We start from the raw sequence: 57267 nt of genomic DNA on the forward strand, positions 1-57267 counted from the left end.
GGTCTTGTCCTTGAGCAAGACGCTGACTTGATCGAGAAAAGCGTTGGCGCTGCCCTTCACCTCGTATTTGGCGGTATCGAACAGGATGGAGTTGGCAGAGCGGATCTCTACCCCACGGCTGGTCTGGCTGATCGAGACATCCTGACTCGACTTGGGCGCGGCGCAAGCGGACAGGACCGCGATACTGATCATCGCTAGCAGCAAGCTTTTCGACATCGAAGACTCCGACTTATCTCATTAAATTTACTTACAAATATGGCATAAAATAACAATACTTAACCTATATGCATAGCCAGAGGCCTTTGATCTGGCTCCCGTTTTCGTCGAATAAACCGTGTGCCGCCCTGCCTAGCGCGCAGCGCCCACGCAACCCTGCTCCAGCGGCCGGGCGGCGGAATCCGCAGCAGACGGCGTGTGGCGCACATTAGCATAGTATCGCCTCCCTTCTATACTGAAGGCGGCTGCCGTGGACTATCGAAGCGCCTGATTCAGGAAGATCGACATGAAAAGCACGCCCCGTTCCGTTTTGATCGCGGACGACACCCCCCTGATCCGGCAGGGACTGCGGAGGGTGTTGCGCGGCCGCGAGGATGACGACATCGTCAAACCATTCAACGCAGGCGCCGTACAGAATGCTCTCGATCGCTGCCTGCCCGCGGCCGGACACCGACCACACTCCAAGCCGGGAACACCATGACCTCTGCCCCTGAATCCATACCTGAAAAACAGCGCCTGGCCGCCTTGTATGCCTGCGGAATACTCGATACGCCACCCGAGCCTGCTTTCGATGCTCTGGCCGAGCTGGCAGCCCGGTTGTGCGCGACTCCTGCCGCGGCCATCTGCCTGGTCGATTCCGAGCGGCTGTGGTTCAAAGCGCGGTACGGGCTAGGCGGCATAGAACACACCCCGCGTACCGCTTCGTGCTGTGCCCACGCGGTATCGACGGCGCAATGGCTTGAAGTCGCCGATGCAGGGCTAGACCCGCGCTTTTGCGACCATCCGCTGGTCAGCGGCGAGTCTCGTCTGCGCTTCTATGCCGGCATGCCCCTGATCGATAGCCAGGGCCAGCCGCTGGGAACGCTGTGCGTGTTCGATACCCAGGTGCGGCAGTTGAGCGACGCTCAACGCCAAACCCTGTGCACGCTGGCGACGGCGGCAACCGGCCTGGTCGAAGCGCGCAGTGAAAGCCGGCGCATTCTCGACACGATGCCGGCGCTGATCGCTTATTGGGACAGGAATCTGTGCAATCGTTTCTGCAACGGCGCCTATCTGGATTGGCTCGGTCTGTCCGTCGAACAGGCCTACGGTCGGCACGCGCCCGAGCTGATCGGTCCGGACGAGTACCGTTCCAACCTGCCGCAGATGCACGCCGCACTACAGGGCAAACCCCAGCGCTTCGAACGCACGATCGTGCGGCACGAGGGCGGAACGATCCGGGCCTTGCTGTCATATGTCCCGGACGTGGCAAACGGCGAGGTGCAAGGGTTTTATGAACTGGCCAGCGATGTCGGCTCGCTGCACGAGGAAAAGACGGCGCGCGCCAATGCCGAAGCCTATCTGGAATGCATTATCGACGCCGCCAGTGAATTGGCCATCGTCGCCACCGATCTGGCGGGGACGATCACCCTGTTCTCGCGCGGGGCGGAGCGGATGCTCGGCTATAGCGCCAAGGACGTGATAGGCCAACTGTCGCTTACCCGCTTTCACCTTGAAGATGAAATAGAAAGCCGCGGAGCGGTGCTCTCCGAACTCGCGGGGCAGCCCATCTCCGGCTTCGATGTTCTGGTCAGTCAGGCCCGCCTCGGCATGGCCGATGCCGGCGAATGGACCTATCGCCGCAATGACGGCAGCCGCATATCGGTACAGTTGGTCATCGGCGGCATTCGCGGCATGGCCGGCGAACTGATCGGCTATGTCGGTATTGCGCAGCCGCAGCAACAAGCGCAATCGCTGACAACGGAAAAGCAGGCGGCGCAGACGGCCGTCCTAGCCAAGAGCCACTTCATCGCATCGATGAGTCATGAATTGCGCACCCCGCTCAATGCACTGCACGGCTCGGCCCAACTGCTCTCCCACTCGCCTCTGAATGCCGAGCAGCGCCAGTTCAGCGATGTGATTCTGGAGTCGTCGCACGCTTTGCTATCCCTCCTCGACGACATCATCGATTTTAGCAAGATGGAGACCGGGAAGATGGAGCTGGAAACCCGGCCCTTCTTTCTCGAGGACACCTTGAAGGCGACCGCCACGGCCATGAAGCATGCCGGTGGCGAGAAAGAACTGGAACTGGCGATCCAGGTCGATGCCGATGTGCCTTACGATCTGCTGGGCGACGGCTTGCGACTGCAACAGATCCTCAACAACCTGATCGGCAGCGCCATCAAACTCACCACACGGGGGGAAGTCGCACTCTCCATTCGGCGCGCAGAACAGGCCGCAGGCGGATTTGCGTTGCACTTCGAACTGATCGACAGCGGTATTGACCTGGCCGATTCCAGGCTGATGACGCTGTTCCCCCACCCGTCCCGGACTGCGGCCATCCCGTTGCTGGACAGCCGTGGTCTCGGCCTGATGATCAGCCAGCAACTGGTCACCCTGATGGGTGGCAGAATCGTGCTCGATACGCCGCCAGCCGGCGGTAGCCGCTTCAGCTTCGACCTTCCGTTCGGGATTGCGCCGCACGGCACGAACAAACGCTTCCAGCCCTCGTTCGGCCCGCTGAGGATATTGCTTGGCGACGATAATGCAACCACGATCAACGCCTTGCGCAGCCTGATTGCCTCCTGGGGCTGGCAAGCCGAGTGCGCGCTCACACAACAGGGGGTGCGCGAGCGATATCGACAATCGGAACAGGATGGCCGTCCCTTCGACCTGATCATCCTTAACTGGAAGCTGGACGGCGAGGACAGCGCCGCTACCATCCGCCACGTCAAGGCGCAGACCTCGCCCCCTCCGCTCGTGCTTCTGGTCCCGTCCGGTGGCAAAGCACGCCTGGCGCAGGGAGACGGCGGCGAAGATGCGCAACTGATCAAACCGGTGACCGCGTCCGCCTTGTTCGATGTCGTGCTCGATGTTTGTGCCAAAGCTCATCCCCACCCGCAGGAAGCGGCGGCAAGCGATGGCGAGAATATCGCACTCAGCGGGGTGCGCCTGCTGTTGGTGGAAGATAACCCGATGAACCAGATCGTCGGGCGCGGCCTGCTCGAGCAAGCCGGAGCCAGCCTTGCCATCGCCGCTGACGGGCAACAGGCCATCGAGATTATCGAACGGCAGCCCCAGGCTTTCGACCTGATCCTGATGGATATTCAGATGCCGGTACTGAACGGTTTTCAGGCAACCCGCCATTTGCGCGAGAAGCTTGGAATGCGGCTGCCCATCGTAGCCATGACGGCGGGCGTAATGCCTGAAGAACGCGAACAATGCTATGCAGCAGGCATGGATGACTTCATTCCAAAGCCGATAGACCGCGCACATATGATACGGGTGATTCTGCGCAACCTGCAGCCGCGCAACGAGACGGCGCTTCCTTTCGATCGGACCGACACGCTGGACATCGGTTCCATCCTGGATATGTTTCCCAACGACGAAGCATTCCGCAGTCAGGTCTCGACCATGCTGCAGCGCTTGCCCGAGATCGGCCCCGACCTGATAGACACGGTCAACGCAGCCTGGCGGCAAGGCAGCGTCGACACGGTAAAACAGTCGCTGCACAAGGCGCGCAGCAGCATCGGCACCCTGGGCGCCAAGCGTCTGACGGCGTTGACGATAGAGATCGAGAAGGCGATTGAGCAGGACCGCCCCACCGACGTCGAAACCGCACTTCCGCGACTGGAGAGCGAAATGGCCGCCGTCCTGCGCGTGCTCGACGAGTGGCTCGCCAGCGAAAGCGCGCGCAAGTCCGCGCAATCCGCCGATGCCGCCGCACCCTGAGACGGCCATGGAGACCATCGATGCCCGACACGCCTGGAGCCTCGTTCGCGACGGCTCGCATTTTCAATGGTATCTGCTTCCCTTGCTGCTTTTCGTCCTCTACCTCTACAACGAGCAGGCCGCGGCCGGACGCTGGCATGTCGTGTTCGGCGGCCTCGCCTTCTGGCTGATGGACTGGATCAGTGAGATCGTGAACGCGCTGATCGCCCATGGTTCCGGCTTCGCCCCCATCTGGGGCACACCAGGCGCATCTGCCTACGTGATACTCATAGGCTTGAATGTCGAGATCAGCGCCATGTTCGCCATCATGGGGCTGTTGGCCGTACGCCTGCTACCGCAGCGGCGAGACCTCAAGTGGCTCGGCATCGGCAACCGCTGGCTGCTTGCCGCGGTCAATGCCGGTCTGTGCGTCCTCGTCGAGTGCTGGCTCAACCACATCGGCGTCTTGACCTGGGAATGGCGCGACTGGAACGCGGGTCGGCCGTGGCTGATTTTTTTCGTCGGTTATCTGCCGTTTTTTCTAGTGGCCTACCGGGTGCACGATATGCGCGCGCGCCGCAGCCAGATAGTGGCGGTCGGCGTCCTGGCGGCGGCCGTGGCACTGGCGCTGGCGGTTTTCGGCGCGATTCTGGGCTGGATTTGATGTGCGGCACTTTCTTTCAGCGTCGGCTTTTGAAATACTGCGCAGCAATGCAATGACAATGCGAGGAAAAGGATGCGCCCTCCTGAGCCACCTTCGGCGCGGCGCCGGCGCCTTGCGCCGCAGATGCGTTTCTATCTGGCAGGCGTGCTCGTGCTTGTCGTGGGCCTGCTGTCTGCGGCCGGAGTCTATCTGAACGCCGATGACAGCCAGACCTATACCGTGGACTACGGCGGGGACCGGCGTGCCTCGCTCGCCCTGGAACGCGTCGGCGGCAAGGCGGCGGTCTGGGCGGTCGAATTCAACCAGTGGCTGGGTCACCTCTGGCACGGTCAGCAACTGGCCTATACTCTGGCCTATTTGACGCTGGGCCTCGCCCTGGTCTGTTTCCTTCTCGGCGACCGCTGTCGACGCTGAGGCAATACGCTTGCCGCTCAGGAGATGGGCAGCAGATAGCCGACACCGCGCTGGGTCCGCACCCAGCCGCAGCCCAGTTTGCGCCGCAAATTGTGCACGTGGACTTCGAGCGCATTGTCCGACCCGCACTGCAGGCGCGCGAGCAGGAGGTCGCGCGCAACCACCCGACCGCCCTCGCGGGCGAGTTCCAGCAGCAGGGCATATTCGGAAGGCGACAATGGCACATCGCCTCCTGCGAGAGTGACCTGATGCGCCCCGGTATCGATGCACAGCTCGCCAATATCCCAGCAATCGGAAGCCCGGGCTCCCTTGCGCCGGGTCGCCGCTCGCAGCCGCGCCAGCAGTTCTGCCATGGTGAACGGCTTGAGCAGGCAATCGCTGGCGCCGATATCCGTGCTCGGCAGCCGGCCCTCCACCCTGTCGCGCGCGGCAAGCACGATGACAGGAAGCCGGCTGCGGCGCTCGCGCAACTCGCGCCACAGTACCATGCCCTCGCCATCCTGCATGCCGAGATCCAGCAGCAGCGCATCGAGCGGTTCAGCCTGCAACAAGGCGCGCGCCTCTTTCAGACGCCGCACCCAGACCGTGCGCACGTCGATCTGGCGCAGGGCCATGCTCAAGGCATCGCCCTGCGCCAGATCGTCTTCCATCAGCAACACCTTCATGCCGGTCTCGCCGCCGTTCGGCGGAGTGTCCATGCCAATGAAATTACCAAGTATTTCAACATGATAAAATCATACCCCTACATCGCGGATCGGGAAACGCCGTTGCACATCGGCGCGACGGCCAGCGCTCTGCACGCCGCAAAAAAATAAGCGCCCGTCAAAAGACGGGCGCAAGACAGGAAAGACAGGGCAATGAGCAGTGGTACCGCTGCACAGTCTACCCGCCGATTGTTATGGATTTATGAGGCGGGCCCGGCCAGGCGCATATGCTAGGCTTCAAGTACAAGCCCGTCCGGGCCGAACAACAAGGAGGAGTTGCCCATGCTGCCGCGCTCGTCGCTCGAATCCATCCGCCTCGCCGCCGGGCACGGCGACGAGGCGGATGACCCGACTCCCGGCTTGCCCCTGTTCCGGCGTTATGAGAGCCAGGGCGTCGCACGCCAGATTTCTTTCTACTTGTCGGGAGAAATCGGCGCCCCCATCCAGTACACCGATCTGCTGTACACGCTGCGCACCGCTCGCGAAACCGACTTGGTCCTGTTGCACCTGAACACGCCGGGGGGCAACTTCGATACCGGCTTGCAGATCATCAACAACATCGGTGCCAGCGACGCTCATGTCATCACGGTACTCGAAGCACGCGCCTACTCGATGGGCGCGATGTTGTTTCTGGCAGGAGACGAGTTGATCGTCCACGACACCTGCCAGCTGATGTTCCACAATTATTCGTCCGCCCTGATAGGCAAGGGCAACGAACAGCAGGCGCAAGTCCTCGCGATGAGCAAGTGGTTCGAAAAAGTGATGCGGCAGGTCTGCCGCCCTTTTCTGTCGGACGCGGAAGTCGAGCGGATACTGCACGGCGAGGATATCTGGATGGACTCGGACGATATCCGCCGTCGACTCGCGCATCTGCAAAAAGGCGAGCCCTCGGTAAAACAGCGCAAGCCGCGCGCGGCGGCCACGCCGGCAACGGCAGGCGAAGCACCGCATTGAAATGCGGGCGGCCCCGGCAGCGATGGCAAAGCCGGGGCCGCTCTCGCACCCGCCTATTTTTCCAGCGCGATGATGGTATCCAGCGCCAGATCGACCTTGCGCATACGCTCGTACAGATCTTCGGTGCTGCTCATCATGCCGTCGACCCGGCCCTGGCTTTGACGCGCGGTTTGCGCCAGATCGCGCAGCAGCCCGGTCACCAGCGCCATCTCCTGCGAGAAGCTGCCGACATGCTCGTTCATTACGCGCATCGCGCCGCCCACCAGATGCACCCCGCCCATCACGTTATCGACCGCACCCCCGGTAGAATCGAGGTTGGACTGCGTGTTATTGGCCAGCTTGCGAACCTCATCCGCCACCACGGCGAAACCGCGCCCGGCTTCGCCCGCGCGCGCGGCCTCGATCGCAGCGTTAAGCGCGAGCAAATTGGTCTGTTCGGCTATTTTCTTGATCATGAGCATGACCTCGCCGATTTGCTTGGCGTCTTTTTCCAGCGACACGATGCTGTCGCTGGCGCTGGCCGAGGTGCGGCTGCCTTCTTCCACCCGCACCGAAAACCGTTCGATCGACTGTTCGATTTCCAGCAGATGATCGACCAGCTCACCCGAGGCCTGCCGGAACACGGGCAGGTTGTCCATCAATTGGCTGGCGAAGCTCTTGTATCCCTGCAACTCGTCGATCACCTTGTTCTTCATGCGATCGATCCAGTGTGCACGCGACACTTCACGGATATAGAAATAACTCTTGAAGTTTGAGTAATGCACGGGAAAACGCGCCACAAAATCGTCGCGAAACTCTGCCGTGGCAGGGTAGAAGAAAATGGCCGTCAGGGTCTGATTGATATTCACCCCCAGCAACTCGCCAAACGATGAAAAGCCGGCGACCGGCGTCGTGCCATAGACATTGCTGCGCGGCAGGGATTCGGAATTATTCAGGCGCCGCAAAATACAGTCATTGAGCAAACCGCCGATCGCGACCGGCTTGCCCGCACTATAGCGTTCGAAATCCTGCCGGGTGCGATCGGCCATATTCTCCTGCTGCAACAAATGCAATTCTTCGCCAAAAGATAAATCGCACGCAAACTGCAGCAATCCACGCTGCGTATCCACCGCCAGCACCGAGCGCACAAATATTTCGTTTTTGATTTTGATGCCGAAACTGTAATGGGTGAGCTTGGCGGCCACCTGGTCTTCGCTGCAGGAAAAATGTCGGGCCAACACCTGGATGATGGGGCAGATCTGCCCGTCGCTGTCGAGGACGGACATCAACTGCCGCATCTCGGTACTGGCCTTGGCAATGGTAAACGAAGTCCCTGTTTCCTTGAAATTCTGCGATTTGAACACGCCGTAGCGGTAGGCCGGCGTGAACTTCATGAACACCAGCACCGCGTGACCGTCGCGCTGCGACTGGCCATCGTGCAAGCGGGTCATCGAGAAATCGAGCGGTCCGCCGGCCGAACCGCCGACAAACAGATAGGGAAATTTGTCTGACTCGTACACCGCTTCCATCAGGTAGCTTTCGCTATTCGACAAGCCGTCCACCAGGGTCAGCACAAAGCCCTCCTGGTAGGTCATGGCGAACGATGGATGGGCGCGCGACAGGGCATCCACCAGCCTGCGCACACGGTCGTCATGCGAGACGGTCGGGTTTCCGGCCTTGATGTCTTCGCAGCCAAGCGGCACGCTGGCGACGTGGACGTCGCTAAGGATGCGATGATCGAAAACCTGGAACACCAGGCTGTCCCATTTTCCTTCGGTCGGCAGATACAGCGCATCGCCGGGGGCGGTGGAACACAACTCGCCCGCAGTCGTGGTCAGTGCCAGTTTCGCGCCGGGGAACACGGCGGCGACCGTACGAGCGATCTGGTCGAGATTGGCCCCCGGGTTCACATAACCGAGAACCAGCTTTACTCCCTCGAGTTTCAGGGCACGCAAATCGCGTTCGACGTTGCCGCTATTGGTACGGACAACCTGCACGGGTCCGAGCACAGCGGCGCTCGCACGTTCAGAAATTTTAGTTTTTGCTTTTTTCGAAAAAAACATATGTCGTGCCCCCCATCCTGAGAACTAGCATTCTTTATTTGCGACATCACACAACCGTGTTTTTAATAATACTCCCCGATCAAGTACAAGAATATCCATACGATGCCCGCGCGCCTTGCCTGCCGGGCGCACAACTTAGTCTAGACAAATTCTATCGGTTAAACCGCGGATTTCATACACCCGGTCGTGGCGCGCGATATCGGCGAATACAGGGTGTGCCAGCATGAAACAGCGATGCCGGGCGCGAGGCGCTGGAATTCGCCCTGCCCGGGGCCGGTTCGGGTCGAGCAGCATACTCATGGGCGTCTGTCAACAAAAAGCCATTGACACTAAGCAACGTCGAGGCCTAAAATACCGGCATTCCATTACTGGGGCTGCTGCCTTGGACTGTCAGAGTCGTTACACAGACGGTTTTTCCGTATAAGCCAGGCAAGATCCCCAGCCCGTTTCACCGGCCGCCGACTTGCTCTGGGCAAGCGGTGCGCGTCGTAGTCCGTTTTATCACGCACCCCTGATTTGTGTTTATCGAACGGAATCGTTCGCGTCGCGTGTCGTCGCTCGACACGGCCGCCGCCGCGACCCGGTCTGTACGCCAGGCATGGCCGATTCCTGCACGCGCAGGAATCCGCCCCGGTTCGACCCCTATTGCAGCATTGATAAGAGGAAAGGCAAATCATGGACCCATGGCCCAGTATCTCGGTCACGCCGACGAGGATGGCACCGCCAGGTAGATAATATCGCAGTCGTTTCACCCTGCCCCGCCTGCCGCGTTTTACCGACATCCCCCCAGCGTGACCTTCCCCGGAAACATGACCCCAGCGGTCATCATTCCCGCATTCCCGTAACCATCGACATCCGCCGCTCCATGCAGGATGCCTGGATATCCGGTTTCAGCGCCCTTCCGGCGGCAAGAGACAAGAAATCCAAGCGCCCCACCGGCCGATCCGCATGACGGGAACCCACTTAAAACAGATTCGAGCAGGGGAAGTTCCATGTCCGACAACAAAGAAGCCGCCGTTCTCGATACGGCTCACATCGGCGATATCCGTGGTGCGCTCGGCACCATCCGCCACGACGACACCGCTCCGCGCAACGGCTGGCTCGCGCGCTTCAAAACCCTGATGGCGATTCTCGGTCCCGGCCTGATCGTCATGGTCGGCGACAACGACGCCGGCGCATTCAGCACCTACGGCCAGGCCGGACAAAACTACGGCACCTCGTTGCTGTGGACGCTCGCGCTGCTGATCCCGGTTCTGTACGTCAATCAGGAAATGGTGCTTCGGCTCGGCGCCGTCACCGGCGTCGGCCATGCCCGCCTGATCCTGGAGCGCTTCGGCAAGTTCTGGGGCGCATTCAGCGCCATCGATCTATTTATCCTCAACGCCCTGACCATCGTCACCGAGTTCATCGGCATCAGCCTGGGCATGGAATACCTCGGCGTTCCCAAGCTGTGGGGCGTCTGCCTGGCCGCGGTTTTCATCATGCTGTCTGCCAGCACCGGCGATTTTCGCCGTTTCGAGCGCTTCTCGCTGATTCTGGTTTTAGGCAGCCTGATTCTGGTGCCCATCCTGGTCATCGTTCACCCCCCGATGACACAGGTCGCGCATGACTTCCTGATACCGCAGATGCCGGCCCAGGGCCGCCTTTCCGACGTGATGCTGCTGATCATCGGGATTGTCGGCACGACGGTCGCCCCCTGGCAACTGTTCTTTCAGCAGAGCTACATCATCGACAAGCGCATCACGCCGCGCTTCATCAAGTATGAGCGTGCCGACCTGTGGCTGGGCATCGCGCTGGTCGTCGTCGGCGGCGTGGCCATGATAGCCTTCAGCGCCCAGGTCTTCATCGGGCATGCCGAATTCGGCAACTTCCGCGACGCAGGGGCGCTCGCCGCCGGTCTCGGCAAGTATTACGGCCGGCTGCCTGGCACGCTGTTCGCCATCGCACTGATCGACGCCTCCATCATCGGCGCCATGGCGGTGTCCTTATCGACGGCCTATGCACTGGGCGATGTCCTGAGCCTCAAGCACTCGCTGCACCGCAAGCCGACGGATGCTCCCGGCTTCTACGCCATGTACTGCGGGTTGATCGTTCTGGCGGCTGCGCTGGTGCTGATCCCGGGCGTGCCGCTGGGGCTGCTGACCAATGCGGTGCAGACACTGGCCGGAGTCCTGCTGCCGAGCGCGACCGTGTTCCTGCTGTTGCTGTGCAACGACAAGGCCGTACTCGGACCGTGGGTCAACAGCCGCCTGACCAACGTGCTGACCGGCGTGATCGTGGCCATCCTCGTGCTGCTTTCCATCGTTCTGACCGCCGCGGTCGCTTTCCCGGACATGTCGGGTGCGACCATCGTCGATATCCTGATCGGCGGCAGTGTGCTGGGCGCCATCGTCACCATCGCCATCAACGTGCTGCAGGCACGGCAGGAAGCGGACAGCGGGGTCGTGCCCCAGCCGGCGCCCAAGGTCGAGCTGCAGCAGATGTACAACTGGCGCATGCCGCCGCTGGCCGCGCTCAAGCCGATGTTCCTTTCGCAGCGCAATAAAACCTGGATGGCCGTGCTGCGCATCTACCTGCTCATCGCGATGGCCATGGTGATCTACAAGGTGATCATGCTCGCACTGGTCTGAGCCCCCTGCCTGGAGCGAGGACTGAACGCCAACGCCCGGCTCCGGGATTCCTGCACCGGCCATCTGGTTGTCATTGACAACCAGATGGCCGGAATCTTACCCTGCCCTCATATCCTTTCAAAAAGGGCCGTCCTGTGACGATACCTTCCACGGCGGGAGAAAGACTGCGCGAAGTGGCCCGTCTCTACGTACGCCAGCAACGGGCGTTCGGCCCGAGCCGCTCGCGCTGCGACGTATTGAATGAGATTCTGCGCCATGGCGCCCTGTCGCAACGACAACTGGCGCAGCAACTGGGACTGGACAAGGGTTGGGTCAGCCGCGCCGTCGAAGCGCTGGTGCGCGACGGCAGCATAGACAAGGCGCCGGACGCGCACGACCGCCGCAGCGTGGTCTTGCGTCTGAGCGATACCGGCCTCCGGCGCGCGCAAACGCTCAATGCGCAATTGAACCGGCATGCGGAACAGCTGTTGGCCTCGATTCCCGAGCCTCGTCATGCCCGTCTCCACGCCGCGCTCGGCGATCTGTTGCAAGCCTTGCTCGAGCTGCAGCCGGACAACAAGGCCACGCCTCGTCCCGTGCTGCGCATGGCACTCGCCACGGACTGGCCGCCGATCGAACGTCTGCTGCTCGAATGCGGGTTGCCTGTCGCCGGCGCGCACGAGCATATCGACACCTTCGCCGTAGCCGAGATGGACGGACAGATCGTAGCCTCAGCCGGACTCGAGTTCCATGACGACGTCGCGCTGCTGCGCTCGGTCGCCACCGGGCAAGCCTGGCGACGCCAGGGCCTGGCCGAAGCGCTGCTGCGCGAGCAGATGCGACGGGCACGGGCACGGTCAGCGAAAACGCTCTATCTGCTGACCACCACGGCGGAAGCGTTCTTTCTGCATCACGGGTTCGCACCATGCGAACGAACCGGGGCACCCGCCGCGCTCGAACGCTCGGCCGAGTTCCGCGGTGCGTGTCCGGCATCCGCTCTCCTGATGCAATACACACTGGAAACAGAGTGACAGCCATGCCTCTCATCATCCGGCCGATGCAGGCCGACGACTGGGGTGCGGTCGCGCGCATCTACCTTGCCGGCATCGCCGGCGGCAACGCCACCTTCCAGACCGAGGTTCCCGAATGGGTGCAGTGGGATGCCGCTCATCTCGCATCGTGCCGCCTGGTCGCACAGAAGGAAGAAAAAGTGTTGGCATGGGCGGCGCTCTCAGCCATATCCAGCCGCGAGGTCTACCGCGGCGTGGCCGAACTCAGCATCTATGTGGACCCGGCCGTCGCCGGCACGGGGATAGGGACAGCGCTGCTGATGCGCCTGATCGACGAATCGGAACGACAGGGCATCTGGACACTGCAGGCGGGGATATTTCCGGAGAACGCCGCCAGCCTGGCCCTGCACCGCAGGCAGGGCTTCCGGCAGGTCGGCCGGCGGGAAAAGCTCGCACAGTTGCATGGCATATGGCGCGACGTGCTGCTCGTGGAACGCCGCAGCCGCCAGCCCGCTGCGGCCGCGGCCCGCCACCCGACGGCCGCAGCGCGCTGAACGTCAGCGCAAGCGCTCGAAGCGCTCGCCCAGCTCCTTGAGCGTCGCCGGCTCTCCGCGAACGCTGAAGAAAGCGCCCTCTTCGTCGGAACGCTCGGCCAGAACTTCGCACAGGGTATAGATCTCGCCGCGCAACTGCTGCGCCGACCAGGGCAGAAACAGTTCGGCCTCTATCAGGTCCTGCTGGAAAAAGCCGACGATCGCCGTGCGCAAACCGGCGACCTCCTCCGGACGGCGCGCGCTCATCACGATGCAGGACGGGTAGCGGGCACGCAATGCCTCGGCGCATCCGGCTTGCGCCGCCTCGTCGCCCACGTGGTCTATCTTGTTGAACACGAGCAGACGCGGCACATCCTGGGCACCGATTTCCTCCAGGACCTTTTCGGTCACTTCAAGCTGGCGTTCGAAACCGCTGTCGCTCGCATCGATAACATGCAGCAACAGCGAGGCATCGAGCGCCTCGTCCAGTGTCGACTTGAACGAAGCGACCAGCCCGTGAGGCAGATTCTTGATGAATCCGACGGTATCGCTGACCAGGACCCGCGGCACGCTTTCCGGCTGCAAAACCCGCACGGTGGTATCCAGCGTGGCAAAAAGCTTGTTGGCGACCAGCACTTCGCTTCCGGTCAGCGCCCGCATCAGGGTCGACTTGCCGGCATTGGTATACCCCACCAGCGTCACGCAGGCCAGACCCTGCCGCTCCTGGCGCCGGGCACGCTGTGTCTTGCGCTCGGCCTCCATCGCCACGATTTCTTTCTGCAACTCGGCGATGCGGTCGCGGACCTTGCGCCGGTCGATTTCGGTGTGCGACTCGCCTGCGCCGCGCCCACCGGTGCCACTGCGCTGCCGTCCTTGCGGACCGGCGAGCTTGGCCGCTTCGCGCAGGCGCGGCGCCATATAGCCGAGGCGCGCGATCTCGACCTGCGCGCGCGCGGCACGCGAACGGGCATTGCGATGGAAAATCTCAAGAATGACCATCGTGCGGTCCATCACTTCGCAACCCACTTCTTTTTCAAGGTTGCGCGCCTGCGACGGCGATATCTCGTGATCGACCAACAGCACATCGATATAAGCGTCACGCTCCGACGCGTCCTCCGCCTCATCCTCACGCTCGCCGTCATGACCGTAACTCACGTAGCGGGCAAGCTCCTGCCGCTTGCCTATCCCCAGATAGGCGGTGGCATCGAAACTCGAGCGCTTCTGCATGAAGGTGCGCACGACCTCGAACCCCAGGGTTTTAGCCAGCTCGCGCAACTCGGTAACCGAGGCTTCGAACTCGACGTCGCTGACGTCCGGCAGCTGCACGGCCGCCACGACGGCGCGCAAGGGATTCTCTTTGACTTCTTTCTGCATGTAGGAATGGCTTCAATTGGGTGTCGAGGACAGATAGTAACCGCAAATCGCCGCCAAGCGGCCATTGAGTTCGCACTGTCGACGGCATCAGCGGCCTGCGGCGTCATGCGCCGCCGCCGCAAAACGCGCGCGGTAGGCTTGCGGCGAAACCGCCATCACGCGCAACAGGCTGCGGCGCATCGTTTCTTCGCTGCCAAAACCGCAACGCGCCGCGACACGCTTGATCGGCAATGTGCTGTCGCTCAACAACAGACGTGCGGCTTCGACCCGGATGCGCTCGACCGCGCGGGCCGGCGTCATGCCCGTCTGTACGCGATAGTGTCGGATGAAACTGCGCTCGCTCATCCCGGCACGGGCCGCCAATGCCGACAGCGACAGATCCGCCGTCAAATGGCCGGCGATCCAGGCGTGAAGGTCGGCGAAACGTTCGCCCTCCCCTTGCAAGGACAAGGTCGCGCTGAACTGCCCCTGACCACCGGGACGCTTGAGAAAGACGACCAGTTCGCGCGCCACATCGAGCGCCAGCTCGCGGCCGGCATCGGCCTCCACCAGCGCCAGCGCCAGATCGATGCCGGCCGTCACGCCAGCCGACGTCCAGACAGGGCCATCCTGGATGAAAATCGGATCGGGCTCGACACATACGGCCGGATACGCCTGCGCGAGCCGGGCGCAATGCGCCCAGTGAGTCGCCACCCGCCGTCCATCGAGGAGGCCGGCCGCCGCCAGCAGGAACGCGCCGGTGCAGACCGACGCGACCCGGCGCGACAAGGCGGCATGAGCGCGCATCCATGCCAGCAAGGCAGCATCGCCCGCCGCCGCCTGCACGCCGACGCCACCGGCCACGATCAAAGTATCCGAGCCTTGTCCGGCGGCCGCCAGCGGTTGCGCCAGCAAGGCAAGCCCGGCCGAAGACAGCACCGTCTCCGTCTGCGCAATCACTTGAATGGCGTAACAGGGCGGCAGGCCGCGCGCGCGCGCCAGCTCGTTGGCCGAAGCAAAGACTTGCAACGGCCCGGTCACGTCAAGCAATTGCACGTCGGGAAAGGCAAGTAGAGTGACGTTACGCGGAATGGCGGACATGGTGGCGTGATTCGAGGTCGTTATGGCATTAACGCCATAGCCTAGTCAGATATCGTTGAACCGTCCACCCCGCCGCGCGACAGGCGTCAGGCAGGGACATTCATTCACGCACCCCATCGAGGATAGCCATGCCGCTGCAAATCGGATTTCTTCTCTTTCCCCAGGTCCAGCAACTCGACCTGCTGGGCCCGTATGATGTACTGGCCGCCTTGCCCGGCGTCGAGCTGCATCTGATCTGGAAAACGCTTGCGCCGGTCGCCAGCAGCAGCGGTGTCGCACTGACGGCCGATGCCACGTATGCCAGCAGCCCCGCGCTCGACGTGATATGCGTCCCCGGCGGCGCCGGGATCGCCGATTTGATGAGCGACGAGGAGACCCTCGACTTCATCCGCCGCCAGGCCGCAGGCGCGCGTTTCGTGACCTCGGTCTGCACGGGGGCGCTGCTGCTCGGCGCAGCCGGTTTGCTGCGCGGACGGCGGGCGACCACGCACTGGGCCTTTCACGATTTGCTCGCTCTGCTCGGTGCCCTGCCGGTGCACGAACGGGTGGTCCGCGACGGCATGCTGATCACGGGCGGCGGGATCACCGCCGGCATCGATTTCGCGCTGGTTCTGGCCGCCGAGCTTGTCGGCGTGGAGGAGGCGCAGGCCGTGCAACTGGAGCTCGAATACGCCCCGGCGCCGCCGTTCGACGCTGGCAGCCCGCTGACGGCGGCGCCCGCCGTACTGGCGCTCGTCCGCCAGCGCAATGCCGCCAGCGTCGCGCAACGCCGCGACATTGCTCTGCGCGCCGCCGCCGCGCTGGACGGTCCCCTATCGTTCGCGGTGCGCGACGGCTCCTAGAGCGCAAGCCGGAAGCCGGCGGCTGCCGCGTGCGGGCCGGATTGCGCAGGCGCGCGGGGGCCGCGTCCCGGCAGACTCGGTGCACATCCCTGGAACCGGGCCGGCCCGGGTTTGGGCGCCCCGCGCGGGTACCCGTCTAGAACAACAGCCGCGCCTGCGTCGTCAGCTCGCGCGGCGTGCCGACATTGACTTGCAGGCTGCTGCCGCTGGTCGAGGTGTAGTAGGTGCTGTCCAGCAGATTCTTGATATTGGCCTGAATTTCCAGCACATGCCCTTGTACCCGGGTCTGCCAGCTCGCGAACAGATCGAACAGGGTATAGGGGTCGAGCGAAAAACTGTTCAGCGCATCGCCCTGGCGACGGCCGACGTAGCGCGCGCCACCGCCGAATCGCCAGCGATCGCCTCCCGCGCCGGGCATGGCATAACTGAGAAAGGTCGAAGCCGTGTGACGCGCAACGTTGAATGGCTGCTTGCCGACATAATCGGCCTCATCCTCCAGCACAACGGCGTCGGTCAGGGCATAACTGGCGATCAGGCTGAGCCGGCGCGTCAGGCGGCCACTGACATCCAGCTCCACCCCTTGCGACCTCACCCGGCCCACGGTGCGCGACACGTCGTTCTCCGTGACCAGCACGTTGCGTTTCACAATACGGTATACCGCCGCATTGGCGCTGAAGCGATCGTCCTCATACTTGATGCCGGCTTCATGCACCACGCCGCGTTCGGGCTCGAACGGCCCGCCCGTATCGACCGAACTGTTGGGCTTGAACGACTCGCTGTAATTGGCATAGAGCGAAACAGCCGGCGCGAGGCGGTAGACCACGCCCAGCTGCGGCAGCGCGACATTGCCCGACGCCCTCCCGGTCACGACATAGGGATTCCCGGAGCCATCCTCCTGACGGTAGTGCTGGTAGCGCAAGCCGCCGACCGCGATCCAGCGCTCGCCCAGATGAATCGAGTCCTTGCCCAGCACCGCCTGGCTGTCGATCACGGTACGGGTATTGCTTTTGCTCGCGCTGTAAATGGAGGGTTCGGCCAGCACGCCATACACCGGGTCGAAAACATTGAATCCGCCAGTCGATTTACCACGCAAGGCATCGCCCTTGGTCTCGCTGTCGCGCTCGATATCGAGCCCGAACAGGACCTCATGCCTAAGCCCCCACAGCCTGACATCGCCGAGCAGATTGCCTGTCGCCAGCAGATTGTTGTCGTTGAAATCGCGATTGCCATCGGCGCTGCGGGTCAGGATGCCGGTTTTCGCATTATACGAAACCGGACGCGCCTGATTGTCGTCATAGCGCAGACTGCTCCAGCCCAGATTCGCCTGCACGCGCCAGCTTGCGTCGAGATCATGCTCGATGCTGGCTGTGGCGCTCTGCGTCGTGCCATTGGCCTGGTTCCAGCTCTCGTCGAGCCGTCGCTCGCGCGGGATGGCGAGCGGCTTGCCATTGACGAACAGCGTGCCGCGATCGTAGGGAACGCTATAGCTCATGTACTCGTATGCCAGCCGGATGCGGGTCGCGCCGTCGCGCCAGGCCAGGGAGGGGGCGATCTGCCGGCGGCGGATCGTCCCGAAATTGCGCCAGTAGTCGCTGTTCTCGGCGGAAGCGAGAACGCGGTAGGCGAGACCGGTATCGGCTATCGGCCCGGTCACGTCGAAGCTGCCGCTGCCGCCGCCAAACGCGCTGCTGCCGAGGGTCACGCTCCCGGCCTGGGTGTACTCCGGCTTTTTAGTGATCACATTGATCACGCCGCCGGGTTCCTGGATGCCATATAGCAGCGACGCAGGTCCTTTCAAGACCTCGACATGGTCGGTGCTGACGCTGTAGTTGCGCGGCAGCGCCGAGCGGATGCCGTCGACCAGGATAGAACCGTCGTCGCGGCTGCCGAAGCCGCGGCGCATGAAGCTGTCCCAGGTATTGGCCAGGGTATTGCCCTGGGTGATGCCGCTGACATTGGCCAGCGCGTCGTCCAGCGTCGCGGCCTGCTGATCCTGCAGCACCTGGCGGCTGACCACATTCACCGCTTGCGGCGTCTCGATCAGGGGGGCCGAGGAACGTGTCGCGGTAGACGCCGAGCGGGCCTGGTAGCTTTCGTCATCCAGCGCCTCGGCGTTGACATTGACGACGGCGAGCTCACCGGCGCTTGTGCCGTCCGCGTCGGCCGGACTATCGGCAAAGGCGGGCAGGCAGCACGACAGGCCCAGTGCCAGCAGGGAAGGTTCAAGTAGTTTCATCGGGTCTTTCCATCAAAGTTCGATGCAAATGATAATGATAATGGTTATTATTATCAATTCAAAACTGAATGAAGAGCCAAACCGGACGATGATGAAACGATGGATGATGCTAGTGCACCGCTACCTGGGGCTGACCGCCGCCCTGGCGGCACTGGTCCTCGGACTGAGCGGCAGCCTGCTGCTGGGACCGGGGTTGGCGGCTTCGCCCGCCGCCAGGCCGGCGACAGCCGATTTCGATGCACTGCGCGCAAGCCTGCAGCGGCGCTATCCGGGCGCCGGGTTCGACCTCTACCCGGCCCGGCAGGCACATGGAACCCTGCCGGCCAGGGTCCGGCTGCGCGACGGAACGCAACGCTTGCGGATGGACATGCGCACGGCGGGCATCGTCGATGCCGATACCGGTGCAGAAGACAGGTGGGAGCTGCTGCGCCGCCTGCATACGGCATTCGCCCTCGGCGCGGCAGGGCGCAGCGCGACCGGTGTCGCAGGCTTCGCCCTGCTGCTGCTGGCGCTGAGCGGACTGGCCTGCTGGTGGCCGCGCGACTGGAGGCGCGCGTGGCGGCCACGGCGCGGGAACGCACGCCTGCGCACGGCCGACTGGCATCGCTGGGCCGGCGCATGGCTCTCACCGCTGCTGCTGGTCTCGGCGCTGACCGGCTCCACGCTGGCGTTTCCGGCCTTGTTCGCCACCGCACCGCGCAGCAGCGCCGCGCGAGCGCCGCAGCCATCGCCCGCACATCCCGACGGCAGCGCCGCGCCATCGTTGAACCGGCTGGCCGCCCTTGCCGCCGCCGCCATGCCGGGAGGCACGATAAGCGCACTGCGGGTCGGCGCCGACCCGCGCCAGCCGATCCGTATCCGCGTGCGCCTGCCGGGAGACGTTCATCCCAACGGCAACAGCGTGATCGATATCGACCCCGCAAGCGGCGCGATCATCCGCAGCATGCCTTACTACCGCCTCGGTCAAGCCGCCCGCGTCAAGGCCTGGTTCTACGCCGTGCATACGGGCAGCACAGGCGGTCGTCCCTGGCGCGCACTCATGTTTGCCACCGGACTCGGACTGGCCGCACTCGGCGCCAGCGGGGTCTGGCAGTGGGCCGCACGCCCCCGCAGGCGCAAGGCACATGCCGACGCGGGCGAATGCGGCAAAAGGTAAGCGACGGCGCAGCCTGCGGCGAGAGCGAAGGCAGGTTTCGCCAACTTCGGCATCACGCCATGTCAAAAGAGCATTACACTTAACATGCCAATGAAATAATAATGGGTATAGCCCGCGGCGCGGCAAGCAGCCCCGGACACTAGAACCGCCGGCGCGCGATCCGCCCCGCCCCGTCGCCCGGCCATCCCCCAAAGGGAGTCGTCATGCTGACATTCTGGGTTGAATTTGCTCTTGTCCTCACCGCCATCCTGATCGGCATCCGCCGCGGCGGGGTGGCGCTGGGGATGATAGGGGGACTAGGCGTCGCGGTCCTGACCTTCGTTTTCCGCGAAACGCCGGCCGAGCCTCCCATCACCGTCATGCTGATCATCCTGGCCGTGGTCACCGCATCGGCGACGCTGCAGGTCGCCGGCGGCCTGGACTTTCTGGTGCAACAGGCCGAGCGGCTGATGCGCCGCCATCCGCAGCAGATCACCCTGCTGGCGCCGCTGTCCACCTTCCTGCTGACCATGTGCGTCGGCACCGGCCACGCCGTCTATTCGCTATTGCCCGTCATCGCCGATGTCTCGCTCAAGACGAGAATCCGGCCCGAGCGGCCGATGGCGATCTCCAGCGTCGCCTCGCAGATGGGGATCACGGCCAGCCCCGCCGCCGCCGCGGTCACCACCCTGTTGGCGCTGACCTCCAAAAGCGCAAGCCCGGTCACGCTCGGGCAGATTCTCGCCGTCACCATCCCCGCCGGTCTGATCGGCGTAGTCGCCGCCGCCGCATGGAGCATGCGCCGCGGCGTCGAGCTCTACCGCGACCCGGAATTTCTGGAACGCATGAAAGACCCCGATTTCAAAGCCGCCATCGAAAAATCGGTGACCACGCTGGACAAGACTCTGCCGCGCATGGCCAAACTGTCGGTCGTCCTGTTTTTCTCGGGCATACTCGGCATCGTCCTGCTTGCGCTCAACCCGCACTGGCTGCCGCTGAGCAAAGGGCAACCGGTACCCATGACCACCGCGGTGCAGTTTGTGATGCTGTCGGCCGGCGCCTTCATTCTGTTCGCCGCCAACACCAAGGCCGCCGCCATCGCCCGCTCCGAAGTCTTTACCGCCGGCATGATAGCGGTGGTCTCGATTTTCGGTATCGCCTGGATGAGCGACACCTTCGTCAATGCCAATCAGCGCTTTCTGGTCGCGCACATCAAGACCATGGTCGAGTACGCGCCATGGACTTTTGCGCTGGCCATGTTCGCGGTCTCGGCCTTCGTCAAGAGCCAGGCGGCGACGCTGACCATCATGGTGCCGTTCGGGTTGGCGCTCGGTCTGTCACCGCACCAGCTGCTCAGCATCATGCCTTCGTGTTACGCCTATTTTTTCTTTGCCTTCTACCCGAGCGACCTCGCCGCGATCAATATGGATCGCAGCGGCACCACCCACATCGGCAAATACCTGTTGAATCACAGTTTCATGATTCCCGGGCTGATAGGCGTCGTGGTGTCGACGCTCGTGGCATACGGTCTGGCGCAGGTTTACTTCTAGACAAGGGTCCGCAGTGGAAACTTACCAAGCAGACATCGTCATCGTCGGAGCTGGCGGCGCCGGATTGCGCGCCGCCATTGCCGCCGCCCAATCCGATCCGCAACTGAACATCGCCCTGATCTCCAAAGTCTATCCGATGCGCAGCCACACCGTGGCGGCAGAAGGCGGATCGGCCGGCGTCAATCAGGCGCACGACAGTTTCGATTACCACTTCAACGATACCGTCTCTGGCGGCGACTGGCTGTGCGAACAGGACGTCGTCGACTATTTCGTCCGGCAATGCCCGGAAGAAATGGTGCAGATGGAGCACTGGGGCTGCCCGTGGAGCCGCAAGGCGGACGGGCACATCAATGTCCGCGCGTTCGGCGGCATGAAGATCGAGCGCACCTGGTTTGCGGCCGACAAAACCGGCTTCCACATGCTGCACACTTTGTTTCAGACCTCGCTGCAGTTTCCGTCGATCAAACGCTTCGACGAATACTTCTGCGCCGACCTCCTCGTCGACGAAGGCCGCGCCCAGGGCGTGCTTGCCATCGAGATCGCCAGCGGCGAATGCACCCTGATCGAAGCGCGTTCAGTGATCATGGCCACCGGCGGCGCGGGACGGGTCTTTCGCGAAAACACCAATGGCGGCATCGTCACCGGCGACGGGATGGCGCTGGCCTACCGCCACGGCGTGCCCCTGCGCGATATGGAATTCGTGCAATACCACCCGACCTGTATGCCGCGCACCGGACTGCTCTTCACTGAAGCCTGCCGCGGCGAAGGCGGTTTTCTGATCAACAAGGACGGCTACCGCTATTTGCAAGACTACGGCCTCGGCCCGGCCGAAGCCCAGCCGCGCAACAAGTTCATGGAACTGGGACCGCGCGACCGCCTGAGCCAGGCGTTCTGGTACGAGCAGCAGAAAGGGCGCACCATCGATGGCCCCCTCGGGTCGGTCGTCCATCTCGACCTGCGCCACCTCGGCGCCGCCGTGCTGCGCGAGCGCCTGCCGCTGATCTGCGAGCTGGCCGAAGACTTCCTCGGTGTCGATCCGGCGCGTGAGCCCATCCCGGTCCGGCCGGCCGTGCACTACACCATGGGCGGCATTCTGGTCGACGGCCGTTGCGCCTCTCCCCTGCCAGGCCTGTACGCGGCCGGCGAATGCTCGAGCGTCGGCATTCACGGCGCCAACCGCCTGGGCTCGAACTCGCTGGCCGAATTATGCGTATTCGGCAAAGTCGCCGGCATCGAAGCCGCCGCCTTCGCACGTGCCACGGCGCGCGGCAACAGCGCGGCCCTGCTCGCGCAGGCCGTCGCCACCGAAGCGAAACTGCGCGCCATGCTGAACCACGACGGCAGCGAACGCATCGCCGTCCTGCGCCGGGAGATGGCCGAAACGATGGAACAAGGCTGTGGCATCTACCGCCAGCACGACACCATGCAGCAATGCTGCGATACGCTGGCCCAACTCAAGGAACGCTTCAAGCAGGTCAACATCGAGGACAAGTCCAGCGTCTGGAACAGCGACTGGATGCTGGCCATCGAGCTTGGCTACCAGTTGGAAGTGGCGGAAGCGATGGCGCATTCGGCGCTGCAGCGCAAGGAATCGCGCGGCGCACATCAGCGCCTCGACGGCTTCGAACGACGCGACGACGAAAACTATCTCAAGCATTCGCTCGCTCTGCACCGGCCCGATGGCGCGCCCCGGATAGAGTATGGCGCGGTCAACATCACCAAATCGCAACCCGCCGTGCGCGCCTATGGCGCCGCCGGCCTCGCGGCCGAAAAGGAGAGCGGACATGACTGAGCAGATCATTCGCATGGAGGTCATGCGCTATCGACCCGAGCAGGATGAAGCCCCCTGGCTGCAATCCTTCGACGTCCCCTATAGCGATGATATGTCGGTGTTGCAGGGACTGAACTATATCAAGGACGAGCTGGACGAATCGCTGAGCTTTCGCTGGTCGTGCCGCATGGCCATTTGCGGCAGCTGCGGCATGATGGTCGACGGCGTGCCCAAGCTCGCGTGCAAGACCTTTCTGCGCGACTACCCCGGCACCGTCCGCGTGGAAGCGTTACACCACTTTCCGATCGAACGCGACCTCGTCGTCGTGCTCGACGACTTCATGGAAAAACTGGAACGCATCCAGCCCTACATCATCCCGCGTCAGGAGCAGGCGCTGTCGGAAGGCGAATACCTGCAGACGCCGACCCAGCTCGAACGCTACGCGCAGTTCAGTTCGTGCATCAACTGCCTGCTGTGCTATGCCGCCTGCCCGCAGTACGGCCTCGATTCCAGCTTTCTCGGTCCGGGCGCCATCGCCCTGCTGCATCGCTACAATATGGACTCGCGCGACGGCGCGAGCGAACAGAGGATGGAGCTCGTCGCGGCCGAAGAAGGCGTGTTCCATTGCACCGCCGTCGGCTACTGCTCGGAAGTCTGCCCCAAGCATGTCGACCCGGCCAATGCCGTGAACCTGAACAAGACCCGCGCCGCCGGCGATTATTTTCTGCGCTTCGCCAAACCCAAAGGGAGGTGCCAATGAACAAACGTCGCCCCTATGTCCGGCCGATGGAGGGCTGGTGGAGGAAGAACCCCTATTTCATCGAATATATGGTGCATGAAGGCACGGCGCTGTTTGTCGCCGCCTACGCTCTGGTACTGCTCATCGGGGTCGTGCGGCTCGCTCAGGGCGAAGCGGCATGGAAGGCCTGGCTGACGGCGCTGCAAAGTCCGCTGTCCGTGTTCGCCCATCTGATCCTGCTGCTCGCGATCGGCTATCACAGTTACACGTGGTTCAAGATCATGCCGCGCACCCTGCCCCCGCTCAGTCTGGGCGGCAAGCGCGTGCCGGGCGGCGCGATCACCGCCACGGGTCTGATCGCCGTCGCGCTCGCCAGCCTGGCGCTGCTGGCCCTCGCCTGGAGGATCTCCACATGAACCGTCCGTTGAAACGTTCCAACGCTCCCATCTTCTGGGGATTGTTCGGCGCAGGCGGCATGCTCGCCGCCCTGCTCGGGCCGATGCTCATCTTCATCACCGGCATCGCCGTACCGCTCGGGCTGCTGCTGCCGCGCAGCGCCATGAACTATGCCGCCATGCTCGCCTTTGCGCGCCATCCGCTGGGCAAGGGTTTCATCTTCATCGTGATAGCCTTGTTCTTGTGGCATGCCGCGCATCGCCTGTTCCACAGCCTGCACGATATCGGCATCCACGGCGGCACACTGGCCAAGCTGCTGACCTATGGCCTGGCCGCGGCCGGAACGGTGATCGCGGCGGGGGCCCTGCTGGCGACCGGGTTCTGACGCTGGCAGGGCGGGGGCGGCGGGCTTGAGCCGTGCCGTTCTTCACCACGGGGAGGACTGCGTCCTCCCCGTCGGCATGTCCCTGCGCGGAGGCACCGCTCGCTGAATCCGCCCCGCCGGTCCGCTTGACACGTCCGGCCCGCAGGCGGCACGATCGGCGAACTCGAAGCGACACGAACCGTAGCGCCCCCGCTCGAACTGGAGAACATCATGGCCGTCACCACCCTGGACCCCCGCAGCGCCCTCATTCTCATCGACCTGCAAAAAGGCATCGTCGCCTACCCCACCGCCCACCCCGCCGACGCGATCGTCCGTCATGCCCGCGCACTCGCCGACGCCTTCCGCGAGCAGGGCTTGCCGGTGGTGCTCGTCAACGTGGCAGGCGCCGCGCCCGGACGCTGCGAACAGCCGCGCAGCAGCGCGCCGCCGGCACCCGACTGGGCCGAACTGGTGCCTGAGCTGAACCCTCAGCCACAAGACCACCTCGTGACCAAGCGCACCTGGGGCGCATTCACCCATACCGACCTCGACAGCTATCTGAAGAGCCAAGGAATCACCCAGATCGTTCTCGCCGGCATCGCCACCAGCATCGGGGTCGAATCGACCGCCCGCCAGGCGCACGAGCGCGGCTACAATATCGCCCTGGCCCTCGATGCCATGACCGACATGAATGCCGATGCCCATCAGCACAGCATCAGCCGCATCTTCCCGCGCCTGGGCGAGACCGGCACGACGCAGGACATCATCGAATGGCTGCGACAGGCAGGGCGTGGCCCCTCCGCCCCGGCGGAGAGCGCCTGAGCCACGGCGATGCGTGCGGTCTGCGCCGCGCACGCTGGTAGCGCCACCTTCCTCAATCGCAGCAACGATGAGGCACAGCGAAATGGAATGCCCCGATCGAAGGCGATCCGAAAATCACCGCGCTAGCCGGCCAACGGATCTATCGGGGCGATGTCGGACAAACACCCTGCTTCCAGGGGTCGCATGCCACGCGAGCAGCGAGACCGGTCAGCACCATACCCATCATCCTGCGCTGTCCCATTGGCCATGTCGGCTACCCTATGGCAAGCGGATCGATGTCTGGGACACTTTCCAGAGCCAGGGACTAAGTCAATACACGGCCACGACCCGCGTAATGGATTGGGGGCGACATGATTGCAACCCTGAGCAATAGAGAAAAAGACAACCCCCTTCTCTATTGCTCAGACTCCGACGAATTTTATTTACTCTAGCTGCCAAGACCAATTCAAAGTCGTGAACTCGGCCCCTTGCCACGACTGGCTTCCTGAACAACTCCGCCATCGAAAAATCGAGCCGAAGCAGCGAACAGGTCACGCGATTCGCTGCGGCCGCGCGGCCGCCTCCGTGCAGACAATGGGGACGCGATCAGACAACTCGCCATCGACGGTCTGGGGGTTGCCTTTCTGTCTTCGGTGCTGGTGGCCGAGCCGCTCCGGGCCGGCCTGCTGCATCCGGTCCTGCCGCAATGGAGCGGGCGGGAAAGCGGCGTCTACGCGGTCTGCCCTCCCCCCGCTCCGTTCAGGCCGGCAGCGCGCACGCTGATCGATTTTCTACAGACCCGCTGGCAGAGGACGGCCGCGAGCCGGGTCCAGCCACGCCTTGAGGCGGTGAGTCCCTGCCCGATTCCGGCAGACCGGCCCGATCGCAGCAGCAGCCTGTATCAGGATCAGATTGGCCGCCCCGGCCATCCTCTCCCAGTGCCGCCCGGCAACAGGGCTGGGGGGATCAGCCGGGGTAAAGCGACTTTATCAGTGCGCCAAGGGTGGCGAGCGCCTGCTCGAAGTCGGCACTCCACGGCGAGCCGAAGTTTAGCCGGATACAGTTACGGTACTGGCGGCTGGCAGAAAAAATGGGGCCCGGCGCGATGCTGATGCCCTGCGCGGCAGCCAGCCGGTGCAATTGCAGCGTATCGAAACGGGCGGGGAACTCCACCCACAGAAAATACCCGCCTTTGGGACGGGAAACGCGGATATCGTCCGGAAAATGCCGGCGAATGGCTTCGTTCAGGCTAGACGACTGGGCTTCCAGCGCCTGCCGCAACTTGCGCAGATGCTTGTCGTAGCCCCCGGTTTGCAGATAATCCGCGATCGCGGCCTGTGCCGGCACGCTCGCGGAAAGCGTGGTCATCAATTTCAGCTGCTCGATTTCCTTGCCGAAACGTCCGGGCGCGACCCAGCCTATGCGATAGCCGGGAGCCAGACACTTGGAAAACGAGCTGCAGTGCATGACCAGCCCTTCTTTGTCGTAGGCCTTGGCCGGCAAGGGCCGCCTGTTGCCGAAATACAGCTCGGTATAGACATCGTCCTCGATCAGCGGAATGCCATGCCGCGCCAGCAGGCTCACCAGTGCCTGTTTGGCGCCATCGCTCATCGTCGTTCCCATCGGGTTTTGAAAACTGGTCATGAACCAGCATGCCTTGACCGGATGCTCGTGCAAGGCTCGTTCCAGGACGAGCAGATCGACCCCCTCCTGCGGATGCACCGGAATCTCGATCGCCTTCATCTTCAACCGTTCCAGCGCCTGCGCCGCCGCATAAAAGCCGGGGGACTCGATAGCGATCAGATCGCCGGGTTGTGCCACCGCGCTCAGGCAGAGATTCAGCGCTTCCAGTGCGCCGTTGGTGATGATGATCTGCTCGGGTGCCAACGGCATGCCCATGCCGAGGTAGCGTAGTGCAATCTGCTGCCTGAGTGCGGGATAGCCTGGCGGCAGACTCGCCACGGTATCCCAGGGATCGACGAAACGCGCCGAAGTCGCGAGCGATCTGGCCAGGCGCGGCAAGGGGAATAATTGCGGCGAAGGAAAGGCAGAGCCCAGCGGAAGGATGTTCGGGTCCTGAATGGCCCCCAGTACGGAAAAAACCAGCTGATTGATGTCCACCGCGCTCGACAGGTGCGGACGCGAAGCCGGCTCGGGTTCGCGCAGAGGCGCTTGCCCGCTGCCGGCCACGAAGTAGCCCGAGCGCTCATAGGCACGCACCAGTCCCAGATACTCGAGCCGGTAATAGGCCTGAAAGACCGTCGATGGACTGACGCCGTGCAATTGCTTGAGCTTGCGGATCGAAGGAAGCCGCGTGCCGGCAGCAAGCCTGCCATCCCGGATATCTGCGGCCAGCAGCTCGGCCAGCGCCTCATAGCGTTTCAAAGCCATCCCATCCCCCTCGATCTGATCCGCTAAATTATCGCCGTTCTGATTCTGTAATGTCAGGTTTTCCGTCTTCATACTCCATGAAGTCAAACACTCCGCCGGGGCGACGCCGGACGCTGCGATCCCGCGGCGCGGTCGTCGGCACGACCGCACGACGGACAGCACCGGCGCGCGCGGAGAAGAACGCAGACAGACGCCGTAGCGGGATTGCGTCGTCGCGGCGTCACAGGGAGGCCGCCGCAGACGACCCGGCTCAAGTGTCCCGCACGCGGGCGCAAGAGAGTACGGATAACGATAAATGAGGACCATGAATGATAGACATCGCCGCGATAGAACTGGCACGCATCCAGTTCGCCTTCACTGTTTCGTTTCACATCATTTTTCCGGCCACGACGATAGGACTGGCCACGTTCATCGCCGTACTGGAGGGCTTATGGCTGAAGACGCGACGCGAGGTGTATTACACGCTCTGCCGCTTCTGGTCGCGGGCGTTTGCCTTGTGCTTCGCGATAGGTGTCGTCTCCGGCATCGTCATGAGCTATCAGTTCGGCACCAACTGGAGCGTATTTTCGAATTTCGCCGGCAGCATCACCGGCCCGCTATTGACCTACGAAGTGCTGACGGCCTTTTTCCTCGAAGCCGGCTTTCTCGGCATCATGCTGTTCGGATGGAACAAGGTCGGCCCCCGCGCCCACTTCGCGGCCACCGTCGCGGTCGCGACGGGTACGCTGATCTCCATGTTCTGGATTCTCGCCTCCAACAGCTGGATGCAGACCCCGGCCGGCTACCGCATCGTAGATGGACGCGTAATGCCGGTGGATTGGATGGCCATCGTATTCAACCCCTCATTCCCCTACCGCTTCATGCACATGGCGCTGGCCGTGTTTGCCGTGTCCATGCTGCTCGTTAGCGCAACATCCGCCTGGCATCTTTTGAGAAATCGCGACAATGGCGCGATGCGCACGTCTCTGGTGATGGCCCTCGGCTGCCTTCTCGTGGTGACGCCGCTGCAAGCCCTGGTCGGCGACGCTCACGGCTTGAATACCTTGAAATACCAGCCGGCCAAACTGGCGGCAATCGAAGGACTGTGGGACGTCCACCCCGAAGGCACGCCGCTGAACCTGTTTGGCCTGCCCGACATGGAGGCCGAGACCACCCGCTATTCGCTGGGGATTCCGCATCTTGGCAGTCTGATCCTGACCCATAGCTGGACAGGGGCCGTGCCGAATATGAAACGTTTCCCGAAGCAGGACCGCCCCGATTCGCGCATCGTGTTCTGGAGCTTCCGCATCATGGTCGGACTCGGCATGTTGATGATCGTGCTCGCAGTGACGGGAGCTTGGCTGCACCGCCGGGGCCGCTTGCAGCGAGCGATCGGATTCTTGCGCTTTGCGGTCGCGATGGGACCGGCCGGCTATGTTTCGCTGCTGGCCGGCTGGATCACAAGCGAAGTCGGACGCCAGCCATGGGTGGTCTATGGTCTGCTGCGGACCTCGCAAGCCGCGTCTCCGGTCACCCGTCAGCAAGTCGGCCTCTCCCTGCTGATCTTCGTGACCCTTTACACCCTCGTCTTTGGCACCGGCCTCTTCTATCTGTTCAAGATACTGCGCACGGGACCGGAACCGGCGCCGGCCCTCCCGCTATGGAACGACGCCGCCGCACGGCCATCCGGTCGCCATCCGCTGCAGGGCGCCAGCCTCGAACACAGCAGCCGTCAAGGAGACAACCATGCTTGACCTCGCATTGATCTGGGCGCTCATCATCGCTCTCGGTGTCTTGATTTACGTGATACTCGATGGTTTCGATCTGGGTATCGGCATAGTGTTTGCTTTCTTCCCGCACGATGAAGACCGGCAGGTCATGATGAATACCGTCGCTCCGGTTTGGGACGGCAACGAAACCTGGATGGTGCTCGGCGGCGCCGGACTGTTCGCGGCGTTTCCCGTGGTCTACTCCGCCGTCTTGTCGGCCCTGTACCTGCCGCTCGTGCTGATGCTGGTCGGACTGGTGCTGCGCGGCGTCGCGTTCGAAATCAGGGGCAAGTCGCAGCGCACGCGGCCGGTATGGGATCTGGCCTTCATGACGGGCTCGGCGATGGCCACCTTCTTCCAGGGCGTCGGACTGGGCGCCTTCATTCAGGGCATTGCGGTGGTAAACCGCGAATTCGCCGGCAACGGTTTCGACTGCTTCACCGCTTTCAGCCTGTTCACAGGAGCCGGCCTGATGGCAACGTATGCCATGCTCGGGTGCGGATGGCTGATCATCAAAACGGATGGGCAACTACAGCGCAGAATGTTCCGGCTCATGCCAGCACTGACCATCGCACTGCTGGCCGCGATGGCCGTGATCAGCGTGTGGACGCCTCTGTCGCAGCCTGCCATCGCCAGCCGCTGGTTCGGGCCGGCGCTGAGCATGCTGTGGCCGGTTCCGCTGGCGGTTCTGGCGTGCGCACGCGGCATTCTGCAAGCGGTCAAGACCGGCAATGAAACCCGGCCCTATCTGCTGACGCTCGCCTTGATCGCACTCGGCTATCTCGGCTTTCTGATCAGCATCTGGCCCAATCTGATCCCCCCCGGTGTCAGCCTGTGGGCGGCTGCGGCACCGGAGAGCAGTTTGAAATTCACCCTGATCGGGGTCGTCGCCATCCTGCCCGTCATTCTGTTCTACACCGGCTACTCTTACTGGGTGTTCCGCGGCAAGGTCCGTCCGCATGACGAGGGGTATCACTGATGCCCGGGCCGAAGACAGGGCGACCCGGCATCCGCGCCCAAGCCGTCTGGTTTGCCGGCTACTGGCTGGGTGGCGTCATCGGCATGGGCATCGTGACCGGCCTGCTTGAAACGGGGATGAGGCTGCTGCGCTAGTCGCACATTTGCCGGCCTGCGGCCGGCGACGGGCTCTTTCCCGGCGCCCCCGACAGCACGCATCGCAGAAGGATGGGCAAGGACAAAGGGGCGACGGCCCCTTTGCTCGTTCCCGGTCCGGACAAGCCCTGCCCCGATCAGTCCGATTTCGCCCTTCCTGCCCGTTCAGTGCGTTTCCCGCGGGGCAACCGATGCGCGTATCCGGCAGATTCCGGTTTTTCATGCCGCAACCGTGCCATCCGTACGATAGCGGACAGACGACGTTTCCCGCGATCGCTATGTTCAACGTGCAAAACCATCGACCCACCCCCGCACCAGGAGATACCGCATGAGTGAGAAAACCGCCAGCGTTCATTGGGAAGGCCAGGGCAAACACGGCCAGGGCAAGATCAGCACCGAAACCGGTGCTTTGAAGGACTACCCGTACGGCTTTGCCAGCCGTTTCGGGGAAGACAGGCGCGGCACCAATCCCGAGGAAATTCTGGGCGCCGCCCATGCAGCCTGCTTCACGATGGCATTCTCGTTCGCCTGCGACCAGGCCGGGTTGGCAACGACCACAATCGAGACCACGGCGAACGTTCGCCTGTCCAGACAGGGTGACGGGTTTGTCATCGACCACATCGCACTGATCATGCAGGCTACCGTTCCCGGCATCAATGAAACGACCTTTCAGGAAATTGCCAGCACGGCGAAACGCGACTGTCCGTTATCGAGAGCGTTGGCCGGCGTTACCGAGATATCCTTGCTGGCGACGTTGAAGTAGCGCCGTCGAAGCCATGGACACACGGCCGAGGCGCGAGCGGCCCGTCCGGGTGATTTCTCTCCCGACGCGCAGGCCCGGGAGAAAAACCGGTCCGGGGGCGAAGAAACGCCACAGAGCGGCCCCTCGCAGGCCCTTATCACGAGGAGTTAACCATGAACCGTTTTCAAATCGTCCCCCCCGCCGCGATGCGGCGTATCGCGCTCTGTGCGCTGGCACTGTCTGCACTTTCGACGCTGGCAAGCGCCGACGAGCTGAAGTTCAGGCTCTCTGGCGCGATGGAGGTCCCCCCGGTCACAACGATAGCGACGGGCAATGCAGACATCACTGTCAATAAAGACATGACGGTCAGTGGCCACATCGCGACGTCCGGGATTAGCGGCACGATGGCGCACATCCATCGCGGCAAGGCCGGCTCGAACGGGCCTGTGATCGTGACGCTGACGAAGAGTGGCGACGACGGCTGGATGGTACCGACAGGCACCAAACTTGACGAGGCCGACTTCAAGGCCTTCATGGCCGATGGCCTCTATGTCAATGTGCATAGCGCAGAAAACAAAGGCGGAGAGATTCGCGGGCAGTTGATGCCCAGCATGCCGATGATGAACAGCCAGTAAGGCGCGCGCGCGGGGCCGCCCCATCCAGGCCGGACAGGCAGCCCCGCCACGCAGAATTGGCACGCCAATGGAACCCCATATCCAGAACGGGCACTGCCTCTTTGCCTGTGAACGGTGTCCGTAGCCCCCCCGCACAGCCCTGACGATCTTTCCGTTGCGATACCCGCTCTTCTTGGCTACAGTTCCCCGGGTAAGGCGTCATGATCTCCGGGGCGAGTATGACCGGCATGTCCGCTCATCGTCGGTTCGACCTGGCCGCATCTAGATTCGGGTACCGACTAGAAGCGGCTTTTCGGAACGGTCGGTCCCGGACCGACTATGGTCCGGGCAGGCGAGGTCGGCGCCGGAAGGTGTTCAAACCCTTCAGCGGTAACGATGAAGACGCCCTGCGCGCGCTCTTCTCGCCCTGTCATCCTTACGGCTCCGTGAGAGCTGAAACCCAACGATTGCGAGGACGGCCATGACCGATGCAAACGACTATACGCCTCCGAAGGTGTGGACCTGGACAAAACCCTGCGGCGGCGCTTTTGCAAACATCAATCGCCCCGTCGCCGGCCCGACTCACGAAAAGGAACTACCGGTCGGCAGACATCCCTTGCAACTGTATTCGCTGGCAACGCCGAACGGCGTGAAGGTGACGATTCTGCTTGAGGAGCTGCTCGCGCTGGGTCACGCCGGAGCCGAATACGATGCCTGGCCCATCAGGATCGCCGAAGGTGACCAGTTCGGTTCGGGATTCGTCGGCGTCAACCCGAACTCCAAGATCCCGGCATTGCTGGACCGGAGTGCACCCACGCCAATCCGCGTGTTTGAATCAGGCTCGATTCTGCTCTACCTGGCCGAGAAATTCGGCGCTTTTCTTCCCAAGGATATCGCGGCCCGCACAGAGACGCTGAACTGGCTGTTCTGGCAAATGGGGAGCGCCCCCTATCTGGGCGGCGGGTTCGGCCATTTCTACGCCTACGCCCCCACCAAGATCGAATACGCAATCGACCGATTCGCGATGGAGGTGAAGCGGCAGCTCGACGTACTCGATCGGCGCCTGGCCGACAGCGAATACCTCGCAGGGGAAGCCTATACGATAGCGGACATCGCCGTATTCCCCTGGTACGGCGGGCTCGTAAAGGGCTGGACCTACGGTGCAGCAGAGTTCCTGAGCGCCGCCGAATACCGGCATATCCACCGTTGGGCCGACCTCATTCTTGAGCGCCCGGCCGTGAAACGGGGGCGCATGGTGAACTGCACATGGGGCGATCCGTCCCAACAGCTCCACGAACGTCACAACGCCAGTGATTTCGACATTCGGACACAAGACAAGATCGCTCGGGCACCGTCTTGAACCTTACCCATCACGGCTCATCCGGCTGGCGAACATGCCCGGGAGATGCCGTCGCGACCCTGTCTTCCGCTGCGGCTGGCAGGGCTGCCGCCGGGCTCCCTCGCCGGAAACGGCCCGTCGTCGACAACGGCCGTGGCCATGTGCAACCGGCAGTGGGTTCAGGCTGCGCAGAACCTGGCGCAACGGTTCGGGATCGACGATGCCGCCTGAGAAAATCGGGTTAGCGCTCAGGCCGAATTCCAGAGCGAGTATCGAAACCGGGAGGTCAGGCTCGCACGCCGCCATCGCCACCGGCAACCTGAAATCAGGCGCGTCGTTCGGGCGTCCCTTGCGGTTTGAGCCCCGCGTGTTCAACGTATCCTAAAGCCGTTCCCGGCACCGAGTTTGATGGAAGCGGCTTTGAGCGCTCCCCCATGGCTGTCCATGCCGCCTCGGCATGACGCTTGCACAAGGGAAGAAGGGGGGCATCCGGATGCAGGCAGGACGCAAACAGAAAGATTGTCGCGGCGGGGAAGAGTCTGTCATGGCCCAGGAGGAAACGCTAGCGAGGGCTCAGAAAAGTCAGGACGATCACGAGGCCGAATGATCGGCGTTAAGATAACCGGTGATATATTCCTGCGATACTTCGCCGCAATAACGTCCATCACCGTCGACCACTGGCATCCAGGTCAGATTGTGTTCGTACAACCGCGATAACACGACCCGCAAATTGTCGCCTTCCAACGACGTCACCGCGATGGCCTGCAGGTAGTCCTTGCATGTGCCCTTTCCACTCTTCGCATCGCGACGTTTTATGAAGCCGAGCGGCAGGCCGTTCGCATCGACAACGGTAAGATGCAGCAACTCGCTATCGTCCATTTCCGCGAAGGCAACGGCAACGGTGGACGATAATGTTGCGGTCTGCGTCTTCTGCATCGCGGCGACCTGCCCCGCCTGTACAAGCAGCAACCGTTTGAGCGAACGATCCTGCCCGACAAAGCTGGCGACGAACTCGTCGGCTGGCCGGGCCAGGATCTCGTCGGCGCTTGCACACTGGACGATGCGTCCCTGGCGAAATACGGCGACCATATCTCCCAACTTTATTGCCTCATCGATATCGTGGCTTACCAGGAGTACGGTTTTGCCCAATTGCTGCTGCATCAACAAGAATTCATCCTGAATTTGCTCGCGATTGATCGGATCGACCGCACCGAAAGGCTCATCCATCAACAGCACAGGCGCATCCGCCGCCAGGGCACGAATGACCCCAATACGTTGCTGCTGCCCGCCGGACATCTCGTGTGGATAACGCTTGAGGAAACGATCGGCATCCAACGCCACCATTGCCATCAGCGAACGCGCGCGCTCCCGGCATTTTTTCTTGTCCCAGCCCAGCATGCGGGGGACGATAGTAATGTTCTCCTCAATAGTCATATTCGGAAACAAGCCAACCTGCTGAATCACGTAGCCGAACTGACGACGCAGCGTGACACGATCTACCCCCGAACTATCCATGCCATTGATGAACACCTTGCCCGAACTTGGTTCGATCAACCGGTTGATCATTTTCAGGGTAGTGGTCTTGCCGCAACCGGACGGCCCCAGCAAGACGCAGGTTTTTCCTTTAGGGACATGCAGGTTGACCTGGTCCACGGCATTGAACATCTTCCCGTCTTTCTGGGGAAATTGCTTGCACAAGTTCTGAAGTTCAATCATTTGCGTATTCCTTTCGGTGTCAATACGCCCTGTAGCTGTAACAGCACCCAGTCCATGCCGATGGCCAGCAGGCTGACCATCACGGCACCGGTCAGCAGCATGCGAATATCGCTTTGGCTGATGCCATGAAGAATCAGGGTTCCGAGGCCACCGGCACCGATGATGGATGCGATAGCCATGACACTGATATTAAGGATCACGGCTGTGCGTATCCCGCTGAAGATCACGGGGACCGCCAATGGAAGCTCCACCCAACGCAAGCGTTGCCAGGAGCTCAGGCCAATGCCCAGCCCTGCCTCGCGCACGCCTGGGCTGATATCGGTCAGTGCGGTATAGGTACTTCGGACAATGGGCAGCAGGGAGTACAGAAACGCGGCGCTGATCGCCGGGACAGCGCCAATACCCTGGCCAATCATCGAAAAAACGGGAATCATCAAACCGAACAAGGCGATGGCGGGAATCGTCAGCAATACCGTGGCGAACCCCAAGACTCCGGTCGCCAACGTTCGAAAGCGGATGATCATCATTCCCAGTGGTACGCCAATTAATACAGCCAGACCGACGGCTATGCCGACCAGCATCAGATGCTGGCGAGCCAACCCGAGGATATACGGCATATTGTGTCCAATGTAGCCCAGCACCTGCTTCAATGTCTCCATATGCCCTTTCTCAAAGTAGACTGTGTGCACGCAAAAACTCGGTGGCAACCTCGGCGACAGGCCGATGGTCGATATCGACCTCGGCATTAAGCGCGATCATGGTTTCGTTATTGAATAGCGCAGCCAATGTATTCAACAGCCCCTTGAGTTGCGGATGAGCCAGCAGCACTTCGTTGCGAATCACGGGCGTGGCGGCGTAGATAGGGAAGTAGGCCAGATCATCCTTCAGTACCAGAAGCTTGAATCCCTTGACCCTGCCATCGGTGGTATACACCAGACCCGCATCGACAAACCCATCGCGGATGGCGTTGTAAACCAGACCGGAATCCATTTGTCTGATCTGCGAGCGGATCAACGGCAGTGTGTACAGCTTTTGCATCGGAACCAGGCCGTCGGTACGGCCGGCGAACTCCATGTCCATCCCGAGCTGCCATGGGCTGGTCGCCTGTACCATGGACATTCGCCGCGCCAGATCTGAAATGGTACGAATGTTTTCTGCGCGCGCCCGTTCCGTTTTCATCGCCAGCGCGTAGGAATTATTGAGCGCAGAGGGATTCAGCCAGGTCAGACCACGTGGCAGATCCAGCCCCTTGACCGTTTCATACGCTTCTTTGTCCGTCATCCGCTTGCTGATGCCGTCGTAGATTACCAGGGCCGTGCCGGTGTATTCCCAGACCAGATCAAGCTGCCGATTCAGCAAGGCGTTACGCATGATGACCGAGGCCAGATCGATCTTTTGTTCAACCTGATACCCCATATGCGTCAGATATTGTGCAGTGATGGGCGATAACAGTCGCTGCTCGGTAAAGTTCTTGCTCCCCAGCACGAGCTCGGCGCTAAAAGCCTGAGCGGGACACAGCAGGACGGCGGCCAGCAGGACATGGCGTAGCGTCGACAGAAACGACAACAGAGTACTCATGCGAGATCCTCGTGGAGGGGGCCGGCCGTGGACGATCGAAGAGACAAGAGTGTTCATGCAATACCCGACGGGCTCATGAGCCGACCGATACCGGCGACCAACTGATCAAGTGTCAGGGCAAGGAAGGCCGTGGCAATGGCTCCGAGTAGCAACGTGACGTTGTTGTTGAGGTAGATGCCAGGAAAAATCAGCTCGCCATAGCTGCTGGCGCCGATAAGAAACGCCAGCGGCGCAGTGCCGACATTGATAGCCAGTGCAATGCGAACGCCGGACAGGATCACGGGCAAGGCGTTGGGCAATTCCACCCGCCACAACCGCTGCCTCGCGCTCATTCCCATGGCGTCGGCGGTATCCAGTAACAAGGGAGGCAAACCCGTCAGGCCGGCATAGACGTTGCGCACGATGGGAAGTAACGAAGCCAGGAACAGGGCGATGATGGCCGGCGTATCGCCGATCCCAACCAGCACCATGGCCAGCGCCAACACGGCCATCGGAGGCACGGTATTTCCGATAGTAAAAATGCGCATCCAGTACTCGGCGCTGCGCCGCTGCGAGGGACGGCTCAGCACGACCCCACAGGGCAAACCAACGGCAAGAGCCAGCCCCATCGACACGGCCACCAAATAACCGTGACGCAAGCCCAGATAGATCAAGTCGCCACGATAGTGCCGCAGAACGGCGGGGCCAAAGCCGTAGCCGACCATTATCAGTGCCCCCACCAGTAAAGCAGCGCCGATAGCGGTGTTCGTGAAAAGCGTTCTCTTGTGCATGAACTGTCTTCCTGACCAAACTGCGCGCGGTATCGGAACGAGAGGAAAAGCATCCGACTGGCCAGGACAAGGTGTCATGCAGATGAGCGAGGGTCTGTACGATAACGCACAGTAGATCGCCGGGTTGCGACCGCGTGAGATAAGCGCATCGAAGCACAATTAACGCACGATGACATTCGACCGGGGTTTGTCACGCCGGCCACGCTTGGCGTTTTGAGCACAGATGCCATCGATGTGCAGATAACCCATCCGTGAAAGAGGGTCTTGAAGGGGGTTATCCGGGTGTTTCTTCGGAAGCTTGCCGTGGTAGCGCCGATTGCAGAATTCGATGATCCCGTCAAGGCAGCGGCGATGCGCGTACACGAACCTATCCCGAGCGAGATATTGATCGTAGCGATAGCTTCTGGCGGCATTGAGCATGCGCATGATGCGACTAGAAGCTTTAGCCCGGGTCTGCAATGGTTGCATATCGCTGTTCGGCCGATTCCGCATCGATCGCCTTTGCATGAACCTGGTCACCCGCATCGGGTGCGCTCAATGCCGACGACGAAGCGGGGCATCAGGCATGTTCGTACCAATCCTTCGAGGAATTTACGACCTTAACAACCAGTAACATGACGGGGACTTCAATAAGCACCCCGACCACGGTGGCCAACGCCGCACCCGACTCGAAACCAAACAGACTGATCGCTGCGGCCACCGCCAGCTCGAAGAAATTGGACGCGCCGATGAGTGCAGACGGACACGCGACGTTGTGCTTTTCGCCTGCAAGCCGATTGAGCCAATAGGCCAAGGCTGAGTTGAAGAACACCTGAATCAGGATGGGAACCGCCAGCAAGGCAATGACCAGGGGCTGTTTCAAGATGGCCTCCCCCTGGAAGGCAAACAGCAGTACAAGCGTAGCCAGCAAGGCCGAGATAGACCACGGCCCGATCTTGGCCATGGCAGCCTCAAACGCGCTCGGCCCACGAGACAGAAGTGACTTGCGCCACAGCTGAGCCAAAAGCACCGGAATGACGATGTACAGCACCACAGATGTAATCAGGGTTCCCCAGGGCACCGTGATTGCCGAAATACCCAGCAACAGGCCGACGATCGGGGCGAAAGCAAACACCATGATGCTGTCGTTGATAGCGACCTGCGACAGGGTGAACAAAGGGTCGCCTCCGGTCAGACGGCTCCAGACAAAGACCATGGCAGTACATGGCGCGGCAGCCAGCAGAATGAGGCCCGCTATATAGCTGTCGATCTGGCCGGCCGGCAGCATGGGAGCAAACAGGTTGCGAACGAACAGCCAGCCGAGGAATGCCATGGAAAACGGCTTGACCACCCAGTTCACAAACAATGTTACCCCGATGCCCCGGACATGATTTTTCACCTCATGCAGAGCGCCAAAATCCACCTTCATCAGCATTGGGATAATCATTACCCAGATGAGCAGGCCAACAGGAAGGTTTACGTTAGCGACTTCGAGATGACCAACGGCCCTGAAGAGCCCGGGGGCCAGCTGCCCAGCCCCAATGCCCGCCACGATACACAGGAATACCCAGACCGTCAGATAACGCTCGAAAATGTTCAGCGGCGCTGCGGCGAGCGGCTTGTTTGTTACTTCGCATTGGACAGGCATCGTTCCTCCTTACACTCCTAAAGCGGCACGAACGGCAGGAACCAGTCGGGCACGGATGTCATCACGGACGGCTATGAAGCTGTCCAGCGGCTCGTCATGCGGGTCATGGAACGGCAGGTGAATCCGTTTTACCGGTCGCGGAAAAATGGGACAGGACTCTTTGGCGTTGTCGCAGACACTGACGACCAAGTCGATAGACTCGTCCAGCAAGCCATCGATCGATTTCGGATAGAGACCTTCCGTCGGAAGGCCTGCCAGCTTCAATGCCTCGATGGCTCCATCTGCAACCTTGGGCTGTGGAATAGTGCCGGCGGAAATCCCGCGTACCAGGCCAGCCAAGTCATGGTTCAGTATGGCCTCGCCCATCTGGGAGCGGCAGGAGTTGCCGGTGCACAGCACCAGGACCGTTTTGAGGCTGCTCATCATTAGCACCTATGCAGTGTGTCGATCAATTTGTAGCGTCGTGCTCGCGGTCGATTGCATCTCCACGGCGCCTGGCCACCGAGTCACAGCTTGCCGTCTTGGGAAGACACGCCTTTCCCTGGCAACAGTTGTGTGTCAGGAAGGCAATCAAGTCGTCCATGGTTCCGAATTCGGCGGAATAGTGGATGAATCGGCTTTCGCGCTTGCCCTTGATGAGCCCAACCCTGCTCAAGTGCGACAGGTGAAAGGACAACGTAGCAAGCGGTAGCGCCAGCCTTTCGCCAATCGCACTGGCGTTCATCCCGGACGGACCGACCTCAACCAGCATCCTGAAGATGGCCAGGCGGGACTCGTGCCCCAGGGCAGCGAGCAGTTCTGCTGCGTTCGATATTTCCATATTTCCAGTTTTATCGAAATATAAAATGATGTCAATGGCCTTTTTGCGACAGGCGGCGTTTATCAAGGCCGTCGTCGCGGAAGCCGATTCAGGCCGCCGCTGACGGTGACACTGCCTGGCTTTCCGGATACCGCCTATGCGCATGCTGAAAGCATGCGCACCGTCTTGCCTGCCACAGTTCCATGCCATGGCCGGCGGTGCAGACCGAGAAGCAACAGGCCGCTACCGGAGAAGGCCTTGCACCGCCTGGCATTGCCAATGCACCGGCCCTTTCTTCCAGCAAGCCCCCTCCTCTCCACCGGCTCGCGATCGCGCCGCCGAACCCTTCGCCTGGCTTGGCCTGTGTTTCGCTGCGGACATTCCTGTACCTAGCGTCCAGCCCCTCGGGGCGCTCGGCCATACCCAAAGCCAAGGGCCCATCTTAGCGACTTGCGGCAGTCTGTGGCAGCATCCCGGCCGGAGCGGGCATTGCCCATGAACGCCTCGACGGCCTACCATAGGCCAGATAGCGGGCATTGCCAAGCTGCGGGAGTTGGATGGCAAACTGGCGTTTTGCCAGACTAGGGGGGCCCGCTTACCTTCGCCGACCTCATGCTTGTGGGGCCCTCTGAAATTCGTGCCAAGGTCGCCCGGAAACCATGCCAATTAACATGGACAATACCAGTGCAAACTGAACTTCAAACTTCACGGCTTATCCTGCGTCAGATTAAACGGCAAGACTATTCATTTTTTATGAGTCTGAATATGATGCAGGAAGTCATGCGCTATATTGATCCAGAACGCAGCGAACAAAAAAACGCTTATTTGTTTGAGGGCTACCTCCCTGATTGGACCCCGGAAGCAAGACAGACAATGATGTGGAGCATCGAAGAGCGAGAAAGTCACTCATTGATCGGAACTTTTTGTGCAAAGTTGCAAAATCCTCCATTAGGTCCAGCCGAAATTGGCTATCGGCTACACCCAGGCAAGCAGGGGCATGGGTATGCACGGGAAGCCGCTAAAGCCGTATTGCACTTTTTGTTTCTGACCTGCCGCACTCACAAGGTGACAGCTGTTGTGACCGAAGGAAACATGGCATCGATCAAGTTATTGGAAAAATTGGGATTTTCTCTGGAGGGGGTATTACGTCAACAATACCGAATGGCAGATTCCTGGTTTGATGATCTGCACTATGGACTCATGCGGAATGAGCTGCGTTAAACGGTACAGTTACGCCAGGATCGACAATCACAGTCCGTACCACGATGCATCGCCACCGATTACTGGCCAACAGCTGCAACGATTGAAATTGACTCATCATGACCATTCTCGGAATCAGTCATCTTGCTTTTATCGTTCGCGATCTGAATAGCACATCAAATTTGCTTTCGATCGTACCTGGCGCGCAAGGCGTATAGGATAGTGCCGGGGATAATTTTTCATTATCCCGAGAAGCGAGGGTCGGCTATTCGTTGACCAGTGGCGCGCTCTTGCATACGGCCAAAATGGTTTTGCGGAGCCAGCGATGTGCGGGGTCTGCGTGGAGGCGTGGGTGCCAGATGGTGGACACCTTGATTGGAGGGGTAGGCACCGGCCGCTCGAAATGCTGAAGGCCCGTACTCATGGCCGTGGTGCTCGTCGCCCCTTTGCCGAAGCTCGAGAGCGGAACAAGCCCGATCAGGTCCGAATTGCGTACGACCTGCATCGCGTTGGCATAACCCGGCACGACCATGACAACCGTTCTACGCAAACCCAACTGTGCCAGGGCATCGTCCACCGGCCCGATGAATTGGCGTTTGCGCGATACGATCACATGAGGGTAGCCGGCATAGCGTTCGGCCGTCACCCCGGGCTCGCTCAAAAGAGGATGACCCGCTCGACAGATGCCGATGAATCGGTCGTGGAAAAGAAGCCGTGTCTTCAATTCTGGGGCATTTGTCCCGATGAACCCAATCGGGCCTGCAGCCGTAACGTCCTTACACCTTATAGTCAGCAATCATCCCCATCATGCGATGCGCCAGGCTATCGATTTCCGTTGCCACATCATGGGTGTTCTGTGCCACCACGCTGTTTTTCTGTGTCGTACTAGCCACCTGATCAATCTGCTCTGACAGGCGGATGCTGACCTCGTTCTGCTCTTTGATCGCCTGGCTGATTTCCTGGGCAACCCGCGCCGTGTTGCTACTTCCCTGCTCAATGCTATGAATGGTTTCGGTCACCTGACCTGCGCGTGCGACCCCCTGATCCACTCTGGAAACCGCTTCGTCCGTACTGAGCACCGACTGCGTCGCATTTTCCCGCATGCCCTGGATCGTCCGGGTAATTTCACGGGTTGAGCTTGCGGTTCTTTCCGCCAGTTTGCGCACCTCATCGGCAACGACAGCAAAGCCCCGCCCCGCCTCGCCGGCCCTGGCGGCCTCTATCGCGGCGTTCAAAGCAAGCAGATTGGTCTGATCGGCAATTTCGCCGATTTCTCTTGCTACATTTTCAATCTGCTGACTGCTGTCAACCAGACCTTGAATGCCTTCGGCTACGGTGCGGACAGAGCGAGAGATTTGATGAATGTCCTGTACGGTAATCTCGATGACCGTACGTCCTTGCTTGGCAAGCTGGCCACTTTGCGATGATATTTCACGGGCTTGCTCTGCCTGGGTTACCACTTGACCAATGCCTGCTGCCATTTGCTCGACGCCCGTCGCCATCGCTGAAACGGCACTGCTCTGGCTATTGCAGCTATCCGAAACCTTGCCCGAGCTTTGTGTCAGGCTAGAGACGGTTCCCCCCAGTGCATGCACATCCGCGCGCAGGTTCTTCAGGGTAGCCTGCAATTTTTCCACCAGTCGATTGATGGCCACGACTGTTTTGCCGACCTCATCCTTCCGGTCGCTTTCCATGGGAATGCGGTGGGAGAAGTCCAGGTGATCGCAAATGTCGACGACCACGTACTGCATATGCGCCAAGGGCAAGACAAAGTAGCGATACAGCCACCAGATCAGCAAGAGATTGACACTGAGGACGAGAAAAAGCCCGGCGATTTCCATCCATCGGATTTTGTCCGAGCCCGCGGACAAGCTCTGTTGAAGATCAACATAGCTTTGCTGGGCCGCGTTGTGCATCACTTGTAATTTGCCATCGACTTCGCTGGTGGAATCGTCAAAACCGGTTTTGGGGCGTTCCATGATGGCATTGCCTGCCGCTTTACCTTTTTCCAGATAGGCGTGAGCCATTTCCACCCCGGTCTGGTAAATGAAATCGGCCTTCTGCTGCAAGGCCGAAACGGTCGCCTGCTGCTCCGGATGCAACTCGGCAATGCGGGTCAGTGCCTTTTTCAGCAGTTCGTAGTGTTCTTTCCCTTCCTTGAAGCTGCCAGCACTCCCCGTCAGACTGGCATCCGTCAGGAACTGCTGGACCTGAACGGAATCATAGCGGGCCAGCATCAGCGTATTGGAGTATGCGCTGGCGTGTGGAAAGTCTTCGTTCTGGGCATGCTCCAGGTAGTTCATCCCGACAATCGTGACGGCCAGAAGCGAACACTGCAGCAGCATGGTCAAGGCGCCGAAAGCGATCAGCGCCTTTTTGAAGGTCAAAGAAGTCAGCATATCCATTTCCACCTTAAAAGCGCCAGGAGCCCAGCTCGGGGAAAGACACCGAGGAAAGCCAATCATTCGGCCTTCGTGAAGTGTTTGATTCAGACAAGACAGCATGCCACTCAAGACGGATGGTGGTACGCCCCATCCGGATAAATCGATAATATGACTTATAGCTTTTTTCGACAATTATTCAATGCATAAAAAAAGTGGACAAAACCGCGGCGAGATAAGAAAAGAGAAGACAGTCCGCCCTCAGTCAACCTAAGGAATACATTCAGGGCCCCGGTCTGGCTTGTCCGGATTTCTGGGTGAACCAACCATCAATCATTACATTGCAGGGCGCAGGAAGCGCTCGATTTTCTTGACGCTCGGGGTGCAATAGCAGAGGAAGAATACCGAATTCCGTCCTCTGCTCACTACGCGATGGGACGTGAGCCATTACTCTTGGCTCTGACAATTCGGCCGCTAGACGGGTATATCGGGCTAGCGATTCGCTGTGAAATGCGGCAGCCGATTCGGAGACGGCAGAGCCGATCCGTCTGGAACTAGCGACGAGTGCACGGGACGTAGCGATCGATCCTGCCATCAGAGAGCCAACGGAAGTGCGCCCTGCGCGCCATGCCGGATCGCTCAGGCTGAGCAAAATTGAAACCAGTGTTCCAACTCGGACCTAAGTTGCGAAAGCGAATCAACCACAGCAAACGCATTTTCGAATTGATGCCCCCTAGTCAGCGGGGTTTGGACAACGATGCAGGGCACACCCGCGGCTTGAGCCGCTTGCATTCCGCGAGGCGAATCTTCAACCGCAATGCACCGCTCTGGGGGAACTCCCATTCTACCGAGCGCGACCCGGTATGGCTCAGGATCCGGTTTGGCTTTCAAATAATCCCCCGCGGCGATGACGTGTTCCAGGCAGTTCAGAATCCCTTTCCTCATGGATTGCTTGTGAATCCGGTCGAAATGCTCACGCCTGGAGCTGGTTACCACGGCCATGCGTGCCCTGCCGCTGAAGGATAGAACCAATTCGTCCATACCCGGTTTAACAAGTTCACTGGAGGCATCGAGCATGTCGCGGTAAAGCTTGTTGCGACAGAGCCGCCCCATTGCTACGTCATCTTCCGTCCAGCCCTGGGCGCGCAACAGATGCCATGCGCCAATGTCACGACACAGGAACCATTTGTAGAACTCCTGTTCACTGAGATGAATACCATAGGGGCTCAAAAACGCACGATTGGCCTGGTAGAAGAGAACCTCTGTATCAGCGAGAACGCCATCGTTGTCCCACAGAATGACTGGTTTCATAAACGTTGCAGGACCAAAGTGTTAATCAGTGCTTCGAATGATCATTCTGATTGTACCGTAGCCCGAATCTAGAAGCGGGGATAACAACATGGCTTTCTTCAATTTCGGCCGATCTGCCGGCCCCCATCAGTTGGACGATCCGGTAGCGACAGCCAAGCCGCTGGCTGCCGTCGGCGAACTGAGCACAGGGGGCTGCTCCAGGCAGATGGCTGCCGTTGGCCCGCAGACAGCACAACCGCAACGGATCGAGAACACGCGTTCTCCGACCTAGGTCAAGCGCGCCCCAGGTCCGATGAGGTTCGTTTCTCAAGCTCAGCGGGGCCGGAGCGGCCCAGGCAGGCCATCCCTTTCCCGACGTTGCCGGGTCTTGATCAACAAAGCTGCGCAATTTCAGTTTCATTTGCCGTTCGGCGGCGTAAAACAGGTGGATAGGTCGGGAAGGACCTTCCTATTCGGGGAGCATCTGAATCAAGTCACCCGACGCGAGGTCTTCGGCGACGGCAGGTTCATATATCGATATGGCCAGAGGAAACTTCACGCGGCCTGGCCGTTGTGGCTGACCCGGCTCCGTCCCTGCCGCGCTGCATTAAACAGCGGAAGAGTGTAGGCAGCAGGCATTCCCAGACAATGAGAGCCCCCGCTCGGCAAAAGCCGGGAACGCTTGATTCGACATGGCTGGCTGGACATGCGTTTCGCCAAGCGACGGACGGACCATGTGCGGTATCGCACTGCCAAGGCGAACAGAGGCGCGCATTCTCGAGGCCAGACACTAGGAAGATAGAGTGTGGACGAAATCATTGCTCTTGGCATCATTGGCAGTCTGCGCAAAGCCTCCTTCAATCGTTGCCTGCTCCGGGCATGCACAGACGCTGATGGGCATCCAGACGGGGGCATCGGCCGAGCGCCATGCCGGCTGCGCCAGATTCTCGTCGCTCAAGAGATGCCCGCCTTCAATCAGCCCGCAGTGATGATCGCGAATGCCGCGCAACCGTTTGATGAAAACGGTAAGCTGCACGACGCGCAAACACAGCAACTCATTCAGAAACAACATGTTTCGCTGGTGAACCTTGCACGACAGGTTGCGCAGGGCATCACCGACGCAGGGAGTAATCGTGGCGGAATACCATTTATTGACGACCTGGCGCATCGATGCCCCCCTGGAGCAGGTCTTCGAGGTTGTCGCAGACTCGCTGTCCTGGCCAGACTGGTGGCCGAGCCTATGCCGTGTGGAGCAGATGGCAAACGGTAATGCCGATGGCGTGGGCAACGTGCGACGTTACACGTGGCAAGGTCGGTTGCCCTACCGAGTGGCATTTGAAGTGCGTGCCACATTGATCAAAAAACGGGAAGCCATCGACGGCATCGCGCAAGGCGACCTTGAAGGTGTCGGTCGCTGGAAGTTCTCGCGCCAAGGCAGAATCAGCGTCGTCCGCTACGAATGGCATGTCCAGAGCACCCGGAGGTGGATGAACCTCATCGCTCCAGTTGCGCGCTCGATGTTTATCCGCAATCATGCGCGGATCATGGCGCAGGGGGGACGAGGACTGGCTCGCCGGCTCGGGTCCTCTCTGGTGAGCCAGGAAACCATCGACTTGATGGCTCAAGCCTTTCCCTCGAAGGCAAGGCCAGGACGCCGGTGGAAACGCGGGCAGCTCGATCTGATGATGGCGTTCGTTACCGGCCTTGGCGCCGGGGCGATCGTCATCGCGGCACAGTTTGGCCTGTGGTGGCTGGCTGCCATGCCCCTCCCGGAGACCTTTTTTCGAGACGTGCGTTTGACGGCAGCCATGGTCATGGGTACCCGTGTTCTGCTGCCGCCGCCGTCGACAGCGTCATGGGACATCCTGCTGGTCGCGACGCTCATCCACTTTACCCTGTCCATCGTCTACGCGGTCATTCCGGCGCACTTGGCCGGCCGCCTGCGCCTCTCGCCGTTTCTCATTTTCGGCGCCGTGTACGGCTGGATGATTTACGTGGTCAATCTATACGGATTCACGCTGTTGTTTCCCTGGTTCGCCGTCGCCCGAGACGGCGTGACCCTGGCGGCGCACCTTGTTTTTGGCGTGACCCTGGTAGCGGGATGCAGGCTGTTTGTCAGTCGTTCGGCGACGAACGCGGGAATAATGCCATGAGGTCCTTGCATCGCCACGCCGAACATCATCACACTGAGCGCATCGGCTGGCTGCGCGCCGCTGTATTGGGGGCCAACGATGGCATTGTGTCTACCGCCAGCCTCATTGTCGGAGTCGCCGCTGCCAACGCCAGCCCCGCCAGCATCTTGGTGACCGGCGTCGCGGCACTGGTGGCTGGGGCCATGTCGATGGCCGCTGGCGAATTCGTATCCGTCCATTCACAAGCCGACACCGAGAAGGCCGACCTCGCCCGCGAACAAGCTGAACTCGACAAAAAACCGGCCGCCGAAAAGAACGAGCTTGCGGCCATCTATGTCACCCGCGGTCTGAAGCCGGATCTGGCGCAACAGGTGGCGGAGCAACTGATGGCGCACGATGCGCTGAGTGCCCACGCGCGTGACGAGCTTGGTATCTCTGAAGCCCTCAGAGCACGACCGGTGCAAGCCGCCTTGGCTTCTGCCGCCAGTTTTGCAGCGGGCGCTGGACTTCCGCTAGCCGTGACCGCAATCGCGCCGGTATCGGTTGTGATTCCCTTTGTTTCGATCGCTTCGCTAGCTTTCCTGGCAGTATTGGGCGCCCTCGCCGCCCGAATAGGAGGCGCCAGCACGATGCTTGGCGCATGGCGGGTCACATTCTGGGGGGCTCTCGCAATGACGATAACGGCAGGTGCCGGCGCACTGTTCGCTGGGTTGGTCTGAGCACCCGTTGCGAAGGGAGACCCTACCGGGCGGCTTCTACTGAAATCGTCAGGAGCTTGGTTCGCTGACGAACCGACCCCGCCATCAGGAGGACGTATTTTCGGGTATTGACATCCCATCCACTCCCAAGGGAGAAGACTATGCTGAAGTCACGAGAAGGCCAAAAAGTTCCCAACGTCACATTCTCCATCCGAGTCAATGATGAATGGCAGAAGGTCGGCAGCGACGACTTGTTCGCGGATAAGACCGTGGTTCTGTTTGCACTGCCGGGCGCCTTCACACCGACCTGTTCCAGCACGCACCTGCCGCGTTACGCAGAGCTGGCGGGGGTCTTCAAAGCAAATGGGATCGATAGCGTCATCTGCCTCGCCATCAACGATCCCTTCGTGATGGAAGCCTGGAAACAAGAACAGAACGCCGAGGACATCTACTTTCTACCCGATGGCAACGGCGAATTCACCGAAGGCATGGGCTTCCTGGTGGATAAGTCGGAAATCGGCCTGGGTAAACGTAGCTGGCGCTATTCCATGCTGGTGAAAGATGGTCTGATTCAAAAGATGTTCATCGAGCCGGAAGAACCGGGCGATCCCTTCAAGGTCTCAGATGCCGACACCATGCTCAAGCACATCAACCCCGATGCGATCATCCCGCCACGAATTACTTTTTTCAGCAAACCGGGCTGCCCGCATTGCGCGCGTGCACGCAAGATGTTGCGCGAGAAGGAGCATCGCTTTGAGGAGATTGTGTTAGGCAGCCATGGCGTCAGCTACAGCTCTCTGCAATCGGTGACCGGTCGCGGCACAACACCTCAAGTGTTTATCGATGGACAGCACATCGGCGGCGCCGATGAACTCGCAACCTGGTTGGCAAAGTGAGCCCGTTCGGGCCTGGCTCATGATGGCGACGCAAATGATGCATACCGGCGGCATTCCATCGCTCCCGGAATGACGATGGGAGCAAATCAGCATGACCTCAATTCAAGTCGATGTCGCCATCATTGGGGCAGGTACCGCCGGCATGGGCGCCTATCTGGCCGCACGAAAACAGACAGACTCGGTCTTGGTAATCGAGGGGAGAGCCTATGGCACAACGTGCGCTCGCAACGGCTGCATGCCCAGCAAACTGCTGATAGCCGCAGCGCAAGCCGCTCATCAGGCCCGGCATGCCGCACCGTTCGGCATCAATGTAGCCGGGATAAGCATAGACGGCGCGGCGGTGATGGCGAGAGTGACGCGCGAACGAAACCGCTTTGTCGGATTGGTGCTGGCGTCGGTTGAAGCCATTCCCAAAGAGAGCCGATTGAAGGCAATGGTCCATTTTCAAGATGCCAATACCCTGGCGACGGAACAGGGGCAGTTGATTCATGCGAAACGCGTCGTCATCGCCACTGGCAGCATTCCGGTCCTTCCACCCATGTTGAGGGCGTTGGGCACGCATCTGCTGACCAACGAAAGCATCTTCGATTTGCCCTCTTTGCCGAAAAGTCTGGCGGTGTTCGGCTCGGGCGTGCTTGGAATGGAGCTGGCACAGGCGATGAGCCGCCTGGGGGTCAGTGTCAAGGTGTTCGGCATAGGCGGTGGCATTGCCGGCATCCATGACCCGGAAATGCTCGACTATGCCGACAATTTATTCAATGAAACGTTTTATCTGGATGCCTCGGCACAGTTGGAATCGGTCAAGAAATCCACAACGGGGGTCGATGTCCATTACCTGAATAAGGATGGCGCCTGGCAAACCGAACCGTTCGATTATGCACTGGCGGCTACCGGTCGCGCTCCTGATGTCGCTCGGTTGGCGCTGGAGAACACAGGGCTCGCGTTGAATGACCTCGGCGTGCCCTTGTTCGATCGCGATACCGGGCAGTGCGGCAACAGTTCGATCTTCATCGCCGGCGACGCCAGCAACGAGATACCCCTGCTGCACGAAGCGGCCGATCAGGGTCACATCGCCGGCGAGAATGCCGGACGTCATCCCGATATCCGGCCCGGCTTGCGTCGCGCGCCTCTGGCCATTGTCTTCACCGACCCGCAAGTGGCGTCGGTGGGTTTGAACCTGAAGCAATTAAACCAGCATTTCAAGGGTCGGTTCGCCGTGGGGCAGGTGTCCTTCGAGAATCAAGGCCGCAGTCGGGTCTTGCTGTGCAACAAGGGAATGCTGAAAGTCTATGCTGAGCATGGCAGCGACATGTTCCTGGGTGCAGAAATGTTCGGCCCCGCCGCGGAGCACATCGCGCATCTGCTGGCCTGGGCGGTGCAAGCCCGCATGACTGTTTCGCAAATGCTGGACATGCCTTTCTATCATCCGGTCATCGAAGAAGGACTGCGTACGGCACTCCGGGAACTGAACCATAACCTGCATAACACATCGGAAAACATTGAGCATAGTATGGATTGCGGGCCTGGCACTTAACAGAGCCATTGAACATACGCTGTTACTGCTCCATCCGAGTTCGGCATGCACAAGGCTGTCCGGCGGCGGTTCTGTCTCTGTAGATCCCACCTCGGCGCCCCGTTCGAACGTCGGTAATAGCCTACCGCCGGGTCGGCCTTGCCAGTTGCAAGTCATCGGCCATTGCGGCCGTTGGCGCTTTCCTGCAGGGCCGTCTGGCATGGAACCATGACCGGCCGGAGGCCACGGGCCCGCAGTTTAAAGTCGTAAACACGGCCCCTTGCCGCGACGGGCTTTCAGAACACCTCGGCCCTGAACACCATGAGTCAAAGTCATGAACAGGTCTCATGGCTAACGGCAACAATGGCACAAGCGAAAAATTAAAGTCGTGAATAACACACGCCCGCGTAGCCGCAGTAGCGTACGACTCGCCGATGGTCCAAGCCCCCTCATGCCGCCCATTCCCATGGATTGAAGAGAGCGACGCCGCCGGGCTGAAAATCGGCTACGTTGCGAGTGACAACCGTCATGCCATGCACAAGCGCCGTCGCCGCGACAAGCGCGTCACGCTCGCTGCGCCGATTGCGAGCATGCCGTCGTGCGCAACGAAGTGCACCAGCAGAATCCACGGGCAATGCTCAACAGCACATGGGCGGGCTTGCCGCGATCGGCGATGATCACGGGGCCGCTCCGAGACACTTTCCTCGCCCGGGAAACGTCCTGGTTCAGCTCCCGACGGGATAAGGTCGTGATGGTCATGATAGCGGTCTCCATGCGAGCATATGCAGGCGCATTGCTACATATTGACAAGAAGGGCAATCGCGGAGCCCCCCTATCCGCGCACGCCGACACGGCAGGCGCCGCATCATGGATTGGCGCGTCGAACGACAACGCCAGGCGCCGATCCCCCTCGACCCGGCCTGGCCAATGGGCAGTCAAACGCCCCGCACGTAGCGGGGCGCGTTTCCAACCAGTTCACGACTTTAATTGGCATGAATACCAGTCAAATCAAAGTCCCCCGCCCTACTCCACCGTCACCGATTTAGCCAGATTGCGCGGCTTGTCGATATCGGTGCCGCGTATCACGGCCGTATGGTAGGCGAGCAACTGCAGCGGTACCGTGTGCAGAATGGGCGACAGCAAACCGTAGTGCTCGGCCAGCCGGATCACATGCACGCTCGGGCTCGCGGTCACCGCGCTGTCGGCATCGGCGAATACATAAAGCTGGCCGCCGCGGGCATCGACCTCCTGCATGTTCGACTTCAGTTTTTCCAGCAGCGCGTCGTTGGGCGCCACCGTGACCACTGGCATGTCTTCGCTCACCAGTGCCAGCGGCCCGTGCTTGAGTTCGCCGGCGGGATAGGCTTCGGCATGCAGATACGAGATCTCCTTCAATTTGAGCGCCCCTTCGAGCGCCACCGGGTAATGCATGCCGCGCCCGAGGAACAGCGCATCGTTGCAGCGGGCGAAACGCTCGGCCCAGGCGATGATCTGCGGCTCCTGCGCGAGTACGGCCTGCAGGGCCAGCGGCAAGTGGCGCAAGGCTTTCAGATGTTCCGCCTCCTCGCTATCGCTCAGGCGACCGCGTACCTGGGCCAACGACAAGGCGAGCAGAAACAGCGCCACCATCTGGGTGGTGAAGGCCTTGGTCGAGGCTACGCCGATTTCGACGCCGGCATGGGTGATGAAAGACAACGCGCATTCGCGCACCAGCGAACTGGACGCGATATTGCAGATCGCCAGAGTCATGTCCATGCCCTGTGCCCGCGCATGGCGCAGCGCGCCTAGCGTGTCGGCGGTTTCGCCGGATTGCGACACCGCCACGACCAGCGTATCGGGGTCGGTCGGGCTATCGCGATAGCGGTACTCGCTGGCGATTTCGACCGTGACCGGGATGCGGGCGAGCGTTTCTATCCAGTACTTGGCGGTCAGGCCGGCGTAGTAGCTCGAACCGCAGGCAATGATCAGCACCGTCCGCACGCGTGCGAAAGCAGGCCAGGCCTTGTCGCCGAACAGCTCGGGCATCACGCCTTCCACGTCTTTCAGGGTGTCGGCGACGGCGCGCGGCTGTTCGAAGATTTCTTTCTGCATGAAGTGGCGGTAAGGGCCGAGTTCGGCGGCGCCGGTGTGGACTTGCACCGTCCTCTGCGGGCGTGTGACGGCGCGCCCGTCGGCATCGGCCAGCCAGTAGCGTTCGAGCTGGATATCGACGATATCGCCATCTTCGAGATAGACGATCTGGTCGGTGACTCCAGCCAGGGCGAGGGCATCCGAGGCCAGATAGTGGCCGTCGGCGCCGACGCCGACCACCAGCGGCGACCCCTGGCGCGCGCCGACCACGCGATGCGGCTCTTCCGGGCTGCACACGGCCAGGGCATAACTACCGTGCAATTGGGCGACCGCTTGCGCCACCGCCTCGAACAGATCGCCGCGGTACAGATGATCGATCAGATGGGCGATGACTTCGGTATCGGTCTGGCTGGCGAACACATACCCGGCTTCTTCGAGCCGCCGCCGCAGCACCTCGTGATTCTCGATGATGCCGTTATGGCACAGCGCGATGCGCGGCTGCGCTTCGCTGGGCGAAAAATGCGGATGTGCGTTGTGGGTGGCTGGCTTGCCATGCGTGGCCCAGCGGGTATGGGCGATGCCGGTCAGCCCCTGCAAACCCAGATCGGCCACCCGTTGCGCGAGGTCGCTGACACGGGCGGTGCTGCGCGCCGATTGCAAGCGACCATCGTCATACACGGCCAGGCCGCATGAATCGTAGCCCCGGTATTCGAGCCGTTGGAGTCCTTCGAGTAGCAGAGGGACGATATTGCGCCGGGCGACGGCGCCGATGATGCCGCACATAAGCAACTCCTGGTCAGCGGTAAGTGATGTGCCGATGGTAGAATGCGCGATAAGAAGTTAAATTTCTAATTATCAATATTTTTGAATTATTAAATCACACAAGCACCATTATCATTTATAAATTCATATCTACTATATATTTGAAATTATAAGTCACCGATCAGTAGCGACTCTCCCCTCAAGCCGTGGCGCAGCGCGACGGCGCCCTGACGGACGGGGTTTCGACTACCGAAGGAAAAGGAATGAATGATGAGCACTCTACCGATCGAACTCGACGACCTCGACCGCCGCATTCTCAAGCTGCTGCAGAACGATGCCTCGCTGAGCAATGTCGAATTGGCCCTGCGCGTGCATGCCTCGGCGCCGACCTGCCTGCGCCGGGTCAAGCGCCTGCGCGACAGCGGCGTCATTGCACGCCAGTTGGCCTTGCTGGCACCGGAAAAGCTGGCGCCCAGCCTGACCGTGATTGTGGAAATTTCGCTTGATCGGCAATCGGCCGAGGATCTGGCCGCGTTTGAAGCGCTACTGGCACCCGAGGATGCCGTACTGCAGTGCTACCGTGTTTCTCCTGGACCGGATTTCGTCGTACTGCTGTGCACGACCGACATGGGGGACTACCATGCTTTCGCGCAGCGGGTCTTCGCCGCCGCGCGCAACGTCCGCAATGTGCGTGCGTTCTTCGCCACCCACTGCAGCAAGTTCGAGATCAATCGCCCGCTGCAATGACATGCGGCCGCCCGGGGCGGCCGCATGCGGATACGGGGGATCAGTGTGCGGCGCTTACTGCCGTCTTGCCCCAGCCGGCTTGCAGATACATGGCATCCATCAGCTGCTGTACCACTTCACCGGTATTGGGAAAATGGTGGAATATCGAATTTTCCCAGCGGCCAGTGACAATCAGGGTGCCAGTCTTGGCGTCGAAGATGGACACATCGAGCGCCTGCAGATACATGGTCAGATCCCAGCGCCACGCATCTTCATAGGTGACGATGGCATCGACTCCCGGCACGCTGCGCACGCCTTCGCTGGCATTCTGTTTTACGACAAGGCCGTGCGAGTGCATACCTCGCAGCATGGCTTGATCCATATCGACAGAATTCCCCCCTTTGCTGACAAAAGCAGCACTATGAATCGGCGCTGTCTGGCCAGTGTTGCCCATCATGACCCGGGTGGAGGTTGAACACGCAGCCAACCCGAGACACAGGCAGAGTGAAACGAGAATTTTTTTCATAATGTTTTTAGGTTAAAAATACATATAGATTATGCCTAAAAATTTATGAAAAAACACGTAAAGATGCGCAGGCACACCACCGGCCAGGCCTCGGGGCATGAAAGCGCTCCCTCCTCTCATCCGAGCGGCAGAAGTCGCCCTTGGGACGCGCCGGAATTCGCCGGGTACCCGGCCGACTAGCGCTTTGCGCTCCTCCCCTGGGCGGCCGTTCTCGCCATTCGCGCGGATCCGCGGCCTGCCGCGCCTCGATTGGCGCGGCATTTTCGCAACGCCACCGTCCATCCTCCATCCCCACTGCCCGAGCCCCTGCCACGGCTGCTTTTCTCTCGCCGCGCCCCTGCCTCCCCACAGCTGCACGCCCCGGATATTGCATTGCAACACAAGATATTGTTACCCATTTCAGATTTTCCATATCTATCCCAAACGCCTTGTGGTAGTCTGTAACCGGTTTCTGAGACCGGTTTCATTAATGCACACCGGCCTGGATGACTGGTTAAATTTATGGCACGACTCATTGCACTTGGAGGAGATAGCGATGGTAAAAATATTCCTGTGTTGCGCCGCTGGGATGTCGACCAGCATGGTTGTCAGCAAGATGCGCCAGGCAGCCGCCCAACAAGGCGTCGAAGCCGAGATCACCGCAGTCAGCATGGAGGACTTCGATCGGACCTTGCCCGACTATGACTGCTGCCTGCTCGGACCTCAGATCAAATACAAACTCGACGAGTTCAAGACCAAGGGCGCCGCCCTCAACAAGCCGGTATCGGTCATCAACTCGATGGACTACGGCATGATGCGCGGCGACAAAATCCTGAAAGAAGCGCTCGCGCTCCTGGCCCACTAAACAGAACAGGGAGCCCGCCATGTCAACTAGCCAAGCCTTTTTCGAGTTCATCGAAAACACCATCACGCCGATAGCCGCCCGCGTCGCATCCCAGCGCCATGTCATGGCCGTCCGCGACGGCTTCATTGCCGCCATGCCATTCATGATCGTCGGTTCCTTCTTGCTGGTTTTTGCCTTCCCGCCATTTTCCGCCGACACCCAGCTGGGGTTCGCCCAGTGGTGGTTACGCATCGCCAAGGAATATCAGGGGCAGATTCTGACCCCGTTCAATATGAGCATGGGGATCATGGCCTGTTACATCAGCGCCGGGATCGCTTATAACCTCGCGCAGAGTTACAAGCTCGAGGCATTCCCGATTTCGATGCTGGGTTTGATGGCATTCCTGCTCATCGCCGCACCGCTCAAGGATGGCATGCTGCCGGCCTCCAATTTGGGCGGAACCGGCATTTTCACCGCCATCATCGTCGCCATCTTCACCGTCGAACTGGTCCGTTTGCTCAAGGCATACAACATCGGAATCAAACTGCCCGAGCAGGTGCCGGAGAAAATCCGCCACTCGTTCAACATGCTGATTCCGGCCCTGGTCATCATCCTCACGCTCTACCCTCTGAATCTGTTCATCCAGCATCAGTTCGGCATGCTTCTACCCGAAGCGATCATGGCCATTTTCAAGCCGCTGGTTTCGGCCAGCGACACCCTGCCTGCGATTCTGCTCGCAACCCTGCTATGCCATATTCTCTGGTTTGCCGGCATTCACGGAGCGGCCATCGTCGGCGGCATTCTGCAACCGTTCTATCTGGTCAACCTCGGTGCGAACCAGGCCGCGCTGGCAGCGGGCCATCCGCTGCCGCATGTGTTTATCGAAGCGTTCTGGAGTTTCTTCATCACGCTAGGCGGTTCGGGCGCCACGCTGGGACTGGTTTTACTGTATATGCGCAGCAAGTCGGCGCACCTTCGCTCAGTCGGGGGGCTGGGCATCGTGCCCGCGCTGTTCAATATCAATGAACCCATCATTTTCGGCAGCCCGATCGTGATGAACGCGACCATGTTCATTCCCTTCGTCTTCGCCCCGATGATCAACGCCACGATCGCCTACTTCGCCATCCAGGCCGGTCTGGTCGGCAAAGTCATCGCCCTCGTGCCGTGGACTGCACCCGCTCCGATCGGTGCGGCCTGGGGCGCAGGCTGGGTCATGGGCAACGGCATTCTGGTCCTGCTGCTTATCGCGCTCGACCTGCTGATCTATCTGCCCTTCTTCAAGATTTATGAAAAGCAGTTGCTGGAACAGGAAGCGCTCGAAGAGCAGGACACGCCCGAACACGGCGGCGTCGCTCAAACCGCGTAGACGTCAGACGGTCCGGCGGCGAAGGCCGGACCGGAACACCCACCCTGTCAGGGTTATACCCGGAGTCACGGTAATGGATATCGAAACCACGGTAATGGAGCTGATCATTGCCGCCGGCGAGGCAAAAAGCCTGGCCATGCAGGCTTTGCACTCGGCCAAGCGGGGCGAGTGGGCCCAGGTCGACACGCTACTGGCCGAATCGGCGGCCGCCTCGCGCAGCGCACATGAAGTTCAGACCACACTGATAGGCATGGACGAGGGCGAGGGCAAGCTGCCCGTCACGCTGATCCTCGTCCATGCGCAGGATCACATCATGACTTCGATGCTCGCGCGTGAAATGATCGCCGAGATGATCGAGTTGCATCGCACGATTCAACAATTGAAGGAACCGGCATGAGCGTTTTTCCTCCCGATTTTCTGTGGGGCGCCGCCACGGCCGCCTACCAGGTCGAAGGCGCCCACGACGCCGATGGCAAGGGCCTGTCCAACTGGGACGTGTATTCGCACCTGCCCGGCACCACCTACCAGGGCACCAACGGCGATGTTGCCGCCGACCACTATCATCGCTTCAAGGAAGACGTGGCATTGATGGCCGAACTCGGTCTCAAGAGCTACCGCTTCTCGGTATCGTGGCCACGGCTGTTCCCAAACGGACGAGGCGAAGTCAACGAAGCCGGGGTCAAGTTCTACAGCGACCTGATCGACGAATTGTTGAAATACGGCATCGAACCGATGCTGACCCTCTACCACTGGGACTTGCCGCAAGCCTTGCAGGACGCATTCGGCGGCTGGGAATCGCGCGAGATTGTCGACGCCTTCGATGCCTATGCCCGGCTGTGCTATGAACGCTACGGCGACCGCGTCAAGTTGTGGGCTACGTTCAATGAGACGATATGTTTCATCGGACTAGGCTATCTGACTGGCATGCACCCTCCAGGCGTCAAGGACCCGCGCCGCGCGCTGCAAGCCTGCCATCACGTCTTCCTTGCCCACGCCACCGCCGTGCGCTCCTTCCGCAAGTCCGGTATCCAGGGGCAGATCGGCTTCGTCAATGTGATGCAGCCGAACGACCCGATCACCGACTCGCCGGACGATGTCGCCGCCTGCGCCTGGGCCGAAGGTGGTTTCACTCACTGGTTATTCGACCCGGTGCTCAAGGGCTGCTACCCGCCAGAATTGCTGGCCGCGGCGCAACAGGGATTGGGGGTACCGGTGTTCGCCCCCGGCGACGAAGCCTTGCTGCGCGACAATATTTGCGACTTCATCGGGCTGAACTACTACAAGCGCGAAATGGTTGCGGCGAATAATGATGTCGACGGCTTC

At 61.0% G+C, this 57267-nt stretch carries 55 protein-coding genes and 2 pseudogenes (2 of these 57 cut by a window edge); 34 read left to right on the plus strand and 23 right to left on the minus strand.

Going from position 1 to position 57267, the window contains the following annotated elements:
• A protein-coding gene (locus G520_RS21470; RefSeq protein ID WP_051228981.1) for an OmpA family protein crosses the window boundary here: on the minus strand, window positions 1-216 show its beginning. The gene continues 312 nt to the left of window position 1, outside the view; the window shows 216 of its 528 coding nt (coding positions 1-216); the start codon lies at window positions 214-216; its stop codon lies off the left edge, out of view.
• A 286-nt stretch (window positions 217-502) separates the two neighbouring features.
• On the opposite strand from G520_RS21470, the gene G520_RS0103955 reads away from it, so the two are divergent.
• The 4 genes from G520_RS0103955 to G520_RS0103970 all read left to right on the plus strand — a co-directional run bounded on the left by G520_RS0103955 (window position 503) and on the right by G520_RS0103970 (window position 4984).
• A complete protein-coding gene (locus G520_RS0103955; protein ID WP_028534513.1) occupies window positions 503-697 on the plus strand; it encodes a response regulator in 195 nt (64 codons plus the stop codon).
• Window positions 694-3927, plus strand: a complete 3234-nt coding sequence (locus tag G520_RS21475) for a response regulator (RefSeq protein WP_051228983.1) — start codon at window positions 694-696, stop codon at window positions 3925-3927. Before G520_RS0103955 ends, G520_RS21475 begins: the two co-directional genes overlap by 4 nt.
• A 7-nt stretch (window positions 3928-3934) precedes the next feature.
• Entirely contained in the window at window positions 3935-4570 is a 636-nt protein-coding gene (locus tag G520_RS0103965) for a hypothetical protein (RefSeq protein WP_028534514.1), read from the plus strand.
• Window positions 4571-4642: 72 nt separating this feature from the next.
• Window positions 4643-4984 (plus strand): hypothetical protein, encoded by a 342-nt coding sequence (locus tag G520_RS0103970; RefSeq protein ID WP_028534515.1) that lies wholly within the window; start codon window positions 4643-4645, stop codon window positions 4982-4984.
• A 17-nt stretch (window positions 4985-5001) separates the two neighbouring features.
• On the opposite strand, the gene G520_RS0103975 is transcribed toward G520_RS0103970, so the two are convergent.
• Window positions 5002-5682, minus strand: coding sequence for a response regulator (locus tag G520_RS0103975; protein ID WP_084637456.1), 681 nt, complete (start codon window positions 5680-5682; stop codon window positions 5002-5004).
• A 288-nt stretch (window positions 5683-5970) separates the two neighbouring features.
• Between G520_RS0103975 and G520_RS0103980 the strand changes: the two genes are divergently transcribed.
• On the plus strand, window positions 5971-6642 hold the full coding sequence (locus G520_RS0103980) for a Clp protease ClpP (protein WP_051228987.1): 672 nt from the start codon (window positions 5971-5973) through the stop codon (window positions 6640-6642).
• Window positions 6643-6779: 137 nt separating this feature from the next.
• Here the strand turns inward: G520_RS0103980 and G520_RS25650 are convergent.
• Window positions 6780-8630, minus strand: a pseudogene (locus tag G520_RS25650) (methyl-accepting chemotaxis protein); the annotation flags it as partial.
• Window positions 8631-9676: 1046 nt separating this feature from the next.
• Here G520_RS25650 and G520_RS0103990 point away from each other — a divergent pair.
• From G520_RS0103990 to G520_RS21485, 3 genes are all read left to right on the plus strand, one after another.
• Entirely contained in the window at window positions 9677-11314 is a 1638-nt protein-coding gene (locus G520_RS0103990; RefSeq protein ID WP_028534518.1) for an NRAMP family divalent metal transporter, read from the plus strand.
• A 134-nt stretch (window positions 11315-11448) separates the two neighbouring features.
• Window positions 11449-12324: an arsenic resistance N-acetyltransferase ArsN2 gene (gene arsN2 / locus G520_RS23860; protein ID WP_084637457.1), complete on the plus strand. Its 876-nt coding sequence runs from the start codon at window positions 11449-11451 to the stop codon at window positions 12322-12324.
• Window positions 12325-12329: 5 nt separating this feature from the next.
• Window positions 12330-12857 (plus strand): GNAT family N-acetyltransferase, encoded by a 528-nt coding sequence (locus G520_RS21485; protein WP_051228993.1) that lies wholly within the window; start codon window positions 12330-12332, stop codon window positions 12855-12857.
• Between the two features lie 3 nt (window positions 12858-12860).
• On the opposite strand, the gene hflX is transcribed toward G520_RS21485, so the two are convergent.
• Both hflX and G520_RS0104010 read right to left on the minus strand, forming a co-directional pair.
• Window positions 12861-14210: a GTPase HflX gene (hflX, locus tag G520_RS0104005; RefSeq protein ID WP_028534520.1), complete on the minus strand. Its 1350-nt coding sequence runs from the start codon at window positions 14208-14210 to the stop codon at window positions 12861-12863.
• A gap of 87 nt (window positions 14211-14297) precedes the next feature.
• Window positions 14298-15290, minus strand: a complete 993-nt coding sequence (locus tag G520_RS0104010) for a GlxA family transcriptional regulator (RefSeq protein WP_211222751.1) — start codon at window positions 15288-15290, stop codon at window positions 14298-14300.
• Window positions 15291-15418: 128 nt separating this feature from the next.
• Between G520_RS0104010 and G520_RS0104015 the strand changes: the two genes are divergently transcribed.
• Window positions 15419-16132, plus strand: coding sequence for a DJ-1/PfpI family protein (locus tag G520_RS0104015; RefSeq protein WP_028534522.1), 714 nt, complete (start codon window positions 15419-15421; stop codon window positions 16130-16132).
• A 136-nt stretch (window positions 16133-16268) separates the two neighbouring features.
• Here the strand turns inward: G520_RS0104015 and G520_RS0104020 are convergent, their stop codons facing one another.
• Window positions 16269-18368, minus strand: a complete 2100-nt coding sequence (locus G520_RS0104020; protein WP_028534523.1) for a TonB-dependent siderophore receptor — start codon at window positions 18366-18368, stop codon at window positions 16269-16271.
• A gap of 103 nt (window positions 18369-18471) precedes the next feature.
• Between G520_RS0104020 and G520_RS21490 the strand changes: the two genes are divergently transcribed.
• From G520_RS21490 to G520_RS25790, 8 genes and pseudogenes are all read left to right on the plus strand, one after another.
• Entirely contained in the window at window positions 18472-19524 is a 1053-nt protein-coding gene (locus tag G520_RS21490; RefSeq protein ID WP_051228995.1) for a PepSY-associated TM helix domain-containing protein, read from the plus strand.
• A 203-nt stretch (window positions 19525-19727) separates the two neighbouring features.
• Window positions 19728-21053 carry an anaerobic C4-dicarboxylate transporter gene (locus G520_RS0104030; RefSeq protein WP_028534524.1) on the plus strand — a complete coding sequence of 442 codons (1326 nt, stop codon included), beginning with the start codon at window positions 19728-19730 and terminating at the stop codon, window positions 21051-21053.
• A gap of 13 nt (window positions 21054-21066) precedes the next feature.
• Window positions 21067-22845 carry a fumarate reductase (quinol) flavoprotein subunit gene (gene frdA, locus G520_RS0104035; RefSeq protein ID WP_028534525.1) on the plus strand — a complete coding sequence of 593 codons (1779 nt, stop codon included), beginning with the start codon at window positions 21067-21069 and terminating at the stop codon, window positions 22843-22845.
• Window positions 22838-23584 (plus strand): succinate dehydrogenase/fumarate reductase iron-sulfur subunit, encoded by a 747-nt coding sequence (locus G520_RS0104040; RefSeq protein ID WP_028534526.1) that lies wholly within the window; start codon window positions 22838-22840, stop codon window positions 23582-23584. The genes frdA and G520_RS0104040 overlap by 8 nt, the downstream gene beginning before the upstream one ends.
• Entirely contained in the window at window positions 23581-23979 is a 399-nt protein-coding gene (locus G520_RS0104045; protein ID WP_028534527.1) for a fumarate reductase subunit C, read from the plus strand. Before G520_RS0104040 ends, G520_RS0104045 begins: the two co-directional genes overlap by 4 nt.
• Entirely contained in the window at window positions 23976-24344 is a 369-nt protein-coding gene (frdD, locus tag G520_RS0104050) for a fumarate reductase subunit FrdD (protein WP_211222752.1), read from the plus strand. Before G520_RS0104045 ends, frdD begins: the two co-directional genes overlap by 4 nt.
• 210 nt (window positions 24345-24554) lie before the next feature.
• Complete coding sequence (locus tag G520_RS0104055) at window positions 24555-25145, plus strand: isochorismatase family protein (protein WP_028534529.1); 591 nt, start codon at window positions 24555-24557, stop codon at window positions 25143-25145.
• 542 nt (window positions 25146-25687) lie between these two features.
• Window positions 25688-25918 (plus strand): annotated as a pseudogene (locus G520_RS25790) (LysR substrate-binding domain-containing protein); the annotation flags it as partial.
• Window positions 25919-26090: 172 nt separating this feature from the next.
• On the opposite strand, the gene G520_RS0104060 reads toward G520_RS25790, so the two are convergent.
• Window positions 26091-27587, minus strand: coding sequence for an aminotransferase-like domain-containing protein (locus tag G520_RS0104060; RefSeq protein ID WP_282705160.1), 1497 nt, complete (start codon window positions 27585-27587; stop codon window positions 26091-26093).
• 236 nt (window positions 27588-27823) lie between these two features.
• Here G520_RS0104060 and G520_RS0104065 point away from each other — a divergent pair, with 236 nt between their 5' ends.
• The 6 genes from G520_RS0104065 (at window position 27824) to yghU (ending at window position 33092) form a co-directional block, all read left to right on the plus strand.
• On the plus strand, window positions 27824-29248 hold the full coding sequence (locus G520_RS0104065; protein WP_028534531.1) for a cytochrome ubiquinol oxidase subunit I: 1425 nt from the start codon (window positions 27824-27826) through the stop codon (window positions 29246-29248).
• Entirely contained in the window at window positions 29241-30242 is a 1002-nt protein-coding gene (cydB, locus tag G520_RS0104070; RefSeq protein WP_028534532.1) for a cytochrome d ubiquinol oxidase subunit II, read from the plus strand. Before G520_RS0104065 ends, cydB begins: the two co-directional genes overlap by 8 nt.
• A complete protein-coding gene (locus G520_RS25655; RefSeq protein ID WP_281424395.1) occupies window positions 30242-30376 on the plus strand; it encodes a hypothetical protein in 135 nt (44 codons plus the stop codon). Before cydB ends, G520_RS25655 begins: the two co-directional genes overlap by 1 nt.
• Window positions 30377-30704: 328 nt before the next feature.
• Window positions 30705-31139: an OsmC family protein gene (locus G520_RS0104080; RefSeq protein WP_028534533.1), complete on the plus strand. Its 435-nt coding sequence runs from the start codon at window positions 30705-30707 to the stop codon at window positions 31137-31139.
• Window positions 31140-31291: 152 nt separating this feature from the next.
• The gene (locus G520_RS0104085; protein WP_028534534.1) at window positions 31292-31753 is read left to right on the plus strand and encodes a CHRD domain-containing protein; all 462 of its coding nucleotides are present in this window, start codon (window positions 31292-31294) and stop codon (window positions 31751-31753) included.
• A 460-nt stretch (window positions 31754-32213) separates the two neighbouring features.
• A complete protein-coding gene (gene yghU / locus G520_RS0104090; protein WP_028534535.1) occupies window positions 32214-33092 on the plus strand; it encodes a glutathione-dependent disulfide-bond oxidoreductase in 879 nt (292 codons plus the stop codon).
• A gap of 570 nt (window positions 33093-33662) precedes the next feature.
• Here the strand turns inward: yghU and G520_RS0104105 are convergent.
• From G520_RS0104105 to G520_RS0104140, 8 genes are all read right to left on the minus strand, one after another.
• Window positions 33663-34787 (minus strand): ABC transporter ATP-binding protein, encoded by a 1125-nt coding sequence (locus G520_RS0104105; protein ID WP_028534536.1) that lies wholly within the window; start codon window positions 34785-34787, stop codon window positions 33663-33665.
• A complete protein-coding gene (locus tag G520_RS0104110) occupies window positions 34784-35446 on the minus strand; it encodes an ABC transporter permease (RefSeq protein WP_028534537.1) in 663 nt (220 codons plus the stop codon). The genes G520_RS0104105 and G520_RS0104110 overlap by 4 nt, the downstream gene beginning before the upstream one ends.
• A 10-nt stretch (window positions 35447-35456) precedes the next feature.
• Complete coding sequence (locus G520_RS0104115; RefSeq protein ID WP_036665187.1) at window positions 35457-36365, minus strand: glycine betaine ABC transporter substrate-binding protein; 909 nt, start codon at window positions 36363-36365, stop codon at window positions 35457-35459.
• Between the two features lie 53 nt (window positions 36366-36418).
• On the minus strand, window positions 36419-37135 hold the full coding sequence (locus G520_RS0104120; RefSeq protein WP_028534539.1) for an ABC transporter permease: 717 nt from the start codon (window positions 37133-37135) through the stop codon (window positions 36419-36421).
• Between the two features lie 159 nt (window positions 37136-37294).
• On the minus strand, window positions 37295-37603 hold the full coding sequence (locus G520_RS0104125; RefSeq protein WP_156876868.1) for a hypothetical protein: 309 nt from the start codon (window positions 37601-37603) through the stop codon (window positions 37295-37297).
• A 91-nt stretch (window positions 37604-37694) separates the two neighbouring features.
• On the minus strand, window positions 37695-38762 hold the full coding sequence (gene arsB, locus G520_RS0104130; protein ID WP_028534541.1) for an ACR3 family arsenite efflux transporter: 1068 nt from the start codon (window positions 38760-38762) through the stop codon (window positions 37695-37697).
• 9 nt (window positions 38763-38771) lie between these two features.
• Entirely contained in the window at window positions 38772-39188 is a 417-nt protein-coding gene (locus G520_RS0104135; protein ID WP_028534542.1) for an arsenate reductase ArsC, read from the minus strand.
• Between the two features lie 22 nt (window positions 39189-39210).
• On the minus strand, window positions 39211-39648 hold the full coding sequence (locus G520_RS0104140) for an ArsR/SmtB family transcription factor (RefSeq protein ID WP_246542663.1): 438 nt from the start codon (window positions 39646-39648) through the stop codon (window positions 39211-39213).
• Window positions 39649-40245: 597 nt separating this feature from the next.
• Here G520_RS0104140 and G520_RS0104145 point away from each other — a divergent pair.
• Window positions 40246-40782 (plus strand): GNAT family N-acetyltransferase, encoded by a 537-nt coding sequence (locus tag G520_RS0104145; RefSeq protein ID WP_169449815.1) that lies wholly within the window; start codon window positions 40246-40248, stop codon window positions 40780-40782.
• Between the two features lie 244 nt (window positions 40783-41026).
• Here the strand turns inward: G520_RS0104145 and G520_RS21495 are convergent, their stop codons facing one another.
• From G520_RS21495 to G520_RS0104160, 3 genes are all read right to left on the minus strand, one after another.
• Window positions 41027-41557 (minus strand): LysR substrate-binding domain-containing protein, encoded by a 531-nt coding sequence (locus G520_RS21495; RefSeq protein WP_084637461.1) that lies wholly within the window; start codon window positions 41555-41557, stop codon window positions 41027-41029.
• Window positions 41538-43160, minus strand: a complete 1623-nt coding sequence (locus G520_RS23865) for a methyl-accepting chemotaxis protein (RefSeq protein WP_051229001.1) — start codon at window positions 43158-43160, stop codon at window positions 41538-41540. Before G520_RS23865 ends, G520_RS21495 begins: the two co-directional genes overlap by 20 nt.
• 621 nt (window positions 43161-43781) lie before the next feature.
• Window positions 43782-44453, minus strand: coding sequence for an HAD family hydrolase (locus G520_RS0104160; protein WP_028534545.1), 672 nt, complete (start codon window positions 44451-44453; stop codon window positions 43782-43784).
• Between the two features lie 88 nt (window positions 44454-44541).
• On the opposite strand from G520_RS0104160, the gene G520_RS24810 reads away from it, so the two are divergent.
• On the plus strand, window positions 44542-44724 hold the full coding sequence (locus G520_RS24810) for a hypothetical protein (protein ID WP_156876869.1): 183 nt from the start codon (window positions 44542-44544) through the stop codon (window positions 44722-44724).
• Between the two features lie 498 nt (window positions 44725-45222).
• Here G520_RS24810 and G520_RS0104165 read toward each other — a convergent pair whose 3' ends face one another.
• Complete coding sequence (locus tag G520_RS0104165) at window positions 45223-45600, minus strand: hypothetical protein (RefSeq protein ID WP_169449804.1); 378 nt, start codon at window positions 45598-45600, stop codon at window positions 45223-45225.
• On the opposite strand from G520_RS0104165, the gene G520_RS25330 reads away from it, so the two are divergent.
• From G520_RS25330 to G520_RS0104190, 4 genes are all read left to right on the plus strand, one after another.
• The gene (locus tag G520_RS25330) at window positions 45566-46585 is read left to right on the plus strand and encodes an SRPBCC family protein (protein WP_211222754.1); all 1020 of its coding nucleotides are present in this window, start codon (window positions 45566-45568) and stop codon (window positions 46583-46585) included. The genes G520_RS0104165 and G520_RS25330 overlap by 35 nt on opposite strands.
• Window positions 46582-47283, plus strand: coding sequence for a VIT1/CCC1 transporter family protein (locus G520_RS0104180; protein ID WP_028534547.1), 702 nt, complete (start codon window positions 46582-46584; stop codon window positions 47281-47283). Before G520_RS25330 ends, G520_RS0104180 begins: the two co-directional genes overlap by 4 nt.
• A gap of 140 nt (window positions 47284-47423) precedes the next feature.
• Window positions 47424-48158: a glutathione peroxidase gene (locus G520_RS0104185; RefSeq protein WP_028534548.1), complete on the plus strand. Its 735-nt coding sequence runs from the start codon at window positions 47424-47426 to the stop codon at window positions 48156-48158.
• 91 nt (window positions 48159-48249) lie between these two features.
• A complete protein-coding gene (locus G520_RS0104190; protein WP_028534549.1) occupies window positions 48250-49692 on the plus strand; it encodes a dihydrolipoyl dehydrogenase in 1443 nt (480 codons plus the stop codon).
• A 428-nt stretch (window positions 49693-50120) separates the two neighbouring features.
• Here the strand turns inward: G520_RS0104190 and G520_RS25795 are convergent, their stop codons facing one another.
• From G520_RS25795 to glmS, 3 genes are all read right to left on the minus strand, one after another.
• The gene (locus G520_RS25795; RefSeq protein ID WP_425516749.1) at window positions 50121-50300 is read right to left on the minus strand and encodes a PIN domain-containing protein; all 180 of its coding nucleotides are present in this window, start codon (window positions 50298-50300) and stop codon (window positions 50121-50123) included.
• Entirely contained in the window at window positions 50236-50430 is a 195-nt protein-coding gene (locus G520_RS25495; protein ID WP_246542664.1) for a type II toxin-antitoxin system Phd/YefM family antitoxin, read from the minus strand. Before G520_RS25495 ends, G520_RS25795 begins: the two co-directional genes overlap by 65 nt.
• Before the next feature lie 264 nt (window positions 50431-50694).
• Complete coding sequence (gene glmS, locus G520_RS0104195) at window positions 50695-52524, minus strand: glutamine--fructose-6-phosphate transaminase (isomerizing) (RefSeq protein ID WP_028534550.1); 1830 nt, start codon at window positions 52522-52524, stop codon at window positions 50695-50697.
• A gap of 246 nt (window positions 52525-52770) precedes the next feature.
• Here glmS and G520_RS0104200 point away from each other — a divergent pair, with 246 nt between their 5' ends.
• Window positions 52771-53250 (plus strand): Lrp/AsnC family transcriptional regulator, encoded by a 480-nt coding sequence (locus tag G520_RS0104200; protein WP_028534551.1) that lies wholly within the window; start codon window positions 52771-52773, stop codon window positions 53248-53250.
• Between the two features lie 40 nt (window positions 53251-53290).
• Here the strand turns inward: G520_RS0104200 and G520_RS0104205 are convergent, their stop codons facing one another.
• On the minus strand, window positions 53291-53599 hold the full coding sequence (locus tag G520_RS0104205; protein ID WP_028534552.1) for a hypothetical protein: 309 nt from the start codon (window positions 53597-53599) through the stop codon (window positions 53291-53293).
• 691 nt (window positions 53600-54290) lie between these two features.
• Between G520_RS0104205 and G520_RS0104215 the strand changes: the two genes are divergently transcribed.
• From G520_RS0104215 to G520_RS0104230, 4 genes are all read left to right on the plus strand, one after another.
• The gene (locus G520_RS0104215; RefSeq protein WP_028534554.1) at window positions 54291-54599 is read left to right on the plus strand and encodes a PTS sugar transporter subunit IIB; all 309 of its coding nucleotides are present in this window, start codon (window positions 54291-54293) and stop codon (window positions 54597-54599) included.
• Between the two features lie 19 nt (window positions 54600-54618).
• Entirely contained in the window at window positions 54619-55944 is a 1326-nt protein-coding gene (locus G520_RS0104220) for a PTS sugar transporter subunit IIC (protein ID WP_028534555.1), read from the plus strand.
• Between the two features lie 73 nt (window positions 55945-56017).
• Window positions 56018-56341: a PTS lactose/cellobiose transporter subunit IIA gene (locus G520_RS0104225; RefSeq protein ID WP_028534556.1), complete on the plus strand. Its 324-nt coding sequence runs from the start codon at window positions 56018-56020 to the stop codon at window positions 56339-56341.
• A protein-coding gene (locus G520_RS0104230; RefSeq protein ID WP_028534557.1) for a GH1 family beta-glucosidase crosses the window boundary here: on the plus strand, window positions 56338-57267 show its 5' portion. The gene runs 474 nt beyond the window's last position; the window shows 930 of its 1404 coding nt (coding positions 1-930); its start codon is at window positions 56338-56340; the stop codon falls past the right edge of the window. Before G520_RS0104225 ends, G520_RS0104230 begins: the two co-directional genes overlap by 4 nt.

The sequence above is a fragment of the Paludibacterium yongneupense DSM 18731 genome, assembly GCF_000422925.1.
In the GTDB taxonomy this organism is placed as follows: Bacteria; Pseudomonadota; Gammaproteobacteria; order Burkholderiales; family Chromobacteriaceae; genus Paludibacterium; species Paludibacterium yongneupense.

Bases quoted from the DNA above. Each gene is read 5' to 3' on its own strand.
- G520_RS0103955 (WP_028534513.1), top strand. From the start codon at position 503: ATGAAAAGCACGCCCCGTTCCGTTTTGATCGCGGACGACACCCCCCTG.
- G520_RS21475 (WP_051228983.1), top strand. From the start codon at position 694: ATGACCTCTGCCCCTGAATCCATACCTGAAAAACAGCGCCTGGCCGCC.
- G520_RS0103965 (WP_028534514.1), top strand. From the start codon at position 3,935: ATGGAGACCATCGATGCCCGACACGCCTGGAGCCTCGTTCGCGACGGC.
- G520_RS0103970 (WP_028534515.1), top strand. From the start codon at position 4,643: ATGCGCCCTCCTGAGCCACCTTCGGCGCGGCGCCGGCGCCTTGCGCCG.
- G520_RS0103975 (WP_084637456.1), bottom strand. From the start codon at position 5,682: ATGGACACTCCGCCGAACGGCGGCGAGACCGGCATGAAGGTGTTGCTG.
- G520_RS0103980 (WP_051228987.1), top strand. From the start codon at position 5,971: ATGCTGCCGCGCTCGTCGCTCGAATCCATCCGCCTCGCCGCCGGGCAC.
- G520_RS0103990 (WP_028534518.1), top strand. From the start codon at position 9,677: ATGTCCGACAACAAAGAAGCCGCCGTTCTCGATACGGCTCACATCGGC.
- G520_RS21485 (WP_051228993.1), top strand. From the start codon at position 12,330: ATGCCTCTCATCATCCGGCCGATGCAGGCCGACGACTGGGGTGCGGTC.
- hflX (WP_028534520.1), bottom strand. From the start codon at position 14,210: ATGCAGAAAGAAGTCAAAGAGAATCCCTTGCGCGCCGTCGTGGCGGCC.
- G520_RS0104010 (WP_211222751.1), bottom strand. From the start codon at position 15,290: ATGTCCGCCATTCCGCGTAACGTCACTCTACTTGCCTTTCCCGACGTG.
- G520_RS0104015 (WP_028534522.1), top strand. From the start codon at position 15,419: ATGCCGCTGCAAATCGGATTTCTTCTCTTTCCCCAGGTCCAGCAACTC.
- G520_RS0104020 (WP_028534523.1), bottom strand. From the start codon at position 18,368: ATGAAACTACTTGAACCTTCCCTGCTGGCACTGGGCCTGTCGTGCTGC.
- G520_RS21490 (WP_051228995.1), top strand. From the start codon at position 18,472: ATGATGCTAGTGCACCGCTACCTGGGGCTGACCGCCGCCCTGGCGGCA.
- G520_RS0104030 (WP_028534524.1), top strand. From the start codon at position 19,728: ATGCTGACATTCTGGGTTGAATTTGCTCTTGTCCTCACCGCCATCCTG.
- G520_RS0104040 (WP_028534526.1), top strand. From the start codon at position 22,838: ATGACTGAGCAGATCATTCGCATGGAGGTCATGCGCTATCGACCCGAG.
- G520_RS0104045 (WP_028534527.1), top strand. From the start codon at position 23,581: ATGAACAAACGTCGCCCCTATGTCCGGCCGATGGAGGGCTGGTGGAGG.
- frdD (WP_211222752.1), top strand. From the start codon at position 23,976: ATGAACCGTCCGTTGAAACGTTCCAACGCTCCCATCTTCTGGGGATTG.
- G520_RS0104055 (WP_028534529.1), top strand. From the start codon at position 24,555: ATGGCCGTCACCACCCTGGACCCCCGCAGCGCCCTCATTCTCATCGAC.
- G520_RS0104060 (WP_282705160.1), bottom strand. From the start codon at position 27,587: ATGAAGACGGAAAACCTGACATTACAGAATCAGAACGGCGATAATTTA.
- G520_RS0104065 (WP_028534531.1), top strand. From the start codon at position 27,824: ATGATAGACATCGCCGCGATAGAACTGGCACGCATCCAGTTCGCCTTC.
- cydB (WP_028534532.1), top strand. From the start codon at position 29,241: ATGCTTGACCTCGCATTGATCTGGGCGCTCATCATCGCTCTCGGTGTC.
- G520_RS25655 (WP_281424395.1), top strand. From the start codon at position 30,242: ATGCCCGGGCCGAAGACAGGGCGACCCGGCATCCGCGCCCAAGCCGTC.
- G520_RS0104080 (WP_028534533.1), top strand. From the start codon at position 30,705: ATGAGTGAGAAAACCGCCAGCGTTCATTGGGAAGGCCAGGGCAAACAC.
- G520_RS0104085 (WP_028534534.1), top strand. From the start codon at position 31,292: ATGAACCGTTTTCAAATCGTCCCCCCCGCCGCGATGCGGCGTATCGCG.
- yghU (WP_028534535.1), top strand. From the start codon at position 32,214: ATGACCGATGCAAACGACTATACGCCTCCGAAGGTGTGGACCTGGACA.
- G520_RS0104105 (WP_028534536.1), bottom strand. From the start codon at position 34,787: ATGATTGAACTTCAGAACTTGTGCAAGCAATTTCCCCAGAAAGACGGG.
- G520_RS0104110 (WP_028534537.1), bottom strand. From the start codon at position 35,446: ATGGAGACATTGAAGCAGGTGCTGGGCTACATTGGACACAATATGCCG.
- G520_RS0104115 (WP_036665187.1), bottom strand. From the start codon at position 36,365: ATGAGTACTCTGTTGTCGTTTCTGTCGACGCTACGCCATGTCCTGCTG.
- G520_RS0104120 (WP_028534539.1), bottom strand. From the start codon at position 37,135: ATGCACAAGAGAACGCTTTTCACGAACACCGCTATCGGCGCTGCTTTA.
- G520_RS0104125 (WP_156876868.1), bottom strand. From the start codon at position 37,603: ATGCAACCATTGCAGACCCGGGCTAAAGCTTCTAGTCGCATCATGCGC.
- arsB (WP_028534541.1), bottom strand. From the start codon at position 38,762: ATGCCTGTCCAATGCGAAGTAACAAACAAGCCGCTCGCCGCAGCGCCG.
- G520_RS0104135 (WP_028534542.1), bottom strand. From the start codon at position 39,188: ATGATGAGCAGCCTCAAAACGGTCCTGGTGCTGTGCACCGGCAACTCC.
- G520_RS23865 (WP_051229001.1), bottom strand. From the start codon at position 43,160: ATGCTGACTTCTTTGACCTTCAAAAAGGCGCTGATCGCTTTCGGCGCC.
- G520_RS0104160 (WP_028534545.1), bottom strand. From the start codon at position 44,453: ATGAAACCAGTCATTCTGTGGGACAACGATGGCGTTCTCGCTGATACA.
- G520_RS24810 (WP_156876869.1), top strand. From the start codon at position 44,542: ATGGCTTTCTTCAATTTCGGCCGATCTGCCGGCCCCCATCAGTTGGAC.
- G520_RS0104165 (WP_169449804.1), bottom strand. From the start codon at position 45,600: ATGCGCCAGGTCGTCAATAAATGGTATTCCGCCACGATTACTCCCTGC.
- G520_RS0104180 (WP_028534547.1), top strand. From the start codon at position 46,582: ATGAGGTCCTTGCATCGCCACGCCGAACATCATCACACTGAGCGCATC.
- G520_RS0104185 (WP_028534548.1), top strand. From the start codon at position 47,424: ATGCTGAAGTCACGAGAAGGCCAAAAAGTTCCCAACGTCACATTCTCC.
- G520_RS0104190 (WP_028534549.1), top strand. From the start codon at position 48,250: ATGACCTCAATTCAAGTCGATGTCGCCATCATTGGGGCAGGTACCGCC.
- G520_RS25495 (WP_246542664.1), bottom strand. From the start codon at position 50,430: ATGACCATCACGACCTTATCCCGTCGGGAGCTGAACCAGGACGTTTCC.
- glmS (WP_028534550.1), bottom strand. From the start codon at position 52,524: ATGTGCGGCATCATCGGCGCCGTCGCCCGGCGCAATATCGTCCCTCTG.
- G520_RS0104200 (WP_028534551.1), top strand. From the start codon at position 52,771: ATGATGAGCACTCTACCGATCGAACTCGACGACCTCGACCGCCGCATT.
- G520_RS0104205 (WP_028534552.1), bottom strand. From the start codon at position 53,599: ATGCTGCGAGGTATGCACTCGCACGGCCTTGTCGTAAAACAGAATGCC.
- G520_RS0104215 (WP_028534554.1), top strand. From the start codon at position 54,291: ATGGTAAAAATATTCCTGTGTTGCGCCGCTGGGATGTCGACCAGCATG.
- G520_RS0104220 (WP_028534555.1), top strand. From the start codon at position 54,619: ATGTCAACTAGCCAAGCCTTTTTCGAGTTCATCGAAAACACCATCACG.
- G520_RS0104225 (WP_028534556.1), top strand. From the start codon at position 56,018: ATGGATATCGAAACCACGGTAATGGAGCTGATCATTGCCGCCGGCGAG.